This is a genomic window from Pseudarthrobacter sp. MDT1-22 (assembly GCF_054511035.1).
This window is the reverse complement of sequence record NZ_JBTNDK010000004.1, coordinates 1-56,104: the sequence shown is the minus strand read 5'-3', so window position 1 is coordinate 56,104 and position 56,104 is coordinate 1. Positions and strand designations below refer to the sequence as shown.

At 65.7% G+C, this 56,104-nt stretch carries 54 protein-coding genes and 1 pseudogene (1 of these 55 cut by a window edge); 39 read left to right on the top strand and 16 right to left on the bottom strand.

From position 1 onward, the window contains the following. From ACX80M_RS04895 to ACX80M_RS04880, 4 genes are all read right to left on the bottom strand, one after another. A protein-coding gene (locus tag ACX80M_RS04895) for a hypothetical protein (protein ID WP_252607874.1) crosses the window boundary here: on the bottom strand, positions 1–323 show its 5' portion. Its footprint begins 265 nt before the window's first position; only the first 323 of its 588 coding nucleotides appear in the window; it begins with the start codon at positions 321–323; the stop codon falls past the left edge of the window. Positions 324–329: 6 nt separating this feature from the next. After that, a complete protein-coding gene (locus tag ACX80M_RS04890; RefSeq protein WP_252564878.1) occupies positions 330–734 on the bottom strand; it encodes a DUF4383 domain-containing protein in 405 nt (134 codons plus the stop codon). A 131-nt stretch (positions 735–865) separates the two neighbouring features. Continuing rightward, on the bottom strand, positions 866–1,486 hold the full coding sequence (locus ACX80M_RS04885) for a hypothetical protein (RefSeq protein ID WP_252607875.1): 621 nt from the start codon (positions 1,484–1,486) through the stop codon (positions 866–868). Between the two features lie 139 nt (positions 1,487–1,625). After that, positions 1,626–2,099: an Lrp/AsnC family transcriptional regulator gene (locus ACX80M_RS04880; protein WP_058929526.1), complete on the bottom strand. Its 474-nt coding sequence runs from the start codon at positions 2,097–2,099 to the stop codon at positions 1,626–1,628. 195 nt (positions 2,100–2,294) lie between these two features. Between ACX80M_RS04880 and pdhA the strand changes: the two genes are divergently transcribed. The 3 genes from pdhA to ACX80M_RS04865 are packed head-to-tail and all read left to right on the top strand — an operon-like array spanning position 2,295 to position 5,838. Next, positions 2,295–3,404, top strand: coding sequence for a pyruvate dehydrogenase (acetyl-transferring) E1 component subunit alpha (pdhA, locus tag ACX80M_RS04875; protein WP_252600002.1), 1,110 nt, complete (start codon positions 2,295–2,297; stop codon positions 3,402–3,404). Further along, positions 3,404–4,414 carry an alpha-ketoacid dehydrogenase subunit beta gene (locus ACX80M_RS04870; protein ID WP_058929524.1) on the top strand — a complete coding sequence of 337 codons (1,011 nt, stop codon included), beginning with the start codon at positions 3,404–3,406 and terminating at the stop codon, positions 4,412–4,414. The genes pdhA and ACX80M_RS04870 overlap by 1 nt, the downstream gene beginning before the upstream one ends. Continuing rightward, positions 4,411–5,838: a dihydrolipoamide acetyltransferase family protein gene (locus ACX80M_RS04865; RefSeq protein ID WP_459309119.1), complete on the top strand. Its 1,428-nt coding sequence runs from the start codon at positions 4,411–4,413 to the stop codon at positions 5,836–5,838. The genes ACX80M_RS04870 and ACX80M_RS04865 overlap by 4 nt, the downstream gene beginning before the upstream one ends. Before the next feature lie 223 nt (positions 5,839–6,061). Here ACX80M_RS04865 and ACX80M_RS04860 read toward each other — a convergent pair whose 3' ends face one another. Then, entirely contained in the window at positions 6,062–6,814 is a 753-nt protein-coding gene (locus ACX80M_RS04860; protein ID WP_459309117.1) for an SACE_7040 family transcriptional regulator, read from the bottom strand. A gap of 167 nt (positions 6,815–6,981) precedes the next feature. Here ACX80M_RS04860 and ACX80M_RS04855 point away from each other — a divergent pair, with 167 nt between their 5' ends. The 7 genes from ACX80M_RS04855 (at position 6,982) to ACX80M_RS04825 (ending at position 15,049) form a co-directional block, all read left to right on the top strand. Then, on the top strand, positions 6,982–8,589 hold the full coding sequence (locus ACX80M_RS04855; RefSeq protein ID WP_252600004.1) for a carboxyl transferase domain-containing protein: 1,608 nt from the start codon (positions 6,982–6,984) through the stop codon (positions 8,587–8,589). Positions 8,590–8,596: 7 nt separating this feature from the next. Next, the gene (locus ACX80M_RS04850) at positions 8,597–10,807 is read left to right on the top strand and encodes an acetyl/propionyl/methylcrotonyl-CoA carboxylase subunit alpha (protein ID WP_459309115.1); all 2,211 of its coding nucleotides are present in this window, start codon (positions 8,597–8,599) and stop codon (positions 10,805–10,807) included. Positions 10,808–10,809: 2 nt separating this feature from the next. Further along, positions 10,810–11,973 (top strand): acyl-CoA dehydrogenase family protein, encoded by a 1,164-nt coding sequence (locus ACX80M_RS04845; RefSeq protein ID WP_252600006.1) that lies wholly within the window; start codon positions 10,810–10,812, stop codon positions 11,971–11,973. A gap of 65 nt (positions 11,974–12,038) precedes the next feature. After that, positions 12,039–12,833 carry a CoA transferase subunit A gene (locus ACX80M_RS04840; protein WP_252600007.1) on the top strand — a complete coding sequence of 265 codons (795 nt, stop codon included), beginning with the start codon at positions 12,039–12,041 and terminating at the stop codon, positions 12,831–12,833. Positions 12,834–12,835: 2 nt separating this feature from the next. Beyond that, positions 12,836–13,603, top strand: a complete 768-nt coding sequence (locus ACX80M_RS04835; RefSeq protein WP_459309112.1) for a CoA transferase subunit B — start codon at positions 12,836–12,838, stop codon at positions 13,601–13,603. Further along, positions 13,600–14,205 (top strand): MaoC family dehydratase, encoded by a 606-nt coding sequence (locus tag ACX80M_RS04830; RefSeq protein ID WP_252600009.1) that lies wholly within the window; start codon positions 13,600–13,602, stop codon positions 14,203–14,205. The genes ACX80M_RS04835 and ACX80M_RS04830 overlap by 4 nt, the downstream gene beginning before the upstream one ends. 4 nt (positions 14,206–14,209) lie before the next feature. Next, positions 14,210–15,049: an HpcH/HpaI aldolase/citrate lyase family protein gene (locus ACX80M_RS04825; RefSeq protein WP_252600010.1), complete on the top strand. Its 840-nt coding sequence runs from the start codon at positions 14,210–14,212 to the stop codon at positions 15,047–15,049. A gap of 16 nt (positions 15,050–15,065) precedes the next feature. On the opposite strand, the pseudogene ACX80M_RS04820 reads toward ACX80M_RS04825, so the two are convergent. Then, positions 15,066–16,532, bottom strand: a pseudogene (locus tag ACX80M_RS04820) (lipase maturation factor family protein). A gap of 46 nt (positions 16,533–16,578) precedes the next feature. On the opposite strand from ACX80M_RS04820, the gene ACX80M_RS04815 reads away from it, so the two are divergent. The 9 genes from ACX80M_RS04815 to ACX80M_RS04775 all read left to right on the top strand — a co-directional run bounded on the left by ACX80M_RS04815 (position 16,579) and on the right by ACX80M_RS04775 (position 24,151). Next, positions 16,579–17,325 carry a TSUP family transporter gene (locus tag ACX80M_RS04815; protein WP_248761812.1) on the top strand — a complete coding sequence of 249 codons (747 nt, stop codon included), beginning with the start codon at positions 16,579–16,581 and terminating at the stop codon, positions 17,323–17,325. Positions 17,326–17,371: 46 nt separating this feature from the next. Then, positions 17,372–18,556, top strand: coding sequence for a 1-deoxy-D-xylulose-5-phosphate reductoisomerase (gene dxr, locus ACX80M_RS04810; RefSeq protein WP_252613670.1), 1,185 nt, complete (start codon positions 17,372–17,374; stop codon positions 18,554–18,556). Between the two features lie 18 nt (positions 18,557–18,574). Beyond that, complete coding sequence (locus ACX80M_RS04805) at positions 18,575–19,906, top strand: M50 family metallopeptidase (RefSeq protein WP_252600013.1); 1,332 nt, start codon at positions 18,575–18,577, stop codon at positions 19,904–19,906. Positions 19,907–19,954: 48 nt separating this feature from the next. Continuing rightward, a complete protein-coding gene (locus ACX80M_RS04800) occupies positions 19,955–20,392 on the top strand; it encodes a hypothetical protein (RefSeq protein ID WP_252600014.1) in 438 nt (145 codons plus the stop codon). A 156-nt stretch (positions 20,393–20,548) separates the two neighbouring features. Continuing rightward, positions 20,549–21,214 carry a MarR family transcriptional regulator gene (locus ACX80M_RS04795; RefSeq protein ID WP_459309108.1) on the top strand — a complete coding sequence of 222 codons (666 nt, stop codon included), beginning with the start codon at positions 20,549–20,551 and terminating at the stop codon, positions 21,212–21,214. Further along, on the top strand, positions 21,211–21,735 hold the full coding sequence (locus ACX80M_RS04790) for a hypothetical protein (protein WP_104063097.1): 525 nt from the start codon (positions 21,211–21,213) through the stop codon (positions 21,733–21,735). The genes ACX80M_RS04795 and ACX80M_RS04790 overlap by 4 nt, the downstream gene beginning before the upstream one ends. Positions 21,736–21,790: 55 nt before the next feature. Continuing rightward, entirely contained in the window at positions 21,791–22,084 is a 294-nt protein-coding gene (locus ACX80M_RS04785; RefSeq protein WP_459309106.1) for a YciI family protein, read from the top strand. Positions 22,085–22,131: 47 nt separating this feature from the next. Continuing rightward, the gene (ispG, locus tag ACX80M_RS04780) at positions 22,132–23,298 is read left to right on the top strand and encodes a flavodoxin-dependent (E)-4-hydroxy-3-methylbut-2-enyl-diphosphate synthase (protein ID WP_104063099.1); all 1,167 of its coding nucleotides are present in this window, start codon (positions 22,132–22,134) and stop codon (positions 23,296–23,298) included. Continuing rightward, positions 23,261–24,151 (top strand): GNAT family N-acetyltransferase, encoded by an 891-nt coding sequence (locus ACX80M_RS04775; protein WP_252600049.1) that lies wholly within the window; start codon positions 23,261–23,263, stop codon positions 24,149–24,151. The genes ispG and ACX80M_RS04775 overlap by 38 nt, the downstream gene beginning before the upstream one ends. Before the next feature lie 53 nt (positions 24,152–24,204). On the opposite strand, the gene ACX80M_RS04770 is transcribed toward ACX80M_RS04775, so the two are convergent. The 3 genes from ACX80M_RS04770 to ACX80M_RS04760 are packed head-to-tail and all read right to left on the bottom strand — an operon-like array spanning position 24,205 to position 26,398. Then, positions 24,205–24,861: a TetR/AcrR family transcriptional regulator gene (locus tag ACX80M_RS04770; RefSeq protein ID WP_459309104.1), complete on the bottom strand. Its 657-nt coding sequence runs from the start codon at positions 24,859–24,861 to the stop codon at positions 24,205–24,207. Beyond that, positions 24,858–25,601, bottom strand: coding sequence for an ABC transporter permease (locus tag ACX80M_RS04765; protein ID WP_459309224.1), 744 nt, complete (start codon positions 25,599–25,601; stop codon positions 24,858–24,860). The genes ACX80M_RS04770 and ACX80M_RS04765 overlap by 4 nt, the downstream gene beginning before the upstream one ends. Positions 25,602–25,609: 8 nt before the next feature. Continuing rightward, positions 25,610–26,398 carry an ABC transporter ATP-binding protein gene (locus tag ACX80M_RS04760; protein ID WP_252607884.1) on the bottom strand — a complete coding sequence of 263 codons (789 nt, stop codon included), beginning with the start codon at positions 26,396–26,398 and terminating at the stop codon, positions 25,610–25,612. Between the two features lie 409 nt (positions 26,399–26,807). On the opposite strand from ACX80M_RS04760, the gene ACX80M_RS04755 reads away from it, so the two are divergent. The 3 genes from ACX80M_RS04755 to ACX80M_RS04745 all read left to right on the top strand — a co-directional run bounded on the left by ACX80M_RS04755 (position 26,808) and on the right by ACX80M_RS04745 (position 30,883). Continuing rightward, positions 26,808–28,616 (top strand): proline--tRNA ligase, encoded by a 1,809-nt coding sequence (locus ACX80M_RS04755; RefSeq protein ID WP_252600019.1) that lies wholly within the window; start codon positions 26,808–26,810, stop codon positions 28,614–28,616. Between the two features lie 9 nt (positions 28,617–28,625). After that, positions 28,626–29,420, top strand: coding sequence for a sulfite exporter TauE/SafE family protein (locus tag ACX80M_RS04750; protein WP_252600020.1), 795 nt, complete (start codon positions 28,626–28,628; stop codon positions 29,418–29,420). A gap of 65 nt (positions 29,421–29,485) precedes the next feature. Beyond that, positions 29,486–30,883: a pyridoxal phosphate-dependent decarboxylase family protein gene (locus ACX80M_RS04745; protein WP_459309101.1), complete on the top strand. Its 1,398-nt coding sequence runs from the start codon at positions 29,486–29,488 to the stop codon at positions 30,881–30,883. Between the two features lie 84 nt (positions 30,884–30,967). Here the strand turns inward: ACX80M_RS04745 and ACX80M_RS04740 are convergent, their stop codons facing one another. Genes ACX80M_RS04740 through ACX80M_RS04730 form a run of 3 tightly spaced genes read right to left on the bottom strand, consistent with a single transcriptional unit; the run spans position 30,968 to position 33,936 of the window. Beyond that, positions 30,968–31,999: an aminoglycoside phosphotransferase family protein gene (locus tag ACX80M_RS04740; protein WP_252607886.1), complete on the bottom strand. Its 1,032-nt coding sequence runs from the start codon at positions 31,997–31,999 to the stop codon at positions 30,968–30,970. After that, positions 31,996–32,724 carry a VIT1/CCC1 transporter family protein gene (locus ACX80M_RS04735; RefSeq protein WP_252564829.1) on the bottom strand — a complete coding sequence of 243 codons (729 nt, stop codon included), beginning with the start codon at positions 32,722–32,724 and terminating at the stop codon, positions 31,996–31,998. Before ACX80M_RS04735 ends, ACX80M_RS04740 begins: the two co-directional genes overlap by 4 nt. 51 nt (positions 32,725–32,775) lie before the next feature. After that, positions 32,776–33,936 (bottom strand): DUF4439 domain-containing protein, encoded by a 1,161-nt coding sequence (locus ACX80M_RS04730; protein WP_459309098.1) that lies wholly within the window; start codon positions 33,934–33,936, stop codon positions 32,776–32,778. Between the two features lie 106 nt (positions 33,937–34,042). Between ACX80M_RS04730 and ACX80M_RS04725 the strand changes: the two genes are divergently transcribed. The 5 genes from ACX80M_RS04725 (at position 34,043) to rbfA (ending at position 40,063) form a co-directional block, all read left to right on the top strand. Further along, entirely contained in the window at positions 34,043–34,657 is a 615-nt protein-coding gene (locus ACX80M_RS04725) for a ribosome maturation factor RimP (RefSeq protein ID WP_252613667.1), read from the top strand. Continuing rightward, complete coding sequence (gene nusA, locus ACX80M_RS04720; RefSeq protein ID WP_058929500.1) at positions 34,657–35,637, top strand: transcription termination factor NusA; 981 nt, start codon at positions 34,657–34,659, stop codon at positions 35,635–35,637. The genes ACX80M_RS04725 and nusA overlap by 1 nt, the downstream gene beginning before the upstream one ends. 170 nt (positions 35,638–35,807) lie before the next feature. Beyond that, positions 35,808–36,185 (top strand): YlxR family protein, encoded by a 378-nt coding sequence (locus ACX80M_RS04715; protein ID WP_252575299.1) that lies wholly within the window; start codon positions 35,808–35,810, stop codon positions 36,183–36,185. Between the two features lie 152 nt (positions 36,186–36,337). Beyond that, positions 36,338–39,262, top strand: coding sequence for a translation initiation factor IF-2 (gene infB, locus ACX80M_RS04710; protein ID WP_252600025.1), 2,925 nt, complete (start codon positions 36,338–36,340; stop codon positions 39,260–39,262). Positions 39,263–39,553: 291 nt separating this feature from the next. Further along, the gene (rbfA, locus tag ACX80M_RS04705) at positions 39,554–40,063 is read left to right on the top strand and encodes a 30S ribosome-binding factor RbfA (RefSeq protein WP_104063111.1); all 510 of its coding nucleotides are present in this window, start codon (positions 39,554–39,556) and stop codon (positions 40,061–40,063) included. 73 nt (positions 40,064–40,136) lie between these two features. Here the strand turns inward: rbfA and ACX80M_RS04700 are convergent, their stop codons facing one another. Next, a complete protein-coding gene (locus ACX80M_RS04700; RefSeq protein ID WP_459309094.1) occupies positions 40,137–41,234 on the bottom strand; it encodes a ScyD/ScyE family protein in 1,098 nt (365 codons plus the stop codon). Between the two features lie 181 nt (positions 41,235–41,415). Between ACX80M_RS04700 and ACX80M_RS04695 the strand changes: the two genes are divergently transcribed. After that, complete coding sequence (locus ACX80M_RS04695; RefSeq protein WP_058929495.1) at positions 41,416–41,901, top strand: nucleoside deaminase; 486 nt, start codon at positions 41,416–41,418, stop codon at positions 41,899–41,901. Between the two features lie 12 nt (positions 41,902–41,913). On the opposite strand, the gene ACX80M_RS04690 is transcribed toward ACX80M_RS04695, so the two are convergent. Next, entirely contained in the window at positions 41,914–43,080 is a 1,167-nt protein-coding gene (locus ACX80M_RS04690) for a pyridoxal phosphate-dependent aminotransferase (RefSeq protein ID WP_252600028.1), read from the bottom strand. A 69-nt stretch (positions 43,081–43,149) separates the two neighbouring features. Here ACX80M_RS04690 and truB point away from each other — a divergent pair, with 69 nt between their 5' ends. The 10 genes from truB to ACX80M_RS04640 all read left to right on the top strand — a co-directional run bounded on the left by truB (position 43,150) and on the right by ACX80M_RS04640 (position 53,212). Next, positions 43,150–44,133, top strand: coding sequence for a tRNA pseudouridine(55) synthase TruB (gene truB, locus ACX80M_RS04685; protein ID WP_252611168.1), 984 nt, complete (start codon positions 43,150–43,152; stop codon positions 44,131–44,133). A gap of 2 nt (positions 44,134–44,135) precedes the next feature. Then, a complete protein-coding gene (locus tag ACX80M_RS04680; RefSeq protein WP_248761780.1) occupies positions 44,136–44,489 on the top strand; it encodes a hypothetical protein in 354 nt (117 codons plus the stop codon). 1 nt (position 44,490) lies between these two features. Next, positions 44,491–44,961: a hypothetical protein gene (locus ACX80M_RS04675; RefSeq protein WP_248761779.1), complete on the top strand. Its 471-nt coding sequence runs from the start codon at positions 44,491–44,493 to the stop codon at positions 44,959–44,961. Positions 44,962–45,146: 185 nt separating this feature from the next. Next, positions 45,147–46,130, top strand: coding sequence for a bifunctional riboflavin kinase/FAD synthetase (locus ACX80M_RS04670; protein ID WP_459309090.1), 984 nt, complete (start codon positions 45,147–45,149; stop codon positions 46,128–46,130). Positions 46,131–46,170: 40 nt separating this feature from the next. Further along, positions 46,171–47,025 (top strand): tryptophan 2,3-dioxygenase, encoded by an 855-nt coding sequence (gene kynA / locus ACX80M_RS04665; RefSeq protein ID WP_058929490.1) that lies wholly within the window; start codon positions 46,171–46,173, stop codon positions 47,023–47,025. 8 nt (positions 47,026–47,033) lie between these two features. Further along, the gene (locus tag ACX80M_RS04660) at positions 47,034–48,281 is read left to right on the top strand and encodes a kynureninase (RefSeq protein WP_374209891.1); all 1,248 of its coding nucleotides are present in this window, start codon (positions 47,034–47,036) and stop codon (positions 48,279–48,281) included. Between the two features lie 230 nt (positions 48,282–48,511). Then, positions 48,512–48,781 carry a 30S ribosomal protein S15 gene (rpsO, locus tag ACX80M_RS04655; RefSeq protein ID WP_056348417.1) on the top strand — a complete coding sequence of 90 codons (270 nt, stop codon included), beginning with the start codon at positions 48,512–48,514 and terminating at the stop codon, positions 48,779–48,781. A gap of 249 nt (positions 48,782–49,030) precedes the next feature. Further along, complete coding sequence (locus ACX80M_RS04650; RefSeq protein ID WP_459309223.1) at positions 49,031–51,259, top strand: polyribonucleotide nucleotidyltransferase; 2,229 nt, start codon at positions 49,031–49,033, stop codon at positions 51,257–51,259. Positions 51,260–51,375: 116 nt separating this feature from the next. Beyond that, positions 51,376–52,719: a M16 family metallopeptidase gene (locus tag ACX80M_RS04645; protein WP_252611172.1), complete on the top strand. Its 1,344-nt coding sequence runs from the start codon at positions 51,376–51,378 to the stop codon at positions 52,717–52,719. 31 nt (positions 52,720–52,750) lie between these two features. Continuing rightward, complete coding sequence (locus ACX80M_RS04640; protein ID WP_252611174.1) at positions 52,751–53,212, top strand: DUF1579 family protein; 462 nt, start codon at positions 52,751–52,753, stop codon at positions 53,210–53,212. A 56-nt stretch (positions 53,213–53,268) separates the two neighbouring features. Here ACX80M_RS04640 and ACX80M_RS04635 read toward each other — a convergent pair whose 3' ends face one another. Continuing rightward, on the bottom strand, positions 53,269–53,550 hold the full coding sequence (locus ACX80M_RS04635; protein WP_252613663.1) for a hypothetical protein: 282 nt from the start codon (positions 53,548–53,550) through the stop codon (positions 53,269–53,271). Positions 53,551–53,757: 207 nt separating this feature from the next. Here ACX80M_RS04635 and ACX80M_RS04630 point away from each other — a divergent pair, with 207 nt between their 5' ends. Then, positions 53,758–54,897 carry a helix-turn-helix transcriptional regulator gene (locus tag ACX80M_RS04630; protein WP_252611178.1) on the top strand — a complete coding sequence of 380 codons (1,140 nt, stop codon included), beginning with the start codon at positions 53,758–53,760 and terminating at the stop codon, positions 54,895–54,897. A gap of 12 nt (positions 54,898–54,909) precedes the next feature. Here ACX80M_RS04630 and ACX80M_RS04625 read toward each other — a convergent pair. Then, positions 54,910–56,104: HNH endonuclease signature motif containing protein (locus ACX80M_RS04625; RefSeq protein ID WP_459309086.1), on the bottom strand; the 1,195-nt coding region annotated here is incomplete at its 5' end.

Here is a 56,104-nt window from a genome sequence, read left to right as displayed (position 1 = left end):
CTGAGGTGAAGGCTGGACGTGTCGCTGCTGAAGGCAAGGGCCGCCATGTGCGCCCCGGATGCCGTCAGCAGGAACGCCACGGTCCGCCCGGACCCGACAATCCGTCCGCGGTGCAAGGCCAGGACCGTCCAGAGGATCAGGGCCGCTCCCCAGCCGCCGGAGACGACCGCCAGGGCTGGCTGCCAGACGGAGCCGGACACTTTCGGCAACGCGAGGAGGCTTGAGGAAACGGCGAGGTTCACTGAGCCGGCCCCGAATCCTGCGAAGCCGCCGAAGAGCCGGACGGCCGGGACGGCCCATCCCTCTCCTGGCTCGGCAGCCATGGCCGGCTAGGCCCGGACGGCTGTTGCGGACTTGTCCATGGACAGACCCACGCCCAGCAGCAGGACTGCGCTGGCCAAGTGGAGGACGTTGTCGGCGCCGTTGAGCGCGATGATGTTCAGTGGCGAGGTCAGCAGGAACAGCCCAAGCACACCGACCAGGAGATAGACGGCACCCACGCCGGTGTTGACCGTACGGGCCATGGCCGTGCTTTTCAGGCCCGCGTACAGAAGTGCGCCGCCGATCGCGAGGTGGATGACATTGTGCAGCGGATTCACTTCAAAAATGATGAGGTTGGCGCCCTCCGTGGCGAAGAAGCCGATGCCGGACGTCACCACGAAACCCAGGAGGCCGACAAGAAGATAAACGGCACCGAAGACGGTGGCGACAAGGCGGTTCGGAGAAGTACGCATGGCCCGAATCCTTCCGGTAAGGCGGGAACGTTATGTCCCGGCCAAACTGCGGGATCCCGGATGGGATCCTCGTAGAAGCAATTCGGACCATGTCCCCGTGCGGATGGGGTGCGGGCTTGCGTTGTGTGGCGCTAGGCCTGGGGCTTGAGCTTGATGTTGATCATTTTCAGCTCGTCGGTGCCTTCGAAGCGGTAGATGAGGTCGATCTTCTTGTCGCCGTCGCAGGTGATGAGGCCGGCGATGTCGGCCGCCTTGGTGCCGTTCTCGGTGCTGGCCTTGACTTCGTTATAGGCAGTCTTGCAGGTGCTGTCCATCTCCAGGGTCTTGATACCGGCGATGAAGTCCTCCTTGGTCAGCTGCTCATGGAGGGCGGGGTCAAGATAGTCGTCGTAGGCCTTGGAACTGTCGCCGGCAATCACCAGCTTGGTGAAGCTGTCAGCCAGGCCCCGGGCATGGTTGGTGGCTCCGTTGACAATGTTGACCAGGATGAGGACGCCGACGACCGCCAGCAGCAGGACACCGCCCACAACGCCGAGGATGGTCCACAGCTTCCGGCGGCTTTGTGCCGGGGGCTCTTGTCCGGGCAGGCCGAACGGCCCCTCGGACGAGTATTGTCCGGGTGCACCGTGCTGTGGCGGGTTGCCGGGCAGCGGTGGCGCGCCATGCTCCCCGGGGTTGCCGGGCTGCCCCGTTGGTTGCGCGGGCCAGGCCGCCGGCTGGACCGGCTGGTACGGTCCCTGAGGATTGCTCACGATGGAGCCTTTCCGGCAACGCACTGGCCCTGCCTTATTGTTGGGACCCGCTGAACGGCACCCATGGATTCACCTTGGAACAGCCTATAACCCAGCCCGCCGGGGCTGGGTATCGGGGCGGTAATAAGGGCCGCTGGCCCTAAGCGTCTCCGGATCCCCGCTCGAGCAGCGGCTGGATGCGGAACGGGATGAGTTCGCTCATGGCCAGTGCGGTGTCCGTCCTGTCCACTCCATCGCACGCCAGGATTTTCCCGTTGATCCGGAAGAGGTCCTCGGCATCCAGGGCCACTACCCGGAGCAGGAGGTCAGCAGAGCCGGTGAGGCCGTAGCCTTCCAGGATTTCCGGAATGCCGGCGAGGTCATGGGCCAGCTGTCCCAGTTTCTGCTGCTGGACGTGGACGGAAATGAACGCCATGAGCGGATAGCCCAGGGATGCCGGGTTGATACGCCGTTCGAACGACAGGAAGACGTGTTTTTTCTCCAGCTGGGCCATGCGCGCCTGCACGGTGTTCCGGGACAGCCCCAGCTTCTGGGCCAACGCCACCACGGTCCGCCGGGGGTCGCGGGCAAGGGCCGAGAGCAGCCGTGTGTCTGTGCCATCCAAAGCTTGCATAATGCGCAACGTTAGCACGGTGAGGGCAGTGCAAACAGGGCATTATGCGCAGTATCCGCCACGGTGGTTGTACCCATTGAGCATTGTGAGTAGGGTCACAATTATCCGGGGCAACGGCGCCCGGGCGGCCGGCGGCGGGCGGGACCACAAGTCCCCAGGCTCCGGTCAAACGACGTGAGAAGGTTGCGTGCCATCGTGTCTACAGACAGGAACCTGATCCAGCTGGTTACCCCGGCAGGGGAGCGGATCAGCCACCCGGAGTTCGATCCCTGGGTGAAGGACATCGGGGATGAGCAGTTGTGTTCCCTCTACGAGGACCTGACGGTCATCCGGCGGATCGATGTTGAGGCCACCGCCCTCCAGCGTCAGGGCGAGCTCGGACTTTGGCCCCCGTTGCTGGGGCAGGAGGCGGCGCAAGTCGGTTCCGGCAGGGCCCTGCGCGAGGACGACTTTGTCTTCTCCAGCTACCGGGAAAACGGTGTGGCGTACTGCCGCGGCGTGGACCTGACGGACATTACGCGGGTGTGGCGTGGCACGGCCTCCTCCGGGTGGGACCCGTACTCCGTGAATATGGCCACCCCGCAGATCATTATCGGCGCGCAGACCCTGCATGCCACCGGTTACGCCATGGGCATCCAGAACGACGGCGCGGACTCGGTGGCGGTGACATACTTCGGCGACGGTGCCACCAGCGAAGGCGACGTCAACGAGGCCATGGTCTTTGCCGCCAGCTTCCAGGCACCCGTGGTCTTCTTCTGCTCGAACAACCACTGGGCAATTTCGGAGCCCGTGCGGTTGCAGTCCCACATTCAGATCGCGGACCGGGCCGCCGGATTCGGCATTCCGAGCCTCCGGGTGGACGGCAATGATGTGCTGGCCGTGATGGCAGCCACGCGCGTGGCATTGGACCGTGCCCGGCACGGTGGCGGACCCACCTTCATCGAAGCGGTCACCTACCGCATGGGACCGCACACCACCGCCGACGATCCCACCCGCTACCGTGACGCCAATGAACTGGAGGACTGGGCTGCGAAGGACCCCATCCTGCGGGTCAAGGCCCTGCTGGAACGCAAAGGACTCCTCACGGATGAGGTCCAACAGCACGTTCACAACAAGGCAGAGTCAGTCGCCCGCGAACTCCGTTCAGGCTGCATCGGCATGCCGGATCCGGAGCCGATGGACATCTTCAAGCACGTGTACAGCGAGCCCAACTCGTGGCTGGACCGGCAGCAGGACCACTACGCCCGTTACCTGGCTTCCTTCGGCGATCCCGCGGGAGCCACCTCAGAAGAAGGTGCACGCTGATGACCCAGATGACCTTTGCCCGCGCCATCAATTCCGGCCTGCGCAAATCCCTTGAAAACGATCCAAAAGTCATCCTCATGGGCGAGGACATCGGTACCCTCGGCGGTGTTTTCCGGGTGACCGACGGCCTCCAGAAGGATTTCGGCACCCACCGTGTGGTGGACACCCCGCTGGCCGAGTCGGCCATCATGGGCACCGCCGTCGGCCTCGCCTACCGCGGTTACCGCCCGGTGGTGGAGATCCAGTTCGACGGCTTTATCTACCCTGCCTTCGACCAGATCGTGAGCCAGGTGGCAAAGCTGCACTACCGCACCCAGGGGGCCGTGAAGATGCCCATCACCATCCGCGTCCCGTTCGGAGGCGGCATCGGCTCACCCGAGCACCACTCCGAGTCGCCCGAGGCGTACTTCACTCATACGTCGGGGCTCCGCGTGGTCAGCGTCTCCAACCCGCAGGATGCCCACACCGTGATCCAGCAGGCCATCCTGTCCGATGACCCGGTGCTGTACTTCGAACCCAAGCGCCGCTACCACGACAAGGGTGAAGTGGATGAGGGCATCGATCCGCGCACCGCGCTGCCCATGGACTCCGCCCGCGTTGTCACCGAGGGCACGGACGTGACGCTCGTGGCCTACGGGCCGTTGGTGAAGACGGCCAAGGACGCAGCAACCGCGGCCGCCGACGAAGGCATCTCCATCGAGGTCATTGACCTGCGCTCGCTGGCACCCGTGGACTACGCCACCGTTGAAGCATCCGTCCGGAAAACAGGCAGGCTGGTGGTCACCCATGAAGCCGGCCAGTCCGGTGGCCTGGGCGCCGAAGTTGCGGCCAGCATTACCGAGCGGTGCTTCTATCACCTCGAAACCGCCCCCGTCCGTATCACCGGGTTCGATATTCCCTACCCGTACTCCAAGCTCGAAATGCACCATCTGCCCGGCCTGGACCGGATCCTCGACGGCGTGGACCGCGCCCTCGGACGCCCGAACTCCCTCAGCGGGTTGGAAGGATGAGCGCCACCATGATCAAGGAATTCAGGCTCCCGGACCTCGGCGAAGGCCTCACGGAATCAGAAATCCTCAGCTGGAAGGTGGCAGTGGGGGACACGGTGACGCTGAACCAGGTCATCGCCGACGTGGAAACCGCAAAGGCCGTAGTGGAGCTGCCGTCACCTTTCGCGGGCGTGATCACTGCGCTCCATGAAGAGCCGGGAACAATCGTGGAGGTGGGCAAGCCGATCGTCTCCTTCGAAGTAGCGGACGACGGCGGCGCCTCACCTTCAGGGGCTGCGCCCGCCGGGGCGGCCACTGCTGCAGCGGGGACCGCGAAACGCGAGCCGAACCTGGTTGGGTACGGCGCCGTTGTCGAAAGCTCAGGCCGTCCCGCCCGCCGGGCCCGCACCTTCACAACCCCGGCGGTTGAGCCTGTTCGCGGCCCGGTGGTTGAGCCTGTCGAAACCGAGCTCGTCGAAACCGAGCCTGTCAGACCCGAAAACCCTGTGCTTGAGCCTGTCGAAACCGACACCGCGGAGCGTCCACGTTCCACGCCGCCGGTCCGGAAACTGGCCAAGGACCTCGGCGTCGAGCTGGCCGCGGTCGCGGGCACCGGAGCCGGCGGCCTGATCACGCGGGAGGATGTCCAGAATTTTGTTGGCGGCGGCGAATTGTCGGCACCGGTACGCCATCTTTCCGCCGTATCCGATTCGGTTTTCCCCGCGGGACTGGCGCCACAGGGTGGGCGGGAAGTCAGGACCCCTATCAAGGGTGTCCGCAAGTTCACGGCCGCCGCGATGGTGGCAAGTGCGTTCACGGCTCCCCACGCGACGGAATTCCTCACGGTGGATGTCACGCCCACCATGGACCTGCTGGCCAAGCTGAAGACGAGCCGGGCCTTTTCCGGCTACAAGCTCACGCCGCTGACGCTGGTGGCGAAGGCTGTGCTGATCGCGCTGCGGCGGAACCCGTCGCTGAACTCGCGGTGGGAGGAAGTCAGCCAGGAGATCGTGCAGTTCAACTACGTGAACCTGGGCATCGCCGCCGCAACTCCGCGCGGGCTCACCGTGCCGAACATCAAGGACGCGGATACCCTGTCGCTGCTGGAACTCTCCGCAGCCCTGACCGGGCTGACCGAGACGGCACGGGCCGGCAAGACCGCGCCGGCAGACCTGTCCGGCGGTACGATCTCCATCACGAATATCGGGGTCTTCGGCATCGACGCGGGCACTCCCATCCTGAACCCCGGCGAGGCTGCCATCCTGGCCATGGGGGCCGTGCGGAAAATGCCGTGGGAATTCCAGGATGAGGTGGCCCTGCGCCAGGTCATGACGCTGAGCCTGTCCTTTGACCATCGCCTGGTGGACGGGGAGCAGGGTTCGAGGTTCCTCGCCGACGTTGGCGCCATCCTGGCCGAACCCGGCATGGTGCTCACGATGGTCTAACTCACGAGTTTTTGTCCAGATAATCCGGGTTTGGGGCGTTTGAACCGCTTTATCTGGGCAAAAACTCCCGGGTCTGGGCCTGCGCAACGTCCTGCGTCATGTCGTGATTCGTAAGTGCGGTCTTGGCCCGCATTAGCGGTGCTGCCCAGCACCGCTAATGCGGGCCAAGGCCGCTCCTGTGGCTGGGAGCCTCTGAGGGCCCGCTCTTGAAATCGTGTCCCGGTCAGGAGGCCGGGGGAACGTTCACCGTGAGTGCCGCCAGCGCCATGCTTTCGAGCAGCGGCCGGGCCGTTTTGGGCGCGATTTTCCGTCCGTGGTTCCGCACCGAGTGCGGCGTGGAGTTGATCAGGCCGAACGTAGCGTGGGCCCGCATCCGCAGTTCGACGGCGTCGGTGCCCGGATGCAGCAGCGCCAGGACCTCCACCCAAATCTCCACGTAGTTCCGCTGCAGTGTCCGGACCTCGGACTGGTCCTTCTGGCTGAGGTTGCTGAAATCGCGGTCCTGCACCCGGATCACGTCGGGCTTGCCCAGTGCGAACTCCACTTGGAATCCCACCAGCCTTCGGAGCGCTGCCATGGGGTCCTTGGTTTCGGCAATGACGCGCAGGCCGCCGTCGAGCAGCTCGCGGCTGACGGTGAGCAGCAGGTCTCCCAACACCGCCTGCTTGCCCTGGAAGTGGCGATAGACGGCCGGGCCGCTGACACCCGCTGCCGCGCCCAGGTCTTCCAGTGATACGCGGTTGAATCCGTGCAGGGCGAAGAGCCCCGCGGCGGCGGCAAGCAGCGCCTGGCGGCGGTTCTCCTTCGCCTGGCTGCGGGGCGTTCCGGGAGCTGCGTGGGCTGCCGCGGCTGCGGGTTTTCCCGGAGCTGCCGGCGTCGCGGAAGCGGCCTGCGCTGCCGAAACGGGTCGTGTTGCCGAGTTCGGATGCTCAGACTGGGCCGGTGCGGACAGCTTGACCGGTCGGGTGGTGGGCACGCTTTTCCTCCTAGGAACAGCAGATTCTTGCAATGTCCTGTTGTGTTGGACATCACAGTTAATAAAGACTAACCTGAATTCCAGTTATAAAGCATTAACCGAGCTCGCTTTTCCGGCTCTCGCCGGAGCCTTGGTGGCTTTCAATAGATGACGAACGGATGCAGTCGATGGAGACTCTCGCCAGCCGGCTTGATGCCGCAAGTGAAGCGTTTGCTGCAAACAACGCTGCCCAGCTCGCGCTGGCCGCCGAGCTCCGGACCAGGCTGGCTGAGGCCGCGTTGGGCGGGCCGGAGAAGTCGCGGGAGCGCCATGTGGGGCGCGGGAAGCTGCTGCCCCGGGAGCGTATTGACCGGCTGCTGGATGATGGCAGCCCGTTCCTGGAGATCGCGCCGCTGGCAGCCAACGGCATGTACAACAACGACTCGCCGGGAGCCGGGGTTATTGCCGGCATCGGCCTGGTCCACGGCCGCCAGGTGCTCGTGATCTCCAACGACGCCACCGTCAAGGGCGGCACGTACTACCCGATGACCGTGAAGAAGCACCTCCGCGCCCAGGAGATAGCGCTGGAGAACCGGCTGCCGTGCATCTATCTGGTGGATTCGGGCGGGGCGTTCCTCCCGAAGCAGGACGAAGTTTTTCCCGACAAGGAGCATTTCGGCCGAATCTTCTTCAACCAGGCCAGGATGTCCGCGGCAAAGATCCCGCAGATCGCCTCCGTGATGGGCTCCTGCACCGCCGGCGGCGCTTACGTTCCGGCCATGAGCGATGAGACGGTGATCGTGCGGAACCAGGGCACTATCTTCCTGGGCGGTCCGCCGCTGGTGAAGGCTGCCATCGGGGAGATCGTCACGGCGGAGGAACTGGGCGGCGGTGACGTGCACTCGAAAATCTCCGGCGTCACCGACCACCTGGCGGAGAACGATGAGCATGCCCTGCAGATCGTCCGGGACATCGTCTCCACCCTGCCGAGGCCGGCTGCCCCTGCCTGGGATGTGGACACCGTCGTCGAGCCCCTCGCGGATCCGGCGGAGTTGTACGGCGCCGTCCCGACGGACGTCAACGCGCAATACGACGTCCACGAGGTCATTGCCCGGCTGGTGGATGGCAGCAGGTTCCACGAGTTCAAGAAGGAGTACGGCACCACCCTGGTCACGGGTTTTGCCAGGCTGCACGGGCACCCGGTGGGGATCGTGGCCAACAACGGCGTGCTCTTCAGCGAGTCCTCGCTCAAGGGCGCGCACTTCATCGAACTCTGCGACCAGCGCGGCATTCCGCTTATTTTCCTGCAGAACATTTCCGGGTTCATGGTGGGCAGGGATTCCGAGCAGGGTGGCATTGCCAAAAACGGCGCCAAGATGGTCACCGCCGTCGCCACTGCCCGGGTGCCCAAGCTGACCGTCGTCATCGGCGGGTCCTTCGGCGCCGGCAACTACTCCATGTGCGGGCGGGCGTATTCGCCGCGCTTCCTGTGGATGTGGCCGGCAAGCCGCATCTCGGTGATGGGAGGGAACCAAGCCTCCGGCGTTCTCGCAACCGTCAAGCGTGACCAGTACGAGGCCCGTGGCGAGGAATGGTCCGCCGAGGACGAGGAAGCCTTCAAGGCCCCGATCAAACAGCAATACGAGGACCAGGGCAGCCCGTACTATTCCACCGCCCGCCTCTGGGACGACGGCGTGATCGACCCCGCGGATACCCGCACCGTCCTGGGACTGGCACTCGACGTCGTCTCCCGCACCCCCCTGCCGGAGACCTCCTTCGGCCTTTTCCGGATGTGAGCCAGCCATGACCGTTTCCATGCCCGCCGTTCCTTCCGCAATCCGGCAGAAGCCGCTGTTCAGCACCGTGCTCGTCGCCAACCGCGGGGAGATCGCCTGCCGCGTCATCCGCACACTGCGTGCCCTGGGCATCCGTTCCGTAGCCGTCTACAGCGACGCCGACGCCGGGGCCCGCCACGTTCGCGAGGCTGACACCGCCGTGCGGATTGGCCCTGCCGCCGCAGGAGAAAGCTACCTGAAGATCGAGGCGATCCTCCAGGCCTGCCGCGACACCGGCGCCGAGGCAGTCCACCCCGGCTACGGCTTCCTCAGCGAGAACGTCGATTTTGCCCGCGCCCTCGAAACCGCCGGCATCACCTTCATCGGCCCCGGCGTTGAGTCCCTGAACGTCATGGGCGACAAGATCCGGTCCAAGAACCACGTGGCCGGCTACGGAGTCCCCGTAGTGCCGGGCATCGCCGAACCGGGCATGACTGACGCGCAACTCATGGAGGCCGCGCCCGCCGTCGGGTTCCCGCTGCTCATCAAACCGTCAGCGGGCGGCGGCGGCAAGGGCATGCACATCGTGGAGCGCCACGAGGACCTCGAAGCCACGCTGGCCACCGCCCGCCGCGTCGCCGCGAGCGCCTTCGGCGATGACACCCTTTTCCTTGAACGGCTGGTCCGCACGCCGCGGCACATCGAGGTCCAGGTCCTGGCGGACAACCACGGCAACGTGATCCATCTGGGGGAGCGGGAGTGCTCGCTGCAGCGCCGCCACCAAAAGGTGATTGAGGAAGCGCCGTCGCCGCTGCTGGAGTCGTTGCACGACGGCGGGGCCACCCGGGCCCGGATCGGCGAGGCCGCCTGCCAGGCGGCCCGCAGCGTCCACTACAGCGGCGCGGGAACTGTGGAGTTCCTGGTCTCCGACGAGGCCCCTGACGAGTTCTTCTTTATGGAGATGAATACCCGTCTCCAGGTGGAGCACCCGGTGACCGAAATGGTCACCGGCGTGGACCTGGTCGAATGGCAGGTCCGCATCGCTGCCGGTGAGGAACTCACCTTCCGCCAGGCCGACGTCGAACTCAACGGGCACGCCGCCGAAGCCCGCGTCTACGCGGAAATCCCGGAGCGGAACTTCATGCCGTCCACCGGGACCGTGCTCCTGCTGGACGAAATGCCCGATCACGGAGCCGGCATGATCCGGGTGGATTCAGCCCTGCTCGAGGGGCTCGAGATCTCCTCCAGCTACGATCCCATGATCTCCAAAGTCATCGCGTGGGGCCCGGACCGCACCGTTGCCCTGGATACCCTGGACGCGGCACTCGCCGGCTACACAGCCCTTGGCATCGATACGAATGTTGAGTACCTGAGGCTGCTGATCAACGACGACGATGTCCGCGCCGGGCATCTCGACACCGGCCTGATCGAGCGCAAGATGCCCGACTTTGCCTTCCGGCGGATTGACGACGCCGAACTGGTCGCGGCCGCCTTGTACGCCGTTGTGAGCGGGGACCAGGACATCACGGGGACGCCCCCCGGTCCCTGGCAGGCCAGCAACGGCTGGCGGATCGGCGCGCCGGCGCCCCTGCGGATCAGCCTGGGAACGCCCGACGGCGGCATCGCAACAGTGAGAGTCACAGGCCGCGTGGCCGTCGGCCCGGTCCAGGTCTGTGTCGGTGACGGGCCATGGCGGACGGCCTCGCTGCGGTTGCCGGGCCGCGGGAGCCTGGTCCTTACCCTGGACGGCGAAACCACGGACTACTCGCTGGCGCCGGCGGACGCGGGCCCTGTCAACCTCACCCCGGACAACCTGCCCTCAGGAGTTCCCGCGGAACTGTTCCTCGGCAACGGAGGCTGGTCCTGCCGGCTGGAGCCGCTGACGCGGGAGTCTCGGCTTGTCCGGGTTCTCGCCGCCGTCGAGCGCGAGGAAGGCACCGCGGACCCGGAGGTGCGCTCGCCCATGCCCGGCACGGTGGTATCCGTTGCGGTCAGCAACGGCGACACCGTGGAAGCCGGCCAGGTCCTTCTCTCCGTGGAAGCCATGAAGATGGAACACCAGCTCGTGGCAGAGGTGGCCGGCACGGTCCACATCAGCATCAAGGCCGGTCAGCCGGTCAAAGCAGACCAGGTGCTGGCGACCATCCACCCTTCAACCACCGATTCAGACGCAGATTCACTTCAGGATTCCAACAAGGATTCCAACAAGGACTCCAACAACACAGGCAAGGGAGCCTAGCCATGGCAGATTTTGAGCTCAGCGAGGAATACCAGGACCTCAGCGACACCGTCCGGGATTTCGCGGACAACGTGGTGGCGCCGGTCTCGGCCAAGCACGATGAGGAGCACAGCTTCCCGTACGAGGTGGTGTCCCAGATGGCGGACATGGGCCTGTTCGGGCTGCCGTTCCCGGAAGCGCACGGTGGGATGGGCGGGGACTACTTCGCTTTGGCACTCGCCCTCGAACAGCTTGGCCGGGTGGACCAGTCCGTGGCCATCACGCTGGAAGCAGGCGTCTCCCTCGGCGCAATGCCGGTGTACCGGTTCGGTACCGAGGCCCAGAAAGAGGAGTGGCTCCCGCTGCTGGCCTCGGGCAAGGCACTCGCCGGCTTCGGACTCACGGAGCCGGAAGCAGGCTCTGACGCCGGCGGGACCAAAACCCACGCCCATCGTGAGAACGGCGACTGGGTGATCAACGGCAACAAGGAATTCATCACCAACTCCGGGACCGACATCACGCGCCTGGTCACGGTCACCGCGGTGACGGGTCAGAAGGAACGCAAGGATGGCAGCCTCAAGAAGCAGATTTCCACCATCCTGGTGCCCACCAATACTGCGGGTTTCAGGGCGGAGAAGGCCTACAACAAAGTGGGCTGGAACGCCTCGGACACGCACCCGCTGACGCTCAAGGACGTCCGGGTGCCGGAAGCGAACCTGCTCGGTGCGGAGGGGCGGGGTTACGCGAATTTCCTTTCCATCCTGGACGAGGGCCGGATCGCCATCGCGGCTTTGGCGACGGGGGCGGCGCAGGGCTGTGTTGACCTGTCGGTGAAGTACGCCAAGGAACGCAGCGCGTTTGGTCATCACATCGGCAAGTACCAGGCCATCTCGTTCAAGATCGCCCGCATGCAGGCCCGGGCCCATACGGCCCGCCTGGCGTACTACGACGCCGCGTCGAGGATGCTGGCGGGGAAGCCGTTCAAGACGCAGGCGGCCATCGCTAAGATGGTCGCAGGCGAGGCGGCCATGGACAACGCGCGGGATGCCACCCAGGTATTCGGCGGCTATGGCTTCATCAACGAATTCACCGTGGCACGGCACTACCGCGACTCCAAGATCCTTGAAGTCGGTGAGGGCACCACGGAAGTCCAGCTGATGCTCATCGCCCGCGAACTCGGACTGTAACAAGCCCGCTGGTCGGGAATGCCACGCGGTGGTCGAGCCTGTCGAGACCCTTGAAAGGACCAACGATGATCAACAAGGTTGTTGCCAGCGCCGAGGAAGCCATTGCGGACATTCCCGACGGCGCGTCGCTCGCGGTGGGAGGGTTCGGCCTCTGCGGAATCCCGGTGGCCTTGATCGATGCCCTGCACCGGCACGGCACGAAGGACCTCGAAACCGTCAGCAACAACTGCGGCGTGGACGACTGGGGGCTGGGCGTCCTGCTCCGTGACGGCAGGATCCGGCGGACTGTCAGTTCCTACGTCGGCGAGAACAAGGAGTTCGCGCGCCAGTACCTGTCCGGTGAGCTTGAGGTGGTCCTCACCCCGCAGGGGACGCTGGCGGAAAAGCTCCGGGCCGGCGGCGCCGGGATCCCCGCTTTCTACACCAAGGCCGGGGTCGGCACCCAGGTGTCCGACGGCGGCCTGCCGCAGAAGTACGACGCCGACGGCGGCATCGCGATTGCCTCCGCCGCCAAGGAAGTCCGGACGTTCAACGGTGTGGACTACGTCCTGGAGGAATCCCTGACGCCCGACTTCGGGCTGGTCCACGCCTGGAAGGGTGACCGCCACGGCAACCTGGTTTTCCACGCCACCGCCATGAACTTCAACCCGCTCTGCGCCATGGCGGGAAAAATCACCATCGCCGAGGTGGAGGAGCTGGTGGAACCGGGGGAGCTGGACCCCGAACACGTCCACACTCCCGGCATCTTTGTCCAGCGGGTGGTGGTTGTGCCCGCCGGTGAGAAGCGGATCGAGAAGCGGACCGTCGCCCTTGCCCAGGCTGCCGGAACCGAAAGCGCCACCGAACAGGCAGGAGCGTAGCCATGGAGTCCAACAGCACGCAGGGAGCACCTCCCCGCCCCGAAGCCGTACGGCCCGAATACCGGCGTGCCACCGTCGGCCATCCGGAAGGCACCACTCCGGAGGGCAAAGGGTGGACGCGCAACGAACTGGCCGCCCGGGTGGCCCGGGAGCTCAGCAACGGACAGTACGTCAACCTCGGCATCGGCATGCCCACGCTCATTCCCAACTACATCCCGGCAGGCGTCGAGGTGGTGCTCCACTCGGAGAACGGGATCCTGGGCGTGGGACCATACCCCAGCGAGGACGCGGTGGATCCGGACCTCATCAACGCCGGCAAGGAAACCGTCACGGTCAACAAGGGGGCCGCGTTCTTCGACTCCGCCTCGTCGTTCGGCATGATCCGCGGCGGGCACGTTGACGTGGCCGTGCTCGGCGCCATGGAAGTGGCGCAGAACGGCGACCTGGCCAACTGGATGATCCCGGGCAAGATGGTCAAAGGCATGGGCGGGGCCATGGACCTGGTCTTCGGCGCCAAGAAGGTGATCGTGATGATGGAACACGTGGACCGCAACGGCAACCCCAAAATCGTGGAGCACTGCTCTCTGCCGCTGACCGGCAAGGCCTGCGTGGACCGGATCATCACCGACCTCGCCGTGATCGACGTCGTCACCGAAGGCGGGCGGTCCCGGTTGGTTCTCCGCGAACTGGCCCCCAACGTCTCCGTGGAGGACGTGGCCGCGGCCACCGGCGCCGAGCTGTTCGAAGAGGACCAGGAGCTCACCGTATGAGCGGGGCTTCGGCGGGCTCAACCCCCGACGGTCCGGGCGCAACCACCGCCGCCCCCCGCGTCATCGAGCAGCGCGGCCTGTACTTTGATGAGCTCGAAGAAGGCGTTGTCTACGCGCACCGGCCCGGCCGCACCGTGACCGAGGCGGACAACGTCCTGTTCACCACGCTCACCATGAACACCCAGGCCCTGCACCTGGATGCCGCCTGGAGCGCAGGGCAGCCGTTCGGCCAGCGGCTGGTCAACTCCATGTTCACGCTGTCCACCCTGGTGGGGCAGTCCGTCTCCCAGCTCACCCAGGGCACCATCATCGCCCAGCTGGGCCTGACCGACGTCTCTTTCCCGCACCCGCTGTACCACGGGGACACGCTCTACACGGAGACGGTGATCACCGGCAAACGGCTCTCGGGATCGCGACCCGGCCAGGGGATTGTGACCATGCAGCACACCGGGCGGAACCAGGACGGCACCGTGGTGGCGCTGGCCACTCGGAGCTGCCTGATGTGGAACCGGGACGCCCATGTGGCGCAGTCTTCTGGACAATACGTGCAGCCTGCGGGAGCTGAAAAGGGGAGCGTGCCGGGCCCCAAAAGAGGACAATGACCGTATGACATTTGTGATGGGTCCCGCCCTGCTCTTCTGCCCTGCCGACCGCCCGGAGCGCTTCCCCAAGGCCGCCCAACGCGCCGACGCTGTCATCGTGGACCTCGAGGACGCCGTGGCACCCGCGGACAAACAGCGGGCGCGCGGCGCCATCCTGGCCCAGCTGGGCGCTGCCGGGGAGGGGCCCGAACTTGACCCCAGCCGCACCATCATCAGGATCAACCCGGCGGGCACCGACGAGTTCGAGAAGGACCTGCACTGCCTGGCCCACACCCCGTACCGCACGGTGATGCTGGCCAAGGCTGAGAGTGCGGCCCAGCTCGAAGCCCTGGCGGACTACCACGTCATCGCCCTGTGCGAGACCGCAGCCGGGGTCCTGAACGCGCCCGCCATCGCGGCGGCCCCCAACGTGGTGGCACTGATGTGGGGCGCCGAGGACCTCCTGGCTTCCCTTAGCGGTACGTCCAGCAGAGCGGACGACGGCGGCTACCGCGCCGTGGCGCTGCATGCCCGGTCCGCGGTGCTGCTCGCCGCCCGGGCTTTCGGGAAAGAAGCCGTGGACGCCGTGTACGTCAACATCCCGGACCTTGACGGGCTGGCTCTGGAGGCCGCTGATGCCGCAGCGTCAGGATTCGGCTCCAAAGCCTGCATCCATCCCACGCAGGCGGCCGTTGTACGGGGCGCCTACGCCCCGTCCGAGGCCGACGTCGCCGCCGCCACAGAACTGCTGCAGGTCGCGGCTGTTGCCGGATCCGGCGTGTTCCAGCACGGCGGCAAAATGATCGACGGCCCCATCCTCAAGCACGCCGAAGCCACCATCCGCCGGGCAGGCATCCACTCCTAGGGCTGCGGGCACCGAATCACCGCCGCCGCCTCCGGGAACCGCCGAGCGAAAGCGGCGGGATGGCCTCATAGAGCGGCATCCGGACCCAGCGCTCGCCCGTCTCCCGGAACTCAGCCCTGGTGGCGAAACGGTACAGGTAGCTGTTGACACGCACCCAGCGCGGCGGATCGCCGTCGAACGGGTCGGCGCGGAGCAGCCGCAGCGTCCGCTGGTCCGCCTCCAGCAGTTTCGTGAGGAACGCGTAAAACCACTCCTCGTGGACGGTGCGCAACGGCAGGAACCACATCAGCCAGTCCAGCCGCAGGTGGTAGGGCGCCCACTGGCGGGGCAGCCGGCGGAGATCTCCGGGTTTGCCCTTAAACCCATATTCGCGCCAGTCTGCTGAGTCCTCAGGTTCTTCGTCGAGGGTGCCTTCCACGACGATCTCGACGCGGTGCTTGGTCACGGTGCCAAACGCGCCATACGTGTTGACCAGCTGCCAGCGGTTGAAGCTGGCATTCATCAGCTGCCCCTTGGAGAGCAGGTTGCGCACGGGCCAGTAGCTGAGGACTACCAGCAGCATTGTGGCCACAAGGGTGACGGCAAGCCAGTACGGGGGACTGCCGCGGCTGCCTTCCTCAGGATCCCCGTCCAGCGGCAGGAACGGCAATACGGCGCGGGCCACGGGGTCGCTGACCGCGGCGAAGGCCAGCACAATGGCCATCCAGTTCAGCCACGCGAAGTTGCCGCTGGCCACCAGCCACAGCTGGGTGAAGATGATGATTCCGGCGGCGGCGCTTGCCACGGGTTGCGGTGCGAAGAGGAAGAACGGCACCACGAGCTGGGCGAAATGGTTCCCCAGGACCTCCAGCCGGTGGAAGGGTTTGGGCAGGAGATGAGCCTGGCGGCTCAGTGGCCCCGGCATCGGCTGCGTTTCATGGTGATATTAGAGGGCGGTCAGATCACGCCACTCCAGGCCGCCGCGGATCTTGATCATCCCGGCGCCGAACTCCAGCCGGAACACGAGCCAGGCCAACAGGATCAGGATGGTGCGCGGCGGCTCCGTCTGGTCCGAGCCAAGGAAGGCCACCGTGAACCCGGCCTCCAGCAGCAGCATTTCCCAGCCGAAGCCATAAAACGTCTGCCCCACGTTGACGATCGACATGTAAAGCAGCCACAGGGCCAGAAATGCGATCAGCGGAACCCACGGCGGCCCAAGCTGGGGGATGCCGGCCACCAGGAGGGCGGAAATTGCCAGTCCGGTGAGGCAGGCACCACGCAGCAGCCGGTCCGAATAGCGCCAACGGAACAGCGTGGGCCGCCGGCGCGCGCTGAACCCTTCCAGATAGTCCGGAACCGGCAACAGGCCACGTTCGCCCAGCAGCGCAGGGAACTGGTTCAGGGAGGACAGGAACGCAACAAAGAACAGTGCCGCCACACCCCGCTGCAGCACTTGCCGGGCGAATCCGTACTCCGGCGCATCGAACCAGGTAACCCAGTCCACGCAATCCACGTTACGCCCGGCGTCGCTGTCCGCCCACTAGGATCGGATGGTGTTTGCATTGGTACTCATTGCCGTTGTTGCAGGGGCGCTGGCCCAGCGGCTGGCCGGCCTCGGATTCGGCCTTCTCGTCTCTCCCGTCCTGGTGGTGCTGCTCGGCCCCTTCGACGGCGTCATGATCATCAACCTGTGCGGCGCGGCCTCATCCCTCCTGATCCTCTCCAGGGTCTGGCGGCATGTGGAGTGGAAGCGCTACTTCGGACTGGCGCTCGCGGCCCTCGCAGGGGTATTGCCGGGTGCCTGGTTGGCCAGCAACGTGGCCGAAGCGCCGCTGGAGATCTGCATCGGCATCCTCCTCATCATCGCCCTGCTGGCTTCGCAGCGGCTGACCCGCAGCTCCTGGCGCGCCAGTGGCCCCGTTCCCATGGTCTCCCTCGGCTTCACCAGCGGACTGATGAACGCGGCAGCGGGCGTCGGCGGGCCGGCCATCACCGCGTACGCCATTGCTACCCGGTGGGAGCAGAAGAGTTTCGGCGCCACCCTCCAGCCCTATTTCGTGACCACCGGACTGTCTTCCCTGGTGATCAAGTACGTACTATCCGGTGGACATGTTCCCGGACTGGACGGCTGGCAATGGCTCAGCATCCTGGCCGCCATGGTGGCGGGAATCATCGCGGGCGATCTGCTGTCCGGCAAGGTCAAACCGGCTGCCGTGCGGCGGATCGTTGTGGCCATCGCCTACATCGGAGCCGTGTCCACGCTGGCCAAGGGTTTCATCGAGCTGGCGGCGGGCTGACCGGACCGCGGGCCAGGTGCGGGCCGGGGTGCGGGATACTTAACCAATGCAGCCTCGCAGAATCGTCATCCTCGGATCCACCGGTTCCATCGGCACCCAGGCGATTGACGTCGTCGACGGCGCCCCGCACCTTTTTGAGGTAGTGGCGCTCAGCGCCGGCGGAGGGAACCTGCAGCTCCTGGCCCGCCAGGCCGTCCACACCGGTGCCGCCGCTGTGGGCATCGCCGCGGGGGATCCGCGCAAGCTGCGGGACCTGATCTCCGAGGCTGCCCGCCTCGCCGGGCGGCAGGACTACCGCCCCGAAATCATCGCCGGCCCGGACGCCTCGGCCCGCATCGCCGCGGTAGAAGCGGACGTAGTGCTCAACGGCATTACCGGCTCCATCGGGCTCGCCCCGACCCTCGCCGCCCTGAAATCAGGTGCAACGCTGGCGCTGGCCAACAAGGAATCGCTGATCGTCGGCGGAGCGCTCGTCAAGGCCGCCGCCCGCGAGGGGCAGATCGTGCCGGTGGATTCCGAGCACTCAGCGATAGCGCAGTGCCTGCGCTCCGGCTCCGCGGTCGAGGTTGAGAAGCTCATCCTGACGGCCTCCGGAGGGCCTTTCCGCGGCCGGACAAGGGAACAGCTCCACGACGTGACGCCGAAAGAGGCCCTGGCGCACCCCACGTGGGACATGGGGCTGATGGTCACCACTAACTCGGCCACGCTCGTCAACAAGGGCCTTGAGCTCATCGAGGCCCATCTGCTGTTCGACGTGCCGCTGGACCGGATCGACGTTGTGGTCCACCCGCAGTCGGTGGTCCACTCCATGGTCCAGTTCATTGACGGGTCCGTCATCGCCCAGGCGTCCCCGCCGGACATGCGCCTCCCCATTGCCTTAGGGCTGGGCTGGCCGGACAGGGTCCCCAAAGCGGCCTCCCCGTGTGACTGGACCAAAGCCACCAGCTGGACGTTCGAACCGCTGGACACCGTCGCTTTCCCGGCCGTGGACTTGGCCAAGGACGCCGCCAAGCAGGGGAGTACTTTTCCCGCCGTCTTTAACGCGGCAAACGAGGAAGCGGTCATGGCGTTCCACTCGGGACGCATCCGCTTCACCGAAATCGTGGACACCATCGATGCTGTCCTCAGCGAACATTCAGGATCCTCCGGGCTGACGCTGGAGTCGGTACTGGATGCTGAAGACTGGGCACGCACGCGTGCCCACGAACGTTTAGCAGTCAGCAGTCTCTAGGAAGCAGCAGATCCACGCATGAGCCCCGTCCTCCTCTTTATCCTCGGCGTCGTCTTTGTGGCGATCGGCATTGCCGTGTCCATTGCGCTGCACGAAGTGGGGCACCTGGTGCCCGCCAAGCTGTTCAAGGTGCGTGTCACCAAGTACATGATCGGCTTCGGCCCCACCCTGTGGTCCAAGCGGAAGGGTGAAACTGAATACGGCGTGAAAGCGATCCCGCTGGGTGGCTACGTGTCCATGATCGGCATGTATCCGCCCAACAAGGACGACGGCACCGTCCGCCCTTCCAGCACCGGCATGTTCCAGACACTGGCCACGGAAGCCCGGTCCATGGCACACGAGGAAGTGGGACCGGAGGACGCAAACCGCGTGTTCTACCGGCTGCCGGTGTGGAAGAAAATCATCGTGATGCTGGGCGGGCCGGCCATGAACCTGCTGATCGGCGTGATCCTGACCGCCGTCCTGCTGATGGGCTTCGGCATGGCCACGGCCACCACCACCATCGCCGACGTCTCCAAGTGCCAGGTGGCGGCCGGCGAGACCGTTGATCCCGATTCCCCGGACTGCCAGCTGACCCCCGCGGCCGCTGCCGGGCTCCTGCCCAACGACGTGGTCACCTCCTTTGACGGGAAAGCTGTCACCGGCTGGGACGAGCTGACCGAATGGATCCGGACCTCCGCGGGCAGGGAAGTCAGCATCACTGTGGAGCGCGACGGCGCGCCCGTCACCACCACGGTGACGCCGGTGCTCTCCGCCCGCCCCGTCGTCGGCGTGGACGGACGCCAGGCAAAGGACGACGCCGGCACCCTCCTGTACCAGGACGTCGGCTTCCTGGGCATCGGCGCGCAGACCGAACTGGTTCCCCAGCCGGCGTCGTCCGTCCTGCCCATGGCGGGCGAAAACATCAAGCAAGTGGCCGGCGTCGTCTTCAATCTGCCCGCCCGGGTGGTGGGCGTTGCCAAGGCGGCCTTCAGCGAGGAAGAGCGCGACCCCAACGGCCCCATCAGCGTGGTGGGCGTGGGGCGCGTGGCCGGTGAAGTGGCGGCCATGGAGGAAGTGCCGCTGCAGTCCAGGATTGGGGCACTGGTAGGGCTGCTCGCCGGCTTGAACTTTGCGCTTGCGGTCTTCAACCTGATCCCGCTGCTTCCGCTCGACGGCGGCCATGTGGCCGGAGCGCTGTACGAGGGGGCGCGGCGGCGGGTGGCCAAGCTGTTCGGCAAACCGGATCCGGGCGCTTTCGACATCGCCAAACTGCTTCCCGTGACTTACGTGGTGGCCACGTTGCTGATGGGCATGAGTTTGTTGCTGATTTATGCCGACATCGTGAAGCCGGTGAACCTGTTCGGCTGACTCCTGCGGACGTCTGGCTGGACGGATGTCCCGGATCTACCATGAAACATGGGCACGTTCGCCGTCCAATCAAAGAGCATTAGCCGCTGGATCCGGGCCGGGTTGTGGGCGCTGCCTGTCTCGTGGCTTGTCACCGCCTGGTCCACGCTGGACCCGCAGCCGGACCAGGCGAAGGACCCGGAGGCGTGGGCCCGTTTTGTCAGCTCCGATGCGTACCAGATCAGCCATCTTTTCGGCAGTACCGCAGGCACCATCCTGGCCCTGTTCGGTTTCTTTGCTTTGGGCTGTTCCATGGCCAACAGCAGGACGGGGAGCCTGGCAATCGCCTCGATGGTCACAGCTGTTGCCGGCACGGCTTTGCTGCTTGTTCCGGCGGTGATTTCCACGTTTTGCTGGGCCTGCTGCTCGTATTCGTTGGCACGGTGCTGCTGGGGATCGCGGTATGGCGTTCCGACGTGCTGCCGCGCCGGGCTGGGGCCGTACTGATGGCAGGCGCCGGTGGGTGGATCGCCTGGAGCGGATCCCGGCAGGCCACGACAGCACCTGATCGGGTGATTCTCGAAAATCAGTCTTTATTGGCTGATATTTAATAATCAGCTATTTTTGATTGATTATGAGTGATCACCTGCGTACGGTTAGGGCATGTACGTACTGACCATCGACCAGCGAGGCAGCACTGCCGACGTCGACCGTGTTCCCGATCTGATCGCCGCACTGCGCAGCCTCACACCGGCGCCCTTCGAACGGTCCGTGGGTGATGAACTCCAGGGTGTGGTGGAACATGCCGAGGACGTAGTGGAGATCGCCTTGTACGCACTCCGGAGCGGGCACTGGTACGTCGGGATCGGGATCGGGGCCGTACAGCTCACCCCGGGCGGAAGCCCCCGGGAAGGTTCCGGGAGCGGCTTTGTGGCAGCGCGAAAGGCCGTGGAACTCGCCAAGGGCTCGGCTGGTCAGGTGCCATTGTCGGTGGTGTCCGGCAGTATTGGCCGTGGACGGGAGATGCCTCCCCACGCCAAGGAGGGAGCCATGACCAGTGCAAATGCCCAGGCGGTGCTTCGCCTGATCGGACGGGTGGTGCAGCAACGCACACCAGCCCAGTGGCGGGTGGTGGACCGGTTGCGCGCGCTCCAGGGCGGCGAGGGAAAGCATGGCAGCCAGAAACACGTGGCCCAGGAACTGGGAATCACGGAGCAGTCGGTGAGCCGTGCTGTGCTTAGGTCCGGCTGGCTTGAGGAATGGGCGGCCAGGCCTGCCGCGGCCATGCTCCTGGACCACGCCCATTCCCAGATTGAAGGAGAACGGTGAACGCACTCTGGATCGCAGTTGCGCTGTTGGTGGCCGGATTCGCAGGATGGCCGGTGACCGCACTGGTGTTCCGGCTCGCCAGGACCATTGACGACAAAGCGGACGCGGCCACCAAGTCGGACCAGGACGCATCAGCCCAGGACCCTTCAGCCGACGTCACGGTAGACACCGTTTCGGAAGCCCCGCGGGCCGGTACGGGGCAAACCGTCGACGGCGAGCTGACCACGGGTGGCGGCCAGCCGCCGTCGGACGTTCCTCAGGTGGCGCCGGCGCTGCCGGCCCAGCGGATCCTGCGGGGTGGGGCAATCATCGGAGTCCTGGAACGGTTGGGCGTCTGCGTGGCCATCCTGACCGGACAGCCGGTGGCCATTGCCTACATCGTGGCCATCAAGGGCCTGGGCAGGTTCGCCGAATTGAAAGAGACCCCCGTGGCTGCGGAGCGGTTCATCATCGGAACGCTCACGTCCATGCTGTGGGCTGCGGGAACGGCGGCAGTGATCAAGGTAGTGTTCCTGCAGTGAGTCTTGCTGACTGCCCGGATCGGCGACAGCCCACCCCTGGGGATAGGGTGTCTTTATGACTGTTTTTGCCGTTGAGTATGTGTACGCCGCCGATTCCTCCGCCGTCCGTGATGATCACCGCCCCGCGCACCGCGCCTGGCTGGCGGGTCTGGCGGACGAGGGCCAGCTGCTGACCAGCGGACCCTACGGTGACGGGGCGGGCGCCCTGCTGATCTTCAAGGTCCAGGACGAAACCCACCTGAACGATCTCCTCAAGCAGGACCCGTTCGCCGTCGGCGGCACCATTGCCGGGATCCGGACAACCGAGTGGACTCCCGTGATCGGCCTCCTGGCCGCGCACGCATCCTGATTCCCGGACCCTTTTTTACTACCGAAACACCTACCCAAGGAGTCCACGTGACCTCGGTCAGCCTGGGAATGCCGTCAGCACCGCCGCCCGTTCTCGCCCCCCGCCGCAAGACGCGGCAGATCAAGGTGGGTTCCGTCGGGGTCGGTTCGGACTCGCCCATCAGTGTGCAGTCCATGACCACCACGCCCACCACGGACATCAACGCCACCCTGCAGCAGATCGCGGAACTCACCGCATCCGGTTGCGACATCGTGCGCGTCGCCTGCCCGTCGGCCGATGATGCAGAGGCCCTGCCAATCATCGCTCGCAAGTCCCAGATCCCTGTCATTGCCGACATCCACTTCCAGCCGAAGTACGTCTTCGCGGCGATTGAGGCCGGCTGCGCGGCAGTGCGGGTGAACCCGGGCAATATCCGCAAGTTCGATGACCAGGTCAAGGAAATCGCCCGCGCGGCGAAGGACCACGGGACCTCCATCCGGATCGGCATCAACGCCGGATCGCTGGAGCCCGGCATCCTGAAGAAGTATGGCAAGGCCACCCCCGAGGCCCTCGTGGAATCCGCCGTCTGGGAAGCGTCGCTGTTCGAAGAGCACGGTTTCAACGACTTCAAGATCTCGGTCAAGCACAACGACCCGGTCATTATGGTTGCTGCCTACGAGATGCTGGCCGAGCAGGGCGACTGGCCCCTGCACCTGGGCGTCACCGAAGCCGGGCCCGCCTTCCAGGGCACCATCAAGTCCGCCACAGCCTTCGGGGCGCTCCTGGCCAAGGGCATCGGCGACACCATCAGGGTTTCCCTGTCGGCGCCTCCGGTGGAGGAAATCAAGGTGGGCAACCAGATCCTCCAGTCCCTGAACCTGCGTCCGCGCAAACTGGAAATCGTCTCCTGCCCGTCATGCGGCCGCGCCCAGGTGGACGTGTACACCCTTGCCGAACAGGTCACCGCAGGGCTGGAAGGCATGGAAATTCCGCTCCGCGTGGCAGTGATGGGCTGTGTTGTCAACGGACCGGGCGAAGCCCGCGAAGCCGATCTTGGTGTGGCGTCCGGCAATGGCAAGGGGCAGATCTTTGTGAAGGGCCAAGTCATTAAGACTGTGCCTGAGAGCGAGATTGTTGAGACACTGATCGAAGAGGCCATGCGCATAGCTGAAGAGATGGGGGAGGCCGATGGCGAAGATGCTGTCAAGGGTAGCCCCGTGGTTAGCGTCTCATAAAGAGGACGCCGCGCCGGCGGGAATATCCGTCCGGACCCTCGCCGGCGCGGACACCGCTGCCCTGCGGCGCCTAGCGTCGCAGGATCCGGTGGCCAATGTCTTTATCCTGGCGCACCTCCGGGCGGCGGGCTCTGCCGCGCCCACTGCTGGTGGTGCCGGCGTCCTGGGAGTTTTCGACGACGGCATCCTGGTCGGCGCGTGCTGGGCAGGGGCAAACCTGGTCCCGGTCCAGCTTGACCCCGAATTTGCCGGGCTTGTCGCTGCCGCAGCAAGCAATTCCGGCCGCCGATTCGCCTCCGCCTTTGGCCCCGCAGATGCTGTCCTTGCCCTCCATGCTGAGCTGGCTGAACTAGGGCATGCGGCCCACGAGGTGCGGGATGAACAGCCGCTGATGACGCTGTGCGGGCCGCCGTCGGTGGAGGCGAACGCGGATCTGGGGCTTGGCCGGCTGGCCGATTTTGACCGGATCCTTCCCGCCTGCGCCGCCATGTTCGAAGAGGAAGTGGGCTACTCGCCGTTCCTGGGAGGCAAGGAGTTCTACAGCCGCCGCGTGGAAGGCCTCATCCGGCAAGGCCATTCATTGGCACACGTCAACGACTCCGGCGACGTTGTGTTCAAGGCCGAGCTGGGAGCTGTGACAGCCGACGTCACGCAGATCCAGGGTGTATGGATGAACCCCGGCTACCGCGGACAGGGTCTGAGCGCCGGCTACATGGCTGCCGTGGTGGAGAAGGCGCGCACGCTTGCCCCCGTCACCAGCCTGTACGTCAACGGTTTCAACCTCCGGGCGCGGTCCACTTATGAGCGCGTGGGCTTCCGCCAGGTTGGCACCTTCGCTACGGTTCTGTTCTAGCCGCCAGGTCGCTGGCCTCAGCGTCGCCGCCTTTCTGGCCACCCGCCGCCGGTTCACCGGTCACCCTTCAGGTCACCCGTCAGGTAATGCTGGACGTTCGGAGCCACGAGCCGCACAAGGTCGTCGGGCGAGGCAGACGCGAGTGGCTCCAGCCGCACCACATACCGGACCAGCATCACCCCAACCATCTGCGTGGCCACAAGGTTTCCGCGCATGGCCACTTCTTCGGGCGGGCCGGGGACTCCTGCCATGATCCGGCCGAGGATGGTCCGCTGCACCAGTTCCCGCAGCAGCAACGTCTTGGCCTTGGAGCCGATGGTTCCCCTGAGGAAGGCCACCAGGCTGTGCTGGGCCGGGCTCTCCCACAAGCGCAGCACGGCCCGCACGATCGCCTCTGCCCGGTCCTCTGGCGAGTAGCCGTCAACGCCCGCCAGGACTTTCTCCGGGTCGGCCGGTAGTGCCACACTCAGCGCGAAAAGCTCGTCCTTGCCCTTGAAGAAATGGTGGACCATGGCGGGGTCCACGCCGGTTTCCCGGGCGATCTGGCGCAGGCTGGTCCCTTCGAAACCGTGTTCGGCGAAAAGCCGCCGGGCTGTGTCCAGGATCTGTTCCCTCGACTCGGTGGCCCCGCCGCGCCGGCCCCGCCGGCCCGTACCCGCCGCGCTGCCTGCGGAACCCGGGGCGTCCGCCGGATCATGCTGTCCGTTCACGCTGTCCGCCGCCGCAGGGTCAGGGACGCGAGCACCAGGACCGCCAGGACAATGGCCACGATGACTCCGGCATCCATCCACAGCTGGTCTGTGGGCTCGGTGTTGGCGGCGATCTCCTGGAGGGCATCCACCGAAAAAGTCAGTGGAAGGACATTCGATACAGCCTCGAGGGCCTCGTTCATCCTTTCGCGGGCCACAAAGAGGCCACAGAGCAGGATCTGCGGGACTACCACCACCGGCATGAACTGCACGGCCTGGAATTCCGTCCGGGCGAAGGCCGAACAGAGCAGCCCCAGCGCGACGCCAAGAACCGCATTGATCACGGCAATCATGACCACCAGTCCAGGGCTGCCTTGGATGTCGAGCCCGAAGATCCAGTAGGCCACGGCGGTAGCCACCAGCGACTGCAGGGCGGCCATAATGGAAAATGCCAGCCCGTAGCCGAACAGCAGGTCCGCCTTGTGGATGGGAGTGGTCAGCAGCCGTTCCAGGGTCCCCGAGGTGCGTTCCCGCAGCATCGTGATGGACGTAACCAGGAACATAACCACAAACGGGAAGATCGCCAGCATCATCAGGCCAACCCGGTCAAAAGTCCTGGGCACCCCCGGCGGCAGCGTTTCATTCTCATAGAGAAAGTACACGGCGGTGAGCAGCAGCGCTGGGACCACCAGGATTAGCGCGATGCTGCGGTGGTCGTGCCGGAGCTGGTTGAGGACGCGCCGGGTGGTGGCCAACAGCATCAACAGGTTCATGACCGTACCGTCCTTTCGGGGGAACCACTGGGCACTTCGGCGGTGTCCTGGATGATGTGCAGGAAAGCCTTCTCCAGATCGGCACTGTGCCCGCGCCGGCTCAATTCCGCCGGCGTCAGCTGCGCCAGGAGCTTTCCCTCCCGCAGCAGGAGGAGTGATCCGCAATGGCTGGCTTCCTCCATCACGTGGCTGGAAACCAGCAGGGTGGTCCCGGACTCGGCCATGGACCGGAAACGGTCCCACAGGTCAGCCCGGAGCACCGGATCAAGGCCCACGGTTGGCTCATCCAGGACCAGCAGGCTGGGGCGAGCCACCAGGGCACAGGCCAACGACACCCGGCTCAGCTGTCCGCCGGAGAGGTCGCCGGTTTTCTGCCTGGCCTGCGGTTCAAGCCCGACGGCGGCGATCGCCTCTGCGGCCTCGGCGCGGCCCTTGCGGTGCATGGCGCCGAAGTAGCGGACATTGGCTTCGACCGTGAGGTCCGGATACACGCTGGGGGACTGGGTCACGTAACCCACCCGGTGTCGCAGGTCAGGGTGCCCGGCGGGCAGCCCCAGCACTTGGACCGAGCCGGACGTGAGCGCCTGGACGCCCATGATGGCCCGCATGAGCGTAGTCTTGCCGCTGCCGGACGGGCCCAGCAGCCCGGTGATCTCGCCTGCCTGGATGGCAAAGTCCAAGCCGCGCAGGACGGGAACCTTTCCCCGTGTGACGTGCAGGGCGGTGGCGGCCACAGCGATGCTGGCTTCCGTGACGGCCGGGGCGGTAGCTTCTGAATGGGACATTAATGCCTCCGAATGCTGGGAGTCCGCCTTTGAATTCATCAGGTGATGAATTGAAACTAGACCTGCAAAAGGCGGCCGTCAATTACTTCGAATGGAAAAACCCTTGTGGATGTGTCGGCTATCACATATGTTCGATCTAGCTGCGCTGGAGTGGGTGGGCGGTCTCACCAGTCCTCACCAGTACCTAGGCGTCAACGGCCATGGAGCCACGTCCGCATGCAATGACCAGCCGTTTACGGCCAGGGGCTTTGCATGCCGGGCGTGGCTCTATTGCGTCCCGCCCCCGCGGTCTCTGGGCCGGCTCAGGTTCCGCCGCCTGGCGTGCCGTGGATAGCCGGTAGATTAGTACCCAGAAGAATTGCCCGGCTCTGCTTTCCAGCAGCTACTCCCCAGAAACGGATAACCACCCGTGGTCACAAGAATGTCCAAGCTTTTCCTGCGCACGTTGCGTGAAGATCCCGTCGACGCTGAGGTCGCCAGCCACCGGCTCCTGGTCCGGGCCGGCTACATCCGCCGCGCGGCGCCCGGCATCTACACCTGGCTTCCGCTGGGGCTGAGTGTGCTGCGCAAGGTCGAGGCCGTCGTCCGCGAGGAAATGGACGCCATCGGTGCCCAGGAAGTCCACTTCCCGGCGCTGCTGCCGCGAGAGCCCTACGAGGTCACCAACCGCTGGACCGAATACGGCGAAGGTCTGTTCCGGCTCCAGGACCGTAAGGGTGCCGACTACCTGCTGGCCCCCACGCACGAAGAAATGTTCACCCTTCTGGTCAAGGACCTGTACTCGTCCTACAAGGATTTGCCCCTGAGCCTGTATCAGATCCAGAACAAATATCGCGACGAAGCACGCCCCCGCGCGGGCCTGCTGCGCGGCCGCGAGTTCATCATGAAGGATTCCTACTCCTTCGACGTGGACGACGCAGGCCTGGACGCCAGCTACGCCGCCCACCGTGGCGCCTACCTGAAGATCTTTGCGCGCCTGGGCCTGGAAGTCATTCCCGTTGCGGCCACCGCCGGCGCCATGGGTGGGTCCAAGAGCGAAGAGTTCCTGCACCCCACCGAGATCGGCGAAGACACTTTCGTGCGCTCCGCCGGCGGCTATGCAGCCAACGTTGAGGCCGTCACCACCGTTGTTCCGGCCGACATCGACTTCAGCAACGCCCCTGCCGCCGAGGTCCTCGATACCCCGAACACGCCCACCATCGATACGCTGGTTGCCGCGTCCAACGAACTGGCTCCCCGGAGCGAGGCCGACGGCGGCGCGTGGACGGGCGCCGACACCCTCAAGAACGTGGTTCTTGCCGTCACCCTGCCCACTGGTGAGCGCCAGCTTGTGGTCATCGGCCTGCCGGGTGACCGCGGCGTTGACTTGAAGCGCGTGGAAGCCAACATCGGTTCCTTCCTGCCCATCGGCGGCGAGATCACGCTCGAAGCAGCCAACGACGACGACCTCAAGAAGCAGCCCCTCATAGTCAAGGGCTACCTTGGACCCGGCCTGACGCTGGACCAACCCCTACTGGGCAGCGAAAGCTCAACCAAGCTCCTCTACCTGGTGGATCCCCGCGTTGTCAGCGGCACTGCCTGGATCACCGGGGCCAACGAAGCAGGAAAGCACGTGTACGGCCTGGTTGCCGGCCGCGACTTCACCTGGGACGGCGTCATCGAGTGCACCGACGTCCGCGAGGGTGACCCGGCCCCGGACGGCTCCGGTCCGCTGGAGACGGCCCGCGGCATCGAAATGGGCCACATCTTCCAGCTGGGCCGCAAATACGCTGAGGCCCTCGAGCTGAAGGTCCTGGACCAGAACGGCAAGCAGGTGGTGGTTACCATGGGCTCCTACGGTGTTGGTGTCACCCGTGCCGTCGCCGCACTGGCCGAATCCAACCACGATGACAAGGGTCTGGTCTGGCCCCGCGCCGTTGCCCCCGCCGATGTCCATGTAGTGGCTGTCGGCCGCGGCGAGGAAATCTTTGCCACCGCCGAGCAGCTGGCCCTGGAACTCGAGGCCGCCGGCCTGGACGTCATCTACGATGACCGGCCGAAGGTCTCCCCGGGCGTAAAGTTCGGCGACGCGGAACTCGTCGGCGTCCCCACCATCCTGGCCGTCGGCCGCGGCCTGGTGGACGGCGTTGTCGAGATCAAGGACCGCCGCAGCGGCGAAGCGGAGAACGTGGCCGTGGACAAGGCCGTTGACTATGTGGTCACCGCCGTCCGCAGCTGACCTGCGGCGGTGATTTCCGGGTTCGAGTCGATCCAGCTCACCACAATCATCCTGATTGTGGTGGCTGGATTTGCTGCCGGCTGGGTGGACGCCGTGGTGGGTGGCGGCGGTCTGCTCCAGCTGCCGGCGATGCTGCTGGTACCCGGGATTACGCCGGTCCAGGCCTTGGCCACCAACAAGATGGGGTCAATTTTCGGCACCGCCACGAGTGCGGTGACGTACTACGGGCGGGTGAAACCGGACCTTCGGACAGCCGTGCCCATGGCGGTGATCGCCCTTGCCGGCAGCTTCGCCGGGGCGGTGCTCGCCGCCACGCTGCCGGCGAGTGTCTTCAAGCCGATCATCGTGGTGGCGCTGGTCGTCGTGGCGCTTTTTACGGCGCTGAAGCCCAACGTCGGTGACCTCACCGTGCTGCGGCACGATGGCCGCACGCACTACGTGGTGGCATGCATGATCGGGGCCGTGATTGGCTTCTATGACGGCCTGATTGGTCCGGGCACCGGCTCCTTCCTCATCATCGCGCTCGTCTCGGCGATGGGCTATGCCTTCCTGGAGGCAAGCGCCAAAGCCAAGATCGTGAACATGGCCACCAACGCCGGCGCCCTGCTGTTCTTCCTGCCCCATGGGTCAATCCTCTGGGGTGTCGGGCTGCTGCTGGGCCTGGCCAACATGGCCGGCGGCTACCTGGGCGCGCGGACTGCCGTGAAGCAGGGAAGCCGCTTCATCCGCGTTGTATTCCTGCTGGTGGTGGGCGCCCTGATCATCAAACTCGGCGTCGACGTCTGGCAGGAAAACCTAGCCTGATAGGGTAGCCGAAACCCTCGCAGCCGGTATCGCCCGCAGCCCCCGGCCGGGCGTACCATGCAGGTATGTCCGCAGGCGGGGAACCCTATTCGGAAGCATTGTCAGTCGCGGCCCCTCGCGCCGCCGAGTGGCTGGCGAGCCTGCCGGACAGGCACGTCGGGCCCGCCCAAAGCGCCCACGATCTCGAGGCTGACTTCGGCGGGCCCCTTCCCGAACAGGGCATGCCCGCCGCAGCTGTGGTTGAGTACCTGGCGGACAAGGCCGAACCGGGACTGATGGCGATGCCCTCGGGGCGCTTTTTCGGTTGGGTGATCGGCGGGACGTTGCCTGCCGCCCTGGCTGCCGACTGGCTGGTCAGCGCCTGGGACCAGAACTCGGGCCTGCGTTACACCACCCCAGCGATAGCCGCCATCGAGGAGGGGGCCGGCCACTGGCTGCTGGACCTTCTCGGCCTACCGGCGGAATCCGACGTCGGCTTCACTACGGGTGCCACCATGGCCAACTTCACCGGGCTGGCTGCTGCCCGGTGGCGGTTGCTGGCCGATGCCGGCTGGGACCTCGACGGCGATGGCCTGGCAGGCGCCCCGCGGATCCGGTGCTTTGTGGGCCAGGAGCGCCACGAGACCATTGACCTGGGCCTGCGGTACCTCGGCCTCGGCCGGCCCGTCGCGGTCCCCGCAGATGGCCAAGGCAGGCTGCTGGCGGTGGAGCTGGACCGCCTGCTGTCGGAAGGGTCCGGGCCCGCGCTGGTCTGCCTCCAGGCCGGCAACCTCCACTCCGGAGCCTTCGACCCCTTCGACGCCGCCATCGAGGTTGCCCGGCGGCATGGCGCCTGGGTGCACGTGGACGGCGCGTTCGGGCTGTGGGCCGCGGCCGTGCCGGAATTCGTGGACCTCACCCACGGCATGGAGCTGGCCGATTCGTGGGGGACCGACGCCCACAAGACGCTCAACGTCCCGTATGACTGCGGTATTGCCATCGTCAGGGATTCAGCAGCGCTACGCAGCGCCATGGGACTGCAGCACACCAGCTACCTGATCCACGATGTCGAGGGCCCGGGCGACCCGTTTGAAAAAGCGCCGGAGCTCTCGCGCCGCGCCCGCGGCGTACCGGTGTGGGCGGCGCTGAGATCACTGGGCCGGGACGGCGTGGCCAGCCAGGTCCGCGAGTTAGTGCTGCGCGCCTCGCAACTGGCAGAGCAGCTGTCAGCACTGGACGGCGTCGAGGTACTCAACACGGTGGACTACACGCAGGTTTCGCTCGCCTTCGGGGACGATGCCACCACGCGCGCCGTGACAGCCCGCGTGATCGAGGACGGCAAGGTCTGGATGTCCGGTTCACACTGGCGGGGCAGGGATGTCCTGCGCGTCTCGGTCAGTAACTGGAGCACTGACGCGGACGACGTCGGCACTGCAGTCGAGGCGGTCAGCTCCGCTTTGGCGGCTGTCCGGGCAGCGGGCTGACCGCCGGCGAGGCCCCATCCGACCACCGGGGAGGCACTGTCCCGCACGGAATACATCCGTCCTGCCCGGGAGGGCACCCGCCGCTCAGCTGTCGCCCTGCCCCGGCTCAGGCAGGGCGTGCGCCGAGGGGAGACCATCGAGGGTCCGCCCGGCAAGGGTGCTGGCCACCCAGAGTGACCGGGCCAGATCTCCCTGGTGGCGCGGCAAGGACGCGTAGCAGAGGGCGTTCTCCACTTCGCGTGCCACGGCCCACTGGCGCGCAGCTTCGGCGTCGAGGCCGGCCGCGGCGCTGAAGTCCTGGCACCGCCGCCTCAACCCTCCGGCCGGATCGCTCCGGGGCAGGTCGCCGAGACGGTTCCACAGCAGCGGTGCCACCGCGAACTCCGGTTCGCCGATCATGGGCTGCGGGTCGATGGCGACGAAGGCCTCCCCGGGCAGCCCTCCGCTGATGGTGTGGGGCCGGGCCAGGATGTTCAGGAAATGCAGGTCCGTATGGACCAGGACATCGCGGCCCGAGCGGCGGCCAACGGCGCCGCGGGTCTGGCAGACTTCCAGGGCCGCCTCCAGTAGCCAGCGCGGGAACGGGCGGCCCTGCTGTTCCCAGTCGGCGGGCAGGTCGTCGCTCCATTGTTCGGCCCGCCCGGCGATGTGATCGAACTCCTGCCACTGCGGCCGGCCGTCCGGCACCAGGCCCAACTGCCGCATGGTGCCGCCCCACGCCACCGCCGCTTGATCCAGCGGAAGGGTCTGGAGCGAGGAGTCCGGATTCAGCCGCTCCAGCAGCATGGCGCACGTTCCGGCGTCGGATTCCAACAGCCGGACGGCGCCGGAGCCGCCCCAGAGTGCCAGCGCATGGCGTTCCATCCGTGCCTCATCGTGGGGAAACGCTATCTTGAGCGCCGCCGGTGTCCCGTCCGTCCGGCGGACTGGAACCACCACGCCGCCGTGGCCATGCCACGGGAGGGCGCCGGCTTCCAGGTCAACAGCCAGTTCCCAATGCTCCAGCCGCCCCTGCACCAGTCCCGGGAGGGAGGAAAGCCAGGCCCGTCCCGCGCTGCTGTGGCTGAAACGCCCGCTGAGGGCTGGCGGGATCGGCACGCCAATCTGGACACTCACAGGACGCCGCTTGCGCTAAGCAGGTTGCCGATGGAGAACGTGGCAGCCAAGGCCAAAGCCCCGCCCGCCACCACCCTGGCGGCGGCCCGCAGCTTCGAACCGCCGCCGATCCAGGCGCCCAGCGCCCCGGTGGCAGCGAGTGCCGCCAGCACGGCCGCGAACGTCAGGGGGACCCGGATGTTCTCCGGCGGCAGCAGGATGGCGGCCATCGGCAGGATGGCGCCGGTGACGAACGCAATCGCCGAAGCAAAGGCTGCATTCCAGGGGCTCACAATGTCTGTTTCGTCGATGTTCAGTTCGGCGGAGAGGTGCGCGCCCAGGGCATCGTGGGCCGTCAGCTCCCGCGCTACTTTCCTTGCTGTGTCCAGGCTCAGCCCCTTGCCCTGGTAGATCGCCGCGAGTTCCTCCAGCTCTTCCTCCGGCTGTTCCTGCAGTTCCAGGCGCTCCTTTTCGATCAGGGCCCGCTGGCTGTCCTTCTGGCTGCTGACGGACACGTACTCGCCCAAGGCCATGGATACAGCTCCACCCACCAGGCCGGCCGTGCCGGCGACGAGGATCGGTCCGGACTGCGTGGTGACACCGGCGACGCCCACCACGATTGCGGCGACCGAGACGATGCCGTCATTGGCACCCAGCACGCCGGCTCGCAGCCAGTTCAGGCGCTGGGCGACGTCGTTTTGGTGGGGCTCATTCTCATGAAGGGCGGGGGCGCCGGCACTGTCCATGCCTCCAGCAAAGCATTAGTGCCTGCGCCTGGCCAGTGTGCCGTGCCTTGGCTACGAATTGCCGGGAGTGCTGGTTGTGGAAGTCCCCGGAGTTGATACAGGCTCCGGCAGTGGCGGCAGGAGTGCTTCGTCCAGGACCATGCCGGGGACCGGGCCTGGCGACGCACGCCAATGGACGGTCCGCCGGGCCGCCGACTGAAGTGCTGAGAGTGCCCATACGCGTTCGCGCCCCTCGCTGAGCGCCACCACGTCGCCGAGTACCGGAAGTGTCCCCGCCTCCAGGGTTCCCAGCCCCGCTGCAGGGTCGGCCAGGAACGCCGGGCTCAGGACATAGCCGGGCTGCCTCGGGGGTACCGTGGCGCAGCGGGACCTGCCCATGGCCTCCGCTTCGCCCCGGAGGACGCCGTGCTGGGCCAGGAAGGTCGACGCCGGAGCAGCGGCCCCGGAGTTAAGCCTGGTCAGCGCGGCCTGGTACGCGTAGACCAGTTCCAGCTCGCCCTGCACGGCCGAGGCCAAGGCTGAGCCGAGGTCCGCGCCAGTGCTGGCGGCGGGGTCGGCTGCTTCGCCGGCACAGCCGGCGGCTACTGATGCCGAAACAGGCAGTGTGGGCGCCGGCGATGCGGGGGAGGAGGGGCCAGACCCCGGGAGCGCAGCCAACGCAATCCCGGTCGCCGAGGCCAGGTCCTCTGCAGCCAGAAGCTGGGCAGTTCCGGTGCCGGCGAGAAGGCGGGCCATGCCGCCGTCGGCCGTTTCGGCATCGTGGAGCCGCTGTGCCCCGCTTGCCTGGAGGGCAGCGGCGAAGTCCGCGGTGGTGGACGGCCGCGTGACGGTGGCCAGCGCCGTGGACGGGGCAGGGACGGGGGCAGTAGCCGCACGGTCCAGGGCAGGATCGCCGGCCGCATCAGCCGGCAGCATCAACGCGCGGGCCTGGACAGTCAGCAAAGTCACAATCCGGGCAAGGGCGGCCGCTTGTGGGGCCGGCGCAGTGGCGCCGGCAGTGCCTTCGAGGTCCAGGCCAGCGGCCCTGAGGTTCAGGGAATCCGCGAACGCGGATGCCCTTGCCTGCTCGGAAAACGGCGGCGCCGCAGGCGGGGACGGTTCGCGGGGGATGAGCACCAATCCGAGGCTCACCACCAGAAGGGCGGCCAGCGCAAAAACGGCGTACTGGAAATAACGCCTGCGGCCGCCGGATTCCTGCGTGTCGTCTTTCACAACAGACCATGTTCTCACGCCTGATGCGAATCTTCGTGCACCACTGTGGCCGGAAAATCGTTAGGCTAGTAGTCACAACATCATCTATTGGAAGGCGGCCGGCATCGTGAGTAATGCAGAAGCCACGACTTCATCAGACGCTACCGGAACGGGTACCGCTGTTGCTGCGCCCGCCAACAATCCCGAAGCCGTCAGGCTCCGGGCGCTGTTGGAACCGGCGGTCCAGGCCAACCGCCTGTACCTCGAGGACGTAACCATCCTGGCCGGTTCACACCGCGTGGTCCACGTGGTGGTTGACCTGCCGCAGGAGGAAACCGGCGGCGTAAACCTCGATGTCATCGCTGACATCTCCAGGGTCCTCTCCGACGTCCTGGACAATGATCCCGCAGACGACGGGCGCCCCTACGACCTCGAGGTTTCCTCCCCGGGCGTCGCGCGTCCCCTCACCGAAGTCCGGCACTGGCACCGCGCCCGGGGCCGGCTGGTCAAGGTCAACGTCATCCAGGGCGAAAACGTCACCGGCAGGGTCCAGTCCGTGGACGATTCCGGCGTCACCATCATCCCGGAGATCGCCGTCAAGAAGGGCATGAAGCCCAAGCAGGGCGAGCCCCAGATTCTTCCTTTCGACAGGATCCGTAACGGAAAAGTCGAGATCGAATTCAGCCACCTCGAAGAAGCTGGTCTGGAACCTGAGCACAATGGACCTTCTGAGGAGGCCTGATGGATATTGACATGAGCGCGCTGAGACTACTGGAGCGTGAGCGCGAAATTCCGCTGGACCTCCTGATCCCCACCATCGAGCAGGCGCTCCTGGTGGCGTACCATAAATCGCCCGGCGCCTTCGAGAAGGCCCGGGCCGAGCTGGACCGCAAGAGCGGCCACGTAACCATCTGGGCAGTGGAGATCGACGACGACGGCGCCCCCATCGGCGAGTTCGAGGACACGCCTGCCGGCTTCGGCCGTATCGCGGCGAGCACCGCACGCCAGATCATCCTGCAGCGCCTGCGCGACGTCGAGGACGACGCCATACTGGGTGAGTTCAAGGGCCGCGAGGGTGAACTTGTGGCCGGCCTGATCCAGCAGGGCAACAACCCGCACATGATCCAGGTCAACCTGGGTTCGGTGGAGGCCCTGCTGCCGCCGCCCGAACAGGTGCCGGGGGAGAAGTACATCCACGGCAACCGGCTCCGCGCCATCGTTATCGATGTCCACCGCGGCACCAAGGGCCCGTCCGTCACCCTGTCCCGTTCACACCCGGGCCTCGTCCGGAAGCTCTTCGAACTGGAGGTCCCGGAGATCGCGGACCGCTCTGTGGAGATCGTGGCACTGGCCCGCGAGGCCGGCCACCGTACCAAGATCGCGGTCAAGGCCCACACCCAGGGCATCAACGCCAAGGGCGCCTGCATCGGCGAAATGGGTTCCCGCGTCCGCGCCGTTATGACGGAACTGAACGACGAAAAAATCGACATCGTCGACTTCAGCGAGGATCCGGCAACGTTTATTGCCAGTGCACTCTCCCCTTCGCGTGTGAATTCGGTCACTATCGTGGACGAGGCCACCCGCTCCGCGCGTGTGGTGGTCCCGGACTACCAGCTCTCGCTGGCCATCGGCAAAGAGGGCCAGAACGCCCGGCTGGCGGCCAAGCTGACGGGCTGGCGAATCGATATTGTCTCGGACGCTGCCCCGGCGCGCGAAAGCTAATCCGGTTCCGGGGCTTCGGCCGGCGGCGGATACCTCCGGCCGAAGCCCCGGTTTCGGGCAGAACTGCCCGGAGGGGCTAGAATAGACATGACCGCGCCTAACGGCCGGTATTCGTGTGCCCTGAGAATTCCCGTTCCGCCGATGCGGTTGGGGCCTCAGGGCCGGCAGTTATGAACGTCAGGAAGATACTCACCGTGGCAGAAGTGCTTCACACCGAGGATCAACCGCAGCGTACCTGCATCGGATGCCGGAAGCAGGCACCGCGGTCTGAGTTACTCCGGCTCGTCGCCGAAGGCAGCGGTTCCACCGCAGTGCTGGTAGACGAACGACGCCGGATGGCTGGCAGGGGTGCATGGCTGCACCCCAGCGAAGCGTGCCTGGCCCTGGCGGTCAAGCGGCGAGCATTCGGAAGGGCCCTCAACGGCGCAACCGGGTCCACCGCCGTCGAACGCCGGATCATGGCAGGCAAGCAGGACGCCGGCCCGTTGCAGGTACCCCTGGTAGCTGCAGCAAAAACCGTCCAACCTGAAAGCGGGTCAGAAAACTGATGGAAACCCGATGAGTTCCCAGCGATGAGTGCGCAACGATGACAACTTTGTTGCGCTCTGCAATGGGCCCTGTAGTTGCAACCGCGGCTGGGGCCCGCAGTAAGAAGTAGACGGTTCGTGCCTGGCTCGGTGCGGACCGAGACAGGAGAAATGTGGCCAAGGTCCGCGTACACGAGCTTGCTAAAGAGCTCGGTATTACTTCCAAAGATGCAGTAACCAAACTGCAGGAACTGGGCGAATTCGTTCGCTCCGCTTCTTCAACCATTGAGGCCCCGGTGGTGCGGAAACTCCGCAACGCCTACCCCGACGCAGCTGCCAAGACCGCAGCTCCGGCAGCCGCGCCCAAGGCGCCTGCCCCGTCGGCCGACACACGACCGGCAGCACCTGCTCCGGGCCCCGCAGCTCCCTCAGCCCCGGCGGCACCAGCTGCTGCGGCTCCGGCTGCACCCGCTGCCGTTTCCGCAGCTCCGGCAGCACCTGCCGCAGCACCGGTTGCGTCAGCCCCGGCCGCAAGCGCACCGTCCACCGGCGCCAAGCCCGGTGCCCGTCCGGCACCGAAGGCTGAAGCCCCGGCCGCACCGACCCGCTCCGGCGGATCAACACAGGGTGGTTCGCAGGGCGGCTCCGCACCGCGTCCCGGCGGTCCCCGTCCGGGCAACAACCCGTTCGCCACGTCCCAGGGCATGCCCCGCGGCCGCGGTGGCGACGGAGAGCGTGCTCCCCGTCCGGGTAACAACCCGTTCGCTCCTTCGCAGGGCATGCCCCGCGCGGGTGGAAGCCGTCCCGACGGCGACCGTCCGGGTGGTCCGCGTCCCGCGGCCGGTGCCGGTGGTCCCCGTCCGGGTGGTCCGCGTCCCGCAGCCGGTGCCGGTGGCCCCCGTCCGGGTGGTCCGCGTCCCGCAGCAGGCGCCGGCGGCGCTGGTGGTCCGCGTACCGCGGGTGCCGGTGGAAACCGTCCTACTCCGGGCATGATGCCCAACCGCACTGAGCGTCCCGCACCCGCTGGTGCAGGCCGTCCCGGTGGCGGCGCCCGTGGTCCCGGACGTCCGGGTGGCGCTCCAGGCACCGGTGGCGCACCGGGTGCCGGTGGCGGCGCTCCGGCCGGCGGTGGCTTCGGCAAGGGTGGCCGCGGTCGCGGTGGCACCCAGGGTGCTTTCGGTAAGGGCGGCGCAGGCCGCGGCAAGCAGCGCAAGTCGAAGCGTGCCAAGCGCCAGGAACTCGAGCAGATGAGTGCCCCGTCGCTGGGTGGCGTGAGCGTACCCCGCGGCGACGGCAACACCGTAGTCCGACTTCGCCGTGGCTCGTCCATTACGGACTTCGCCGACAAGATCGAGGCGAACCCCGCAGCACTGGTGACGGTCCTCTTCCACCTCGGCGAAATGGCCACGGCCACGCAGTCGCTGGATGAAGAGACCTTCGCACTGCTCGGCGAGGAGCTTGGCTACAAGCTCCAGGTTGTCTCGCCGGAGGACGAGGAGCGCGAGCTGCTCTCCGGTTTCGACATCGACTTCGAAGCAGAACTCGAAGCCGAAGGCGACGAAGACCTTGAGGCACGTCCTCCGGTTGTCACCGTTATGGGCCACGTTGACCACGGTAAAACCCGCCTGCTCGATGCCATCCGCAAGTCCGACGTTATGGCGGGCGAGCACGGCGGCATCACGCAGCACATCGGTGCTTACCAGGTCACGCACACCCACGAAGACATCGACCGTAAGATCACCTTCATCGATACTCCGGGCCACGAGGCGTTCACCGCCATGCGTGCTCGTGGTGCGAAGGTCACCGACATCGCCATCCTGGTGGTCGCAGCGGACGACGGCGTAATGCCGCAGACCGTTGAGGCACTCAACCACGCGCAGGCTGCAAATGTGCCGATCGTGGTGGCTGTGAACAAGATCGACAAGGAAGGCGCCAACCCGGAGAAGGTCCGCGGCCAGCTGACCGAGTACGGCCTGGTTCCCGAAGAATACGGTGGCGACACCATGTTCGTGGAGGTCTCTGCCCGCCAGAACCTCAACATTGACGAGCTGCTCGAGGCTGTCCTGCTCACCGCGGACGCTGCCCTGGACATGCGCGCCAACCCGAACAAGGACGCCCGCGGTATCGCGATCGAAGCCAACCTGGACAAGGGCCGCGGTTCCGTGGCCACCGTCCTGGTGCAGTCCGGCACCCTGCGTGTCGGTGACACGATCGTGGCCGGTACGGCTCACGGCCGCGTCCGCGCCATGTTCGACGACGACGGCAGTGTCCTGACCGAGGCCGGCCCGTCCCGCCCCGTGCAGGTTCTGGGTCTGTCCAACGTGCCGCGCGCCGGCGACACCTTCTTTGTGACCGCTGACGAGCGCACCGCCCGCCAGATCGCCGAGAAGCGTGAAGCAGCCGACCGCAACGCCGCCCTCGCCAAGCGCCGCAAGCGCATCAGCCTGGAAGACTTCGACCAGGCCGTGGCCGACGGCAAGATCGACACCCTCAACCTCATCCTCAAGGGTGACGTGTCCGGTGCCGTGGAAGCCCTCGAAGACGCACTGCTCAAGATCGACGTCGGCGAAGGCGTGCAGTTGCGCGTCATCCACCGCGGCGTTGGTGCTATCACGCAGAACGACGTCAACCTGGCAACGGTCGACAGCGCCGTTATCATCGGCTTCAACGTCAAGCCTGCCGAGCGGGTTGCCGAACTGGCAGACCGCGAAGGCGTGGACATGCGCTTCTACTCCGTCATCTACGCAGCAATCGATGACATCGAGATGGCCCTCAAGGGCATGCTCAAGCCGGAGTACGAAGAGGTCCAGCTGGGCACCGCCGAGGTCCGCGAAGTCTTCCGCTCTTCCAAGTTCGGAAACATCGCCGGTTCCATCGTTCGCTCGGGCATCATCCGACGCAACACGAAGGCGCGCATCAGCCGCGACGGCAAGATCATCGGTGAGAACCTCACCGTTGAGACGCTCAAGCGCTTCAAGGACGACGCCACTGAGGTCCGCACGGACTTCGAGTGTGGTATCGGTCTTGGTTCGTTCAACGACATCACCGAGGGCGACATCATCGAGACCTTCGAGATGCGCGAAAAGCCGCGCGTCTAGGGTTCGTTGCTTGACGGGTCGGGGGCGTCGGATTTTTCCGGCGACCCCGCCCTTTCCGCCGCAGAGGGGGCCCCGCCCCTACGACGGACGGCCAGCGATCTACGATCGTTGGCCGTCCGTCTCCGGCAGGCCCGATGCCACTCCCGGGCCCCCTCAACGGCTCCAAAGGGCCGCCGGAAAAACCCAACGGGAGTCCGTCGTAGACTCGCCTTTAGTGCGTGGCAGATAACTGAAACGTGCGACGTGGCCCATTTGGCCGCCGTCGTACATCCCAAATTTTTAGGAGTGGAAATGGCTGATCCCGCACGGGCTGCCAAGTTGGCGCAGCGGATTAAGGTTGTTGTTGCTGAGGCCTTGGGCCGGAAGGTTAAGGATCCTCGGCTGGAGGGCATTACTGTTACTGATGCCCGGGTGACCAATGATCTGCAGCATGCCACGATCTACTACACCGTTTTCGGCGACCAGGCTGTGCAGGCCGATGCTGCCAAGGGCCTGGAGAAGGCCAAGGGTGTGCTCCGCCAGGAGGTGGGGCGCAACGTGACTGTCCGCCTGACGCCGACGCTTGAATTTGTGGCGGACCAGATCCCCGTCGTTGCCTCAAACCTGGAGGACCTGCTCCGGGCCGCCAAGAAGCGCGACGCCGAGGTGGCTGCGCTGGCCGAAAACGCCAAGCACGCCGGCGAGGCCGACCCGTACAAGAGCGACATTCCCGCCGATGTGGAGATCGATGAGGACGACTTCGACGAAGAGGATATTGACCTCACCGACGACGAAGACCTCGACGAAGACGCCAACAAGTAGCTTGACGCGAAGAAGGCCCGGACCCGAAGTTGGGTCCGGGTCTTTTTCGTCTGCGGGATGTTCCCTGCGTTTCCTACCGGATACTGGCCTTCAGGACCGTTCCCGCGGTGAGGTCAGCGAAGCTGAAACCGGCTGTGGCATAGAGGGTTTTCCCTCTCAGCTCCACCGCGGCAGGACCGTCGACGGCCAGGAACTGTGACTGTTCGCGGGTCCAGGCGTCGATCCTGACGATCTCATTGCCGAACATGGAAGCTGCGTAGACGTCCCCACTGCCGGATACGGCTATGCCCGTGGGGCTCAGGATCTCATCGGCCCACAGGTGGATCGCCCCGGTCCATGGATTGACCCGGAAGATGGCACCGCGGTGGCCCAGGGAAGGATCCTCCGGACCGCCCGGCAGCGACGAGACGTACAGCCAGCCGTCGGGGCCGATCTCTACATCGGTGGGCACCGGTTCAAATGCGTAGTCGTGTCCGACAACGCAGGACGGGAAGCCAACAGCCGAGGCAGCCTCTGCAGTGGCTTCCGCCGGACGCGGAGGCAGGACCGCGAGGGTGGAAGTCTCCCCGGTGGCGGCGTTGACCTTGAGGATGGCATTCATCCCGGCGTCGGCCACGAAGACGGTATTGCCATGAACCGCTGCGGCATAGGGGTGTGAGTCGACCGCCCCGGAGTATTGTGCCGGCGGGAACGGCGCCGTAATTTGGGCCAGGCACTCGGCGGTCACGTCGGATCCGAAGCCGTAGTCCTGGAATCCGTCCGGGTTGTTCTGACGCTCGTAGGTCGCGAGGTCCACAATGGTCCTGACCTCCCCGCGCCTGTCGATTGACTTCAAATAGCCGGCCAGTGCTGTGGGATCTCCGCCGCCTCCCCCGACGCTTTCGACGAAAAACGTGGTGGTGCCCCGTGTCTCAACACCGCCAACGTCCCAGCCCGCATTCGTGTAAACGTTGGTCGTTTGCCCGTCATCCTCGACGCGGTCCAGCGTGCCCGCAAAGTTCTGCGTGATGAGGACGCTCTTGCCAGGACCCAAGGCCAGGCTCAACGGCGTCATCAGGTGCTCCGCCAGGGTTTCGGGTCCGGACGGTTTCTGCTTAGCCGTGGCGGGCGCGACGGGGATGATCATCGCCGCTGCTGCCAGGCACGCGACGATCGGAAACTTCTTGTTCATTGGATCCTCCGGAGTTGACGTGCACCCCGTCGCCGGGGCCTGGCCTGAGACCAAGTCAAAGCGATCCGAACTGCCCCCGGCGCTAGGTTAGTCCCGCGAAAGCAATGACGTCGACGGCATTTCCCCCTAATGTGCCCCCTATTTTGAACCGGAAAACCTGGGTCATGGCTAGGATCTAGTTATGACGCAGGCGAGCGACAACCACGAGGCCACCCGATACCTGGAACAGGCCATTGAGCTGGCTGTCCGGAACGTCTCCGACGGTGGCGGCCCGTTCGGTGCGCTGGTTGTGACCCCGGATGGGCGGGTCCATGAAGGCACCAACCGGGTCACCCGGGACAACGACCCCACCGCGCATGCCGAAGTGGTGGCAATCCGCGCTGCGGCAGCCGCAGGCGCCACGTTCGACCTGAGCGGCGCCGTGCTCTACACCAGCTGCGAGCCGTGCCCGCTGTGCCTGTCAGCCGCACTGTGGGCGCGGATTGATCGAGTCTATTTTGCGGCCGACCGCCATGGTGCAGCCGCGGCCGGTTTCGACGACGCCGTGTTCTACGAGTATTTCAACGGCACGCGTCCGGAACTTCTGCCGGTCGCCCAAACCGCCATTCCGGCGTCGGACGCTCCGTTTGACGCGTGGCGCCGCAACACGAAACGCAAGGATTACTAACCAGGTGCCGGATCATGAATCCTGGCGTTCAGGCAGCCTGCCGACACCCTCCACCAAATCGTTGCGGGTACCGCACAGCGCGATCCGTACCCAGCCCTCGCCGATCGAGCCAAAGGCAGTTCCCGGCGCAAGCGCAACGCCGGAATCGGCCAGGAACCTGCGGGCCCAGCTGCGGACGTCCCCGTCGCTGACATGGGAGACGTTGGCCCACAGATAGAAGGCTCCCTGTGCACTCAGGTACGGGATTCGCTTGTCCTCCAGCACTGCTGAGGCCGCGTCCCGGTTGGCCCGGTAGTGGTCGTGGGCGTGACCGACGTAGTCCTGCGGGCCTGTCAGTGCCGCGAGCGCGGCGTACTGCGACGGCGAGGCAACGCAGGAGACAATCGCTTCCATCACGTTGTTCATCTTCTGCTCCAGCCCCGGCGGACAGACCAGGGCGCCGATCCTCAGGCCGGTGAGGCCGTACGTCTTCGAGAGAGTCAGCGACGTGAACACGCGCGCCTCGCCGGGCACGTCGCTGTCGAACCGGGCCGGGCTGACGTGGGGGACGTCGTAAGTGAAGGCCTCGTAGCATTCGTCGGAAATGATCCAGAGATCGCGCTTGCGGGCCAGGTCCACAAGTTGCCGGGTCAGGTCCTCGCCGAGGACGGCGCCCAGCGGGTTGGACGGGGAATTCAGGATGAGCACCCGGGTCCGGTCCGTGATGAGCGCTTCAATGTCCTGGATCCGCGGCTGGAAGTCATGCTCGGGATACAGCGGGTAGCCCACCGGCACGGCATTCAGGAGCCGGCTGGTCATGGCGAACGTGGGGTAGCCGGGGTTCGGGATCAGGATTTCGTCGCCGGGGGAGAGCAGGAGGCTCATGGCGAAGTGCAGGCCCTGTTGCGCTCCGTCCACCACGTAGACGCGCTCGGCACCGAGGCCGGTGTTGAGTCCGGCGCGTTCACGGAACCGGGTGGCGAACGCTTCACGGAGGGCCGGGATGCCGGCGTTGGGCGTGTAATTCGTTTCGTCCCGGTCGAGGCACGCCATGCCGGCTTCCAGGATGTGGCGGGGGAGCGCGAAGCCCGGCTCGCCGATGCTCAGGACGATGGCCCCGGGAGTATGCCAGGCGGCCTCGGTGATTTCGCGGATCTGGTTGACGGGGACGTCGCGCGCGTGCGCCGCAAGCTCAGGCATGGATGCCATCCTAGCCGCCACCCGCGCACCTGGGCGGGGTCCGTCGCCAGCGCCGATATACTGGGAAGCGTGCTTTCTGGACTGGTGATAGTGGACAAACCGCAGGGATGGACCAGCCATGATGTGGTTGGTCGGATGCGGCGTCTCGCCGGGACCCGGAAAGTGGGGCACGCCGGCACCCTTGATCCCATGGCTACCGGCGTCCTGGTGGTCGGCATCAACAAGGCCACCCGGCTCTTGACCTACATCGTGGGCACGTCCAAGACGTACACGGCAACCATCCGGTTGGGCCAGTCCACTATCACGGACGACGCCGAAGGTGACGTGATTGCCGCCGTCAGTGCCGCCGCCGTCGCCGATGAAGCAATTCACGACGGCGTCGCCGCCCTCACGGGTGAAATCCAGCAGGTGCCCAGCAGCGTCAGCGCCATTAAAGTCAACGGAGAACGTGCCTACGCCCGGGTCCGCTCCGGTGAAGAGGTAAAGCTCGCGGCGCGCCCGGTCACCATCCACCGTTTCGAAGTTCACGCCATCAACCGGGAAGCGGGCGGCGACGTCGTGGACATTGATGTCACCGTTGAGTGCTCATCCGGTACCTATATCCGCGCCCTCGCCCGTGACCTCGGCGACGGGCTGGGAGTGGGCGGCCACCTGACCGCCCTCCGCCGGACCCACGTTGGCCCGTACTCGCTGGACCAGGCCCGGACGTTGGAACAGCTGGCCGAGGAGCTGAATGTCCTGGAGATGTCCCAGGCTGCCCGGGCACTGATGCCTAACCGCGAACTCACAGCGGAGGAGGCCAGAGAGATTTCCTTCGGACGCCGGATCGCAGCGGGAGCGGAAGCAGGAGATCCCGCGGCTGCCACCACTGAGCACCCGGCAGCAGCGTTCGCGCCGGACGGCAGCCTCGTGGCGCTCCTGGCGGACTCCGGAAACTTTGCCAAGCCTGTCCTGGTATTCGCGCCTGGCAACGGTGCGTCAGAAAAAACTGCGGCCCGGAATGCTGCGCCCGAGAATGTTGTGCCTGAAGATGCTGCGGGCGGGGACGCTTAGGCATGGACGCCTATTTCTACATCATCCTGGTGGTCGGCCTGCTCTCCAGCGGAATCTGCCTCGGTGCCGGCATCCTGAAAAAAGCCCCCAACGATCTCACCATCCTGTCCGTTGCCGCCGTCGAGCTGGCACTGCTGGTTTACCTGGTGGGTTCGATCGTGCGGGTGATCGCGGGCGAACCGATTGCCGGGGAAGCCTGGGAATTCTGGGGATACCTGGCCACGGCGATGCTCCTGCCGCCGGCAGCCGTGTACTGGTCCATCCTGGAACGGACCCGCTGGAGCAACTTTGTCCTCGCCGCCGTCGGTGTCACGGCCTTGGTGATGGCCGCCCGCATGAACCAGATCTGGTACTGAAATGGAAGAAGTACGCAACGTGAAAGCACCTCGTTCCGAAGCCGCCCGTGCCAAGGCAGACGCCAAGGCCGGCGTCAAGGACACTCGGAACACCGGCCCCGGACGCCTGCTCATCGCCGTCTATGCAGTGTTTGCCATTTCGGCCACCGCACGCGCCGGTTACCAGATCCTTACCAAGTTCTCCGAAGCCCCGCTCGCCTACCTGCTTTCCGCGTTCGCGGCGCTGGTCTACGTTGTGGCAACGGTGTCCCTGGCCAAGCCCGGCCGCACCTGGTTCAAGATCTCGCTGGCCGCCGTCCTGGTGGAACTTGTGGGCGTGCTGGTAGTGGGGGCGTTGAGCGTGTTTGATTCAGTGGCGTTCCCGCATGAGACCGTCTGGTCCCTTTTTGGCCGGGGGTACGCGTTCATTCCGCTGCTGCTGCCTGTCCTGGGTCTGGTGTGGCTGTACCGGCGCCGGCCGAACCAGCAGTAGACCGCACCAGCGGCAAACAGCACCAGCGATCGGCCGCCGCGGTCGGGCCTCCGGACATGTCCTCGTGTGCCATCCAGTTGGCCCGGCGCCGTCCGGCAGCAGTACTGAATGCGGGTAATCTTAGAGAGTTCCGGCGCCGGTGCGTTCGGAGAGATGTCAGTTTTAGGCAGTAAAAGGCGAGGGTGATGGTCTACATCTGGAACGATCCGTCCGAGGTCCCGGCGGACTTTGGTCCCTCCGTTGTCACTTTCGGCAACTTCGACGGCGTCCATCGCGGGCACCAGCAAGTGCTTTCCGAGCTAATCCGCTCGGCCCGCGTCAACGGGACGAAGGCCGTTGCCGTCACCTTTGACCCGCACCCGGCCTTGATCCACCGCCCGGAGTCCGCGCCTGAAATGATCATGGGCCTGCAGGACAAACTGGTCGCATTGGGGGAGCTGGGCCTGGATGCAATTTTGGTGATGAAGTACTCGCTGAACCTGGCCAGTCTCACCCCTGAAGAATTTGTGAGCCAGGTCCTGGTGGACAGCCTGCACGCCAGCCACGTGGTGATCGGTCACGATTCCCGGTTCGGCCGGGGCAACTCCGGTGACCTTGACACCATGAAGCAACTGGGCGAAAAGTTCGACTTCGACGTCCAGGTCATCAGCGAGTTCGGTTCGGAAGGCTACCCGCTGCATGACGACGACGGCACCGACCGCCGCTGCTCCTCCACCTGGGTGCGTGAAGCATTGCAGGAAGGCGACGTCGCCACCGCCGCCGCGGTGCTGGGACGACCGCACCGCATGCGCGGGGAGGTTGTCCACGGTGCTGCCCGCGGCCGCGTACTCGGGTTCCCCACCGCTAACCTTGCCCACGAGGCCACCGGGTTCATCCCCGCGGACGGCATCTACGCCGGCTGGCTGGTGGACCAGGCGGGCACTCGCTGGCCGGCGGCCATCTCGGTGGGGTCCAATCCCACGTTCGACGGCGTCAGCCGCCAGGTCGAAGCCCATGTGATTGACCGTCCGCACGAGGCCGTGGAGGATTTCGATCTGTACGGCCAGACAGTAGTGGTCGAATTTGTGGCCCGGCTCCGCGGCATGGTGGCATACCGTGGGCCGGAGGCGCTTGTTGACCAGATGCGTCTGGACGTTATTCAGGCCCACGATCTCCTGGTGCGGCGCTGACCCGGTCCCACCAGCACCGAACACCCAGAGAGGCAGCACCGTGGCCGTCGAGAAGAACACCCGCAAACTGGACAAAGGCATAGTCCGCGATTTCAGTTCCCGGATGAGCTACGCGTCCTACCTCCAGCTGCCCACCCTGCTCAGCGCACAGCAACCTGTCAGCACGCCCGAACACCACGACGAGCTGCTGTTCATCATCCAGCACCAGACCACCGAGCTGTGGCTGAAGCTGGTGCTGCACGAGCTCCGCAGCGCCGCGGCCTGGCTGCGCGCAGACGATCTCGGCTCCGCGCTCAAAGGCATCGCCCGGGTCAAGCACATCCAAAAAACCCTGACGGAGCAATGGTCCGTCCTGGCCACGCTGACGCCCACGGAGTACTCCCAGTTCCGCGGGTTCCTGGGCAACTCCTCCGGATTCCAGTCCAGCCAATACCGGGCCGTGGAGTTTATCCTCGGCAACAAAAACCGAAAAATGCTGCCGGTCTTCGAATCTGACCCGGACGCGCACGCCATGCTGGAGGACGTGCTTAAGGCGCCCAGCATCTACGACGAGTTCCTGGCCTACCTGGCCCGGCAGGGCTTCGACGTACCACAGTCCGTCCTGGAGCGGGACGTCACCCGTGCCCACGAGTTCTGCCCTGAGCTGGTGCCGCTGTTCAAGCACATCTACGAAAACGCCGCCGCTAACTGGGGTGCGTACGAGGCGTGCGAGGAACTGGTGGACCTGGAGGATAATTTCCAGCTCTGGCGGTTCCGGCACCTGCGAACCGTCCAGCGGACCATCGGGATGAAATCTGGAACCGGGGGATCCAGCGGCGCTGCCTTCCTGCAAAAGGCCCTTGAGCTCACCTTCTTCCCGGAACTGTTCGCCGTACGAACGGAGATCGGCCAGTGAGCAGCGCAATGGACGCGAACATGGAGAACCACGACGCCGCCGACCTCCTTGAGCAGGCCGCGCAACTGGATGCAGGCGACCCGTTGGCGCGCTACCGCGGCCTCTTCATCGGGACGGACACGGACCTTTCCTACCTCGACGGCAATTCCCTGGGCCGCCCGCTGAAGCGGACACAACGGGACATCAGCACCTTTATCGGGGAAGGCTGGGGCGGCCGGCTCATCCGTGGCTGGGATGAGGAATGGCTGGACCTGCCCCAGACCATCGGCGATCAGCTGGGCCGCGCTGTCCTCGGCGCAGCCCGGGGCCAGACCGTCATCGCCGACTCAACCACGGTGGTGCTCTACAAACTGATCCGCGCCGCGCTGGCCACCGTGGCTGACCCCGCCCGCACAGAGTTCGTCCTGGACACGGATAACTTCCCCACGGACCGCTACCTGGTCGAGGGCATCGCCCGCGAGGAAGGCCTGACCCTGCGGTGGATCGAAGCCGATCCTGCGTCCGGAGTCACCGTCGAACAGGTGCGGGACGCGACCGGCCCGGCCACCGCCGTCGTACTTCTGAGCCACGTGGCCTACCGCTCAGGCTTCCTGGCCGACCTTCCGGGCATCACGGAAGTTGCACACAGCGCGGGGGCGCTGGTGGTCTGGGACGTGTGCCACTCCGCCGGATCCGTGGAGCTGGACCTGGACGGGGCAAACGTGGATTTTGCCGCGGGCTGCACCTACAAATACCTCAACGGGGGACCGGGCTCGCCGGCGTTCGCCTACGTCAATCGCAGGCACCTGCCCGGTCTGAAACAGCCGATCTGGGGCTGGATGGGACGCAAGGACGCGTTCGAGATGGCCGCAGGCTACGAGCCGGCGCCCGGTATCCGGAGTTTCCTCAGCGGCACTCCGGCCATCTTCGGGATGTTGGCCATGCGCGGCACCCTGGACCTCATCGAAGAGGCCGGCATGGCTGCCATCCGGGAGAAGTCCCTGAAACTCACAGCCTTCGCCGTTCAGCTGTTTGAGGCATGGCTGGAACCGGCGGGCGTCGAGCTGGCGTCGCCGCGTGAGCCGGAGCTTCGCGGGAGCCACATCACCGTGGATCATCCGGCGTTCCGGAACGTGACGGCGGCGCTGTGGGAACAGGACGTCATCCCGGACTTCCGCGCACCACACGGGATCCGCGTGGGGTTGTCGCCCTTGAGCACCAGCTTCGCGGAGCTGTTCCGGGGGATGGCCGCCATCCGGGATCAGCTGCGTCGCTGAGCCACGGGCATTTGGTGACGGCCTTTTGGGGACGGCCGCGGCTGACGGCGGCGGCTGTTTCGACAAGATTGCGACGGGGCCGGTAAACTAGCAGATGGATCCGGCTGCAGTCCGTGGCGGCTGGTTCCTGCCATGTGTGGAAATTCCCTGGTTTCCGGGGGATTCCCGCGCGGGCAGACCCGGCAGTGAAGTACTGAATCGGGCCTCACGGCACATCTATAGGAGTTATTGTGGCACTTGACGCCGCTGTAAAGCAGTCCATCATCCAGGATTTCGCAACGTCCGAGGGCGACACCGGTTCACCGGAGGTCCAGGTTGCAGTCCTGACTCAGCGGATCAAGGATCTGACTGAGCACATGAAGGTGCACAAGCACGATTACCACACCCAGCGCGGTCTGCTGGCCATGGTTGGTCGTCGCAAGCGTATGCTCACCTACCTCAAGAACACTGACATCACCCGCTACCGTGCGCTCATCGAGCGTCTCGGCCTGCGCCGCTAGTCAGCTTTAAGGGGCGGCCCCTTCCGTGACGGAAAGGGCCGCCTTCTTCAGAAGAAAAACTAAACAGGAGGATCAACCGCATCACGCATTCGCGGTCCTCGGTAGTGATCCCCGGGAACGGCTTCGAAGAATGAAGCCCCCGGCCCGTGGATCTCGATCGATGACCGGGTGCAGTGCAGGCCAGTAGACAGATGCTGGCCTGGGTTGATGCGGCTGGACTCCGTGAAACAAGAAACGGAGGTGACTCTCTTGGAGGGTCCCGAAATCCAGTTCTCAGAAGCAGTCATTGACAATGGCCGCTTTGGCAAGCGTGTAATCCGCTTTGAAACCGGCCGTCTTGCCAAGCAGGCAGCCGGCGCAGCCATGGTGTACATCGACGAAGACACCGCACTGCTGTCCGCCACCACCGCCGGCAAGCACCCGCGTGAAGGCTTCGACTTCTTCCCGCTGACGGTTGACGTTGAAGAGCGCATGTACGCCGCCGGCCGTATCCCGGGCTCGTTCTTCCGCCGCGAAGGCCGCCCGTCCACCGAGGCCATCCTGGCCTGCCGCCTCATGGACCGCCCGCTGCGTCCGGCCTTCGTCAAGGGCCTGCGCAACGAGGTCCAGATCGTGGTGACCGTCCTGGCCATCAACCCCGACGAGCTCTACGACGTGGTGGCCATCAACGCCTCCTCCATGTCCACCCAGCTCTCGGGCCTGCCGTTCTCCGGCCCGATCGGCGGCGTCCGCGTTGCCCTCGTCGCTGACGAGCACGGTTCACAGTGGGTTGCTTTCCCCAAGCACTCCCAGCTCGAGAACTCTGTGTTCAACATGGTTGTAGCCGGCCGTGTTGCCGGTGACGACGTCGCCATCATGATGGTCGAAGCCGAAGCAACCGACAATTCCTGGAACCTCATCAAGGAACAGGGCGCCACCGCTCCCACCGAAGAGGTTGTCTCCGAGGGCCTCGAGGCTGCCAAGCCGTTCATCAAGGCACTCTGCGACGCCCAGGCGGACCTGGCTGCACGCGCTGCCAAGCCCACCGTTGAGTTCCCGGTCTTCCTGGACTACCAGGATGACGTCTACGCCGCTGTTGAGTCCGCTGCCGCTGAGAAGCTGGCCGCTATCTTCCAGATCGCTGACAAGCAGGAACGCGATGCTGCAACGGATTCGCTCAAGGACGAAGTCACTTCTTCCCTGGCCGGCCAGTTCGAAGGCCGCGACAAGGAGCTGTCCGCAGCATTCCGCTCGGTTACCAAGCAGGTTGTGCGCCAGCGTATCCTCAAGGACCAGATCCGCATCGACGGCCGTGGCCTGACGGACATCCGCCAGCTCACCGCCGAGGTTGAGGTTCTGCCCCGCGTGCACGGCTCGGCAATCTTCGAGCGCGGCGAAACCCAGATCATGGGTGTCACCACGCTGAACATGCTCAAGATGGAACAGCAGATCGATTCGCTGTCGCCCGTCACGCGCAAGCGCTACATGCACAACTACAACTTCCCGCCGTACTCCACCGGCGAGACCGGCCGCGTGGGTTCGCCCAAGCGCCGCGAAATCGGACACGGCGCCCTCGCCGAGCGCGCCATTATGCCGGTGCTGCCGTCCCGCGAGGAATTCCCCTACGCGATCCGCCAGGTGTCTGAGGCTCTCAGCTCCAACGGTTCGACGTCGATGGGTTCCGTCTGCGCTTCGACGCTGTCCCTGCTCAATGCAGGTGTGCCGCTGAAGGCAGCTGTTGCAGGTATCGCCATGGGCCTGGTCTCCGACCAGGTTGACGGCCAGACCCGCTACGCAGCCCTGACCGATATCCTCGGCGCCGAAGATGCTTTCGGCGACATGGACTTCAAGGTTGCCGGCACCGCCGAATTCGTTACGGCCATCCAGCTGGACACGAAGCTCGACGGCATCCCCGCTTCCGTGCTGGCAGCAGCGCTGAAGCAGGCCCGCGAAGCCCGACTGCACATCCTGGACGTCCTGAACTCCGCGATCGACACCCCGGATGAGCTCTCCGAGTTCGCGCCGCGCGTCATCGCGGTCAAGATCCCGGTTGACAAGATCGGCGAGGTCATTGGGCCCAAGGGCAAGATGATCAACCAGATCCAGGAAGACACCGGCGCCGACATCTCCATCGAGGACGACGGCACGGTCTACATTGGCGCCACCAACGGTCCGTCTGCTGACGCAGCACGCTCCGCCATCAACGCCATTGCCAACCCGCAGATCCCGGAAATCGGCGAGCGCTACCTGGGTACGGTCGTCAAGACCACCACCTTCGGTGCCTTCATTTCGCTGACTCCGGGCAAGGACGGCCTGCTGCACATCTCCGAGCTGCGCAAGCTGGCCAACGGCAAGCGCGTGGACAACGTTGATGACGTGGTTTCCGTCGGCCAGAAGATCCAGGTGGAAATCACCAAGATCGATGACCGTGGAAAGCTGTCGCTGTCCCCCGTAGTGGCTGAAGAAGAAGGCGCCGAGAGCGTTGACGCTTNCCACTGACGTGGAGGAGCATCCTCCTCCACACAGCATGAATCGGCGGGGCCGGTGGATGATCCACCGGCCCCGCCGCTGTTACGATGGCAGCCAGATCCGGCTGCCGCTCCTGAAAGGCTTCAATGACTGTTGTACCCCTGCCGCTTGAGCAGAACCAGCCCGGCGACACCCTGGTCCACGGCTCCGACGGCGGCTCCGTTGTCCGGCGTTCGGTGCTGCCGGGCGGCGTTCGGGTGCTCACCGAAGCGATGCCGGGCCAGCGTTCGGCGACCATCGGTTTCTGGGTGGGCGTCGGGTCACGCGATGAAGCCCCGGGCCAGCACGGCTCCACGCACTTCCTGGAGCACCTGCTGTTCAAGGGGACCAAACGCCGCACTGCCCTGGAGATCGCCTCGGCCTTTGACGAGGTGGGCGGGGAGTCCAACGCAGCCACGGCCAAGGAGAGCACGTGCTATTTCGCGCGCGTGCTGGACACGGACCTGCCCATGGCCATCGACGTCATTGCCGACATGATCACCGGTGCCGTCCTGGATCCGGCCGAGATGGAGCAGGAGCGCGACGTCATCCTGGAGGAAATCGCCATGGACAGCGACGACCCCACGGACGTTGCACATGAAAACTTTGTGGCTGCCGTCCTGGGCACCCACCCGCTGGGCCGCCCTATCGGCGGCACGCCCGCCGCGATCCGCGCCGTCGCCCGCGAGTCCGTCTGGGAGCACTACCGCCGTTACTACCGCCCGGATGAGCTGGTCATCACCGCCGCCGGGGGCTTGGAGCACGACGTCGTCTGCAGCCTTGTGGTGGACGCCCTCCACACTGCCGGGTGGTCACTTGAGCCGGATGCCGCTCCGGTGGATCGCCGCTCCACCGAGCGGGCGGACATCACCGGCACAGCCGGGCTGCATGTGGTCAAGCGTGCGGTGGAACAGGCGAATATCATCATGGGCTGCCCGACGATTGTGGCCACCGATGAACGCCGCTACGTCATGAGCGTCCTCAACGCCGTCCTGGGCGGCGGGATGTCCTCGCGGCTGTTCCAGGAGATCCGCGAGAAGCGTGGCCTGGTGTACTCCACGTACTCCTTTGCCTCCTCCTACGCGGATGCAGGCTACTTCGGGATGTACGCAGGGTGCACTCCGTCCAAGGTCCGCCAGGTACTGGACCTGCTGGGGCTGGAGCTGGACAAGCTTGCCGAAGGCGGGATCTCCGACGACGAACTGCGCAAGGCCGTGGGCCAGCTCTGCGGTGGAATTGTCCTGGCACTGGAGGACACGGGTTCCCGCATGTCCCGCCTGGGCCGTGCTGAACTCGTGTCCGGTGAATACCAGGACATCGACGAGACCCTGCGCCAGATCAAGGCGGTCACTGCGCAGGAGGTCCAGGAGCTTGCCAGGGAACTGGCGGCCGCCCCGCGGACTGTCACCGTGGTGGGCCCGTTCGAGGAGACCGAAACCTTCGGTCTCTGACGGGCAGGCTTGCGCCCGCCATAATGAACCTATGAACTTTCCGCAGCCGGGCACGGTGCACGCCGTCCTGGAGAACTTCCTGGGCCATTGGCGCGGCACCACCTGGCTGGACGCGTCGGCCTGGGGGCCCAAGCGCACGGCCTCGGCGGAAATCAGTTACACCAGGGCTGCCGGGGGCTACGCAGTCGTGCAAAGTTACAGACACACCGAAGCTGATGGCACGCACTTTGAAGGCCACGGCGTTTTTACTGTCGACCGTGACCACAACGACATCCTCTGGTACCACGTGGACAGCATGGGCCTACCGCCGGGAGCCCCGGCCCGCTGCACGTGGGTGGACGGTGTGCTGCGCGTCGAGCGCCACAGTGACCGGGGGACTGCCCGCCATACTTTCCGGGTGGACAACGACGTGCTGATCCACACCGCCGAGTTGCGCCTCGGCGACGGCCAGGCCTTTGTCCCGTTCATGAACTCCGAGTGCCGCCGCGTCTGACCCCATCCCGACCCCTGCGCGAACGGACACTTGGGGCCCCTGCAGAATTCCGACCGTCAGCCGGCTGATTCCAGAATCCTTGTCCGCGGAGCGCCGTTCAAGGCTGGCGCTGCGGAAGACGAATTCCACACCCTACTTTTCAGGTTCGCCGGCAATTGCTCAGCCTGGCCGGGTTCGTTGAAATCGAGTTCCACCACCACGTAGTGGGAATCATCCACAGGCTGGGAAATCCGGTGGCCGACGACTCCGGAGGCCGCGCGGTCCACTGGATCCCGGTCGAAGGCTTCTTTCCACATGCCAAAGTCCTTAATGCCATGTTCGATTTGCAGTGTGTACATTGCTAATTCTCCTTAGCTCATCGTGTTAGTTGATCGCACTTATTTGCCTCCGTGCTGTCCAACCCATGGCTCCTGTCCTGGGACAGCCGCACGGTTCCGCTGCGTCGCGTACTGTCACGTTAACTGCCGGCCGATGTGGCCGGTATCCCAGAAATCTGGGGTCTTGGTAGAAAACCCGGCGCTGTCCACAGAGGGCATACTGGGGGAATGACCCCCGGCAGGCCCTGGAACAGGAGCTTTGAACGGATCCGGCTCATCGGCGACTCCGCCCCGGATCACCACTCGTTACGCACTGCCGTGCTCGCTGAGTTGGGCCGGGTGCTTCCGTTCAGTGCTTTCGTGTGGCCGCTCTCAGATCCGCTGACGGCGACGGGCATGTCGCCCATGGCCCGGATTCCGTGCCCGGACGAACTGCCGTTGCTGATCAGGCTCAAGTATCTGACGCAGGCAGGTCGGTGGACGCAGTTGGCGATCAGCCCGTCGCCGGTCACGACGCTGCTGCGCGAAACTGCCGGCAATCCATCACGGAGCCTGGTATGGGATGGCCTGATGAAGCGCTACGGAGTGACCGATGTCCTGTTCGCAGTGCTGGCGGACAAGCACGGTTGCTGGGGTTGGATTGACCTCTGGCGAACGGCGAAGGAAAATCCCTTTACCGCCGACGAAGTGGGATACGTCGCTGCCGTGACGCGTGAGGTCATGCCCGCCCTTCGTCGTTCGATAGCCCGGCAATTTCTCCTGGAGGTGCCTGGCGGACGCGACCCCGTAGGACACGAGGTGGTCCGTACGCGGGCGTCAGCCGTCGGCGAACGTCCTGGGCCGGACTTGCCTCAGCAGGCTGTGCTGACTCTGGATGCGGATATGGCGGTGGTGGGTGGAACGGCTTCGGTGGAGGAGTGGCTTGGACTGCTCCAGGCCGGCCCGCGTCCCTTTCAACGCGTACCGGCCGAGGTCCTCAACGTCGCTGCCCAGCTGCTGGCGCGTGAGGCGGGCGTGGATCGTCATCCTGCGTCCGCCCGTGTGCACATCGGGTCAGGCCAGTGGGCCCTCCTCCAGGCCAGCCGGATGGACTCTACCGGCACGGCGGCCATTCCGCCATTGGCCGTCACCATCCAGGCCTGCCCTCCGGCGGCGAGGCTTGATATGTTCGCCCGGAGCTTCGGGCTGACAACGCGCCAGCGGGAATTGTTTGAGCTTGCCGCCAGCGGCGCCGACACCAACGCCATGGCTGACGCCTTGGGGATCGGGGCCCATACCGTCCAGGATCAGTTCAAGCAGATTTTCGAGACATGCGGCGTCCATAGCCGTGCGACGTTGTTGGCCCTGGCGATGGGAACGGCCCAGTAACCGAAACGCAGTTCAGCTCCGTGCCGGTGGTATGCCCAGGTCCAGGTCCAGGTCGAGTTCCAAGTCCAGGTCCGCGTCCAAGACCGAACCGGTGCTGGTGCCGGCGCCGGGCATGGGGATGTTGGCTGGCCAGTGGGGTGGTTCCCAGTCGGGGTGTTCGCTTTGGTAGTGCCGTCCGGACGGTGATATCCAGCCGGGTGGTTCATTCTTGGTGGCGGTGGTGGGTTTCCAACCGGTGGTGTGTCCCAGTCTGTGGTGTTTGTGGCAGGGTTGGCCGAGATTTGGGATGCCGGTGGTGCCGCCGTGGGCCCAGGCGAGGAGGTGGTCCGCTTCGTTGTCGAGGGACTGGTTGCTGCAGCCTGGGAAGGGGCATTTTCCGTCGCGTAGTCGTAGCCATTGGCGTTGGGCTTTTGTGAGCCGGTAGCTGGTTCTGCCGATTTCCAGGGGTGCGCCGTCGCGGGGATCGATCAGGACGCGGTGGAAGGATTCGGCACCGTCGGCGATCAGGTGGCGGGCCATGGATGGCGGGATCGGCCCGTATCCGTCGAGCATGGCGGGTTCGTCGGTCTGGCCCAGCAGCGCCATGACCGGGACCGTGATCAACACCTGCGCCCGCGGGGATGGAACACCGCCGCTCACGGCGATGCCCCCGGTCTCTTCGTGGCTCGTTTCGCCGGTCGCGCCGCCGCTCTTTTCCCTACCTTCATCACCGGTTCCGCTGCCTGCACTGTTGTTGGTCAGAAGCCAGGTGGCGGCGATGTCTGCTCGGAGCTGGCTGAGGTTCCGGTCCTCATGAGGCCCCTGCAACGCCCTGGCCACTGTGGTGGTGCGGTTCCAGATCCCGGCGGCGGTGTCCGCAGGGAGGTAGGCGGAGAGCCAGGCCATGCCGTCGCGGTCCGGGGCATATTCCAGGCGTCGGTCGGCTGCGCTCTTGATATGGCGTTTTTCGATGCTGACCGGGTGGTGGCGTTCCCGCCAGGTGCGGGCCTTGTGCCGGAACCTTCCGGGGATGAGCTCACCGGCGCGGCCACGTGCCGGATTCACCACGTGAGGGTCCAGGAAATGTGCCTCCAACGCCGCCGCGCCCGGCCTGTCGAGGTTGGTGGTTTCGTCGACCATGATCCGGGCGTGCTGCCACGAAATCGTCCCTGCCTGCAGCGCGGAGAATGTCAGCGGCAGGGCCGTGGTCAGGGCGTGGGCTTCGGCG

Bases quoted from the DNA above. Each gene is read 5' to 3' on its own strand.
- ACX80M_RS04870 (WP_058929524.1), top strand. From the start codon at position 3,404: ATGACCCAGATGACCTTTGCCCGCGCCATCAATTCCGGCCTGCGCAAA.
- ACX80M_RS04890 (WP_252564878.1), bottom strand. From the start codon at position 734: ATGCGTACTTCTCCGAACCGCCTTGTCGCCACCGTCTTCGGTGCCGTT.
- ACX80M_RS04865 (WP_459309119.1), top strand. From the start codon at position 4,411: ATGAGCGCCACCATGATCAAGGAATTCAGGCTCCCGGACCTCGGCGAA.
- ACX80M_RS04785 (WP_459309106.1), top strand. From the start codon at position 21,791: ATGACTGTTTTTGCCGTTGAGTATGTGTACGCCGCCGATTCCTCCGCC.
- dxr (WP_252613670.1), top strand. From the start codon at position 17,372: ATGCAGCCTCGCAGAATCGTCATCCTCGGATCCACCGGTTCCATCGGC.
- ACX80M_RS04795 (WP_459309108.1), top strand. From the start codon at position 20,549: ATGTACGTACTGACCATCGACCAGCGAGGCAGCACTGCCGACGTCGAC.
- ACX80M_RS04670 (WP_459309090.1), top strand. From the start codon at position 45,147: ATGGTCTACATCTGGAACGATCCGTCCGAGGTCCCGGCGGACTTTGGT.
- ACX80M_RS04660 (WP_374209891.1), top strand. From the start codon at position 47,034: ATGGACGCGAACATGGAGAACCACGACGCCGCCGACCTCCTTGAGCAG.
- ACX80M_RS04840 (WP_252600007.1), top strand. From the start codon at position 12,039: ATGATCAACAAGGTTGTTGCCAGCGCCGAGGAAGCCATTGCGGACATT.
- ACX80M_RS04775 (WP_252600049.1), top strand. From the start codon at position 23,261: ATGCTGTCAAGGGTAGCCCCGTGGTTAGCGTCTCATAAAGAGGACGCC.
- ACX80M_RS04630 (WP_252611178.1), top strand. From the start codon at position 53,758: ATGACCCCCGGCAGGCCCTGGAACAGGAGCTTTGAACGGATCCGGCTC.
- ACX80M_RS04735 (WP_252564829.1), bottom strand. From the start codon at position 32,724: ATGGACAGTGCCGGCGCCCCCGCCCTTCATGAGAATGAGCCCCACCAA.
- ACX80M_RS04635 (WP_252613663.1), bottom strand. From the start codon at position 53,550: ATGTACACACTGCAAATCGAACATGGCATTAAGGACTTTGGCATGTGG.
- rbfA (WP_104063111.1), top strand. From the start codon at position 39,554: ATGGCTGATCCCGCACGGGCTGCCAAGTTGGCGCAGCGGATTAAGGTT.
- ACX80M_RS04805 (WP_252600013.1), top strand. From the start codon at position 18,575: ATGAGCCCCGTCCTCCTCTTTATCCTCGGCGTCGTCTTTGTGGCGATC.
- ACX80M_RS04830 (WP_252600009.1), top strand. From the start codon at position 13,600: ATGAGCGGGGCTTCGGCGGGCTCAACCCCCGACGGTCCGGGCGCAACC.
- ACX80M_RS04745 (WP_459309101.1), top strand. From the start codon at position 29,486: ATGTCCGCAGGCGGGGAACCCTATTCGGAAGCATTGTCAGTCGCGGCC.
- ACX80M_RS04825 (WP_252600010.1), top strand. From the start codon at position 14,210: ATGACATTTGTGATGGGTCCCGCCCTGCTCTTCTGCCCTGCCGACCGC.
- ACX80M_RS04855 (WP_252600004.1), top strand. From the start codon at position 6,982: ATGGAGACTCTCGCCAGCCGGCTTGATGCCGCAAGTGAAGCGTTTGCT.
- ACX80M_RS04695 (WP_058929495.1), top strand. From the start codon at position 41,416: ATGACGCAGGCGAGCGACAACCACGAGGCCACCCGATACCTGGAACAG.
- ACX80M_RS04850 (WP_459309115.1), top strand. From the start codon at position 8,597: ATGACCGTTTCCATGCCCGCCGTTCCTTCCGCAATCCGGCAGAAGCCG.
- ACX80M_RS04765 (WP_459309224.1), bottom strand. From the start codon at position 25,601: ATGCTGTTGGCCACCACCCGGCGCGTCCTCAACCAGCTCCGGCACGAC.
- ACX80M_RS04680 (WP_248761780.1), top strand. From the start codon at position 44,136: ATGGACGCCTATTTCTACATCATCCTGGTGGTCGGCCTGCTCTCCAGC.
- ACX80M_RS04690 (WP_252600028.1), bottom strand. From the start codon at position 43,080: ATGCCTGAGCTTGCGGCGCACGCGCGCGACGTCCCCGTCAACCAGATC.
- ACX80M_RS04675 (WP_248761779.1), top strand. From the start codon at position 44,491: ATGGAAGAAGTACGCAACGTGAAAGCACCTCGTTCCGAAGCCGCCCGT.
- ACX80M_RS04715 (WP_252575299.1), top strand. From the start codon at position 35,808: ATGAACGTCAGGAAGATACTCACCGTGGCAGAAGTGCTTCACACCGAG.
- nusA (WP_058929500.1), top strand. From the start codon at position 34,657: ATGGATATTGACATGAGCGCGCTGAGACTACTGGAGCGTGAGCGCGAA.
- ACX80M_RS04880 (WP_058929526.1), bottom strand. From the start codon at position 2,099: ATGCAAGCTTTGGATGGCACAGACACACGGCTGCTCTCGGCCCTTGCC.
- ACX80M_RS04645 (WP_252611172.1), top strand. From the start codon at position 51,376: ATGACTGTTGTACCCCTGCCGCTTGAGCAGAACCAGCCCGGCGACACC.
- ACX80M_RS04845 (WP_252600006.1), top strand. From the start codon at position 10,810: ATGGCAGATTTTGAGCTCAGCGAGGAATACCAGGACCTCAGCGACACC.
- ACX80M_RS04760 (WP_252607884.1), bottom strand. From the start codon at position 26,398: ATGTCCCATTCAGAAGCTACCGCCCCGGCCGTCACGGAAGCCAGCATC.
- ACX80M_RS04800 (WP_252600014.1), top strand. From the start codon at position 19,955: ATGGGCACGTTCGCCGTCCAATCAAAGAGCATTAGCCGCTGGATCCGG.
- ACX80M_RS04700 (WP_459309094.1), bottom strand. From the start codon at position 41,234: ATGAACAAGAAGTTTCCGATCGTCGCGTGCCTGGCAGCAGCGGCGATG.
- ACX80M_RS04815 (WP_248761812.1), top strand. From the start codon at position 16,579: ATGGTGTTTGCATTGGTACTCATTGCCGTTGTTGCAGGGGCGCTGGCC.
- ACX80M_RS04835 (WP_459309112.1), top strand. From the start codon at position 12,836: ATGGAGTCCAACAGCACGCAGGGAGCACCTCCCCGCCCCGAAGCCGTA.
- ACX80M_RS04640 (WP_252611174.1), top strand. From the start codon at position 52,751: ATGAACTTTCCGCAGCCGGGCACGGTGCACGCCGTCCTGGAGAACTTC.